The 57671-nt window shown below is 65.2% G+C and carries 47 protein-coding genes; 19 read left to right on the top strand and 28 right to left on the bottom strand.

Annotated elements, in window-relative coordinates; translation table 11 throughout:
• Nucleotides 1–836 precede the first annotated feature (836 nt).
• The 6 genes from ACP7BV_RS00235 to ACP7BV_RS00210 all read right to left on the bottom strand — a co-directional run bounded on the left by ACP7BV_RS00235 (nt 837) and on the right by ACP7BV_RS00210 (nt 10662).
• The gene (locus ACP7BV_RS00235; RefSeq protein WP_426100296.1) at nt 837–1163 is read right to left on the bottom strand and encodes a hypothetical protein; all 327 of its coding nucleotides are present in this window, start codon (nt 1161–1163) and stop codon (nt 837–839) included.
• Nucleotides 1164–1894: 731 nt separating this feature from the next.
• Entirely contained in the window at nt 1895–4516 is a 2622-nt protein-coding gene (locus tag ACP7BV_RS00230) for an NAD(P)-binding protein (protein WP_426100294.1), read from the bottom strand.
• 128 nt (nt 4517–4644) lie between these two features.
• Nucleotides 4645–6441 carry a glycoside hydrolase family 2 protein gene (locus ACP7BV_RS00225; RefSeq protein ID WP_426100292.1) on the bottom strand — a complete coding sequence of 599 codons (1797 nt, stop codon included), beginning with the start codon at nt 6439–6441 and terminating at the stop codon, nt 4645–4647.
• Complete coding sequence (gene galK, locus ACP7BV_RS00220) at nt 6434–7531, bottom strand: galactokinase (protein WP_426100290.1); 1098 nt, start codon at nt 7529–7531, stop codon at nt 6434–6436. The genes ACP7BV_RS00225 and galK overlap by 8 nt, the downstream gene beginning before the upstream one ends.
• Nucleotides 7528–8643, bottom strand: a complete 1116-nt coding sequence (galT, locus tag ACP7BV_RS00215; protein WP_426100288.1) for a galactose-1-phosphate uridylyltransferase — start codon at nt 8641–8643, stop codon at nt 7528–7530. Before galT ends, galK begins: the two co-directional genes overlap by 4 nt.
• A gap of 495 nt (nt 8644–9138) precedes the next feature.
• A complete protein-coding gene (locus tag ACP7BV_RS00210) occupies nt 9139–10662 on the bottom strand; it encodes a dipeptidase (protein WP_426100287.1) in 1524 nt (507 codons plus the stop codon).
• A 203-nt stretch (nt 10663–10865) separates the two neighbouring features.
• Here ACP7BV_RS00210 and ACP7BV_RS00205 point away from each other — a divergent pair, with 203 nt between their 5' ends.
• The 7 genes from ACP7BV_RS00205 (at nt 10866) to ACP7BV_RS00175 (ending at nt 18871) form a co-directional block, all read left to right on the top strand.
• A complete protein-coding gene (locus ACP7BV_RS00205; protein WP_426100285.1) occupies nt 10866–12194 on the top strand; it encodes a sigma-54 interaction domain-containing protein in 1329 nt (442 codons plus the stop codon).
• Between the two features lie 308 nt (nt 12195–12502).
• The gene (locus tag ACP7BV_RS00200; RefSeq protein ID WP_426100283.1) at nt 12503–14065 is read left to right on the top strand and encodes a hypothetical protein; all 1563 of its coding nucleotides are present in this window, start codon (nt 12503–12505) and stop codon (nt 14063–14065) included.
• A 66-nt stretch (nt 14066–14131) separates the two neighbouring features.
• Complete coding sequence (locus ACP7BV_RS00195; protein WP_426100281.1) at nt 14132–14602, top strand: hypothetical protein; 471 nt, start codon at nt 14132–14134, stop codon at nt 14600–14602.
• Between the two features lie 68 nt (nt 14603–14670).
• Nucleotides 14671–15345 (top strand): C39 family peptidase, encoded by a 675-nt coding sequence (locus ACP7BV_RS00190; RefSeq protein WP_426100279.1) that lies wholly within the window; start codon nt 14671–14673, stop codon nt 15343–15345.
• An 11-nt stretch (nt 15346–15356) separates the two neighbouring features.
• On the top strand, nt 15357–15857 hold the full coding sequence (locus ACP7BV_RS00185; protein ID WP_426100277.1) for a hypothetical protein: 501 nt from the start codon (nt 15357–15359) through the stop codon (nt 15855–15857).
• A gap of 491 nt (nt 15858–16348) precedes the next feature.
• Nucleotides 16349–17677 carry an acetate kinase gene (locus tag ACP7BV_RS00180; protein ID WP_426100275.1) on the top strand — a complete coding sequence of 443 codons (1329 nt, stop codon included), beginning with the start codon at nt 16349–16351 and terminating at the stop codon, nt 17675–17677.
• Nucleotides 17678–17809: 132 nt separating this feature from the next.
• Nucleotides 17810–18871, top strand: a complete 1062-nt coding sequence (locus ACP7BV_RS00175; RefSeq protein WP_426100273.1) for an asparaginase — start codon at nt 17810–17812, stop codon at nt 18869–18871.
• Nucleotides 18872–18951: 80 nt separating this feature from the next.
• On the opposite strand, the gene ACP7BV_RS00170 is transcribed toward ACP7BV_RS00175, so the two are convergent.
• On the bottom strand, nt 18952–19437 hold the full coding sequence (locus ACP7BV_RS00170) for an Lrp/AsnC ligand binding domain-containing protein (RefSeq protein WP_426100271.1): 486 nt from the start codon (nt 19435–19437) through the stop codon (nt 18952–18954).
• A gap of 105 nt (nt 19438–19542) precedes the next feature.
• Between ACP7BV_RS00170 and ACP7BV_RS00165 the strand changes: the two genes are divergently transcribed.
• The gene (locus tag ACP7BV_RS00165; RefSeq protein WP_426100269.1) at nt 19543–20832 is read left to right on the top strand and encodes a D-amino acid dehydrogenase; all 1290 of its coding nucleotides are present in this window, start codon (nt 19543–19545) and stop codon (nt 20830–20832) included.
• Between the two features lie 219 nt (nt 20833–21051).
• On the opposite strand, the gene ACP7BV_RS00160 is transcribed toward ACP7BV_RS00165, so the two are convergent.
• Nucleotides 21052–23199: an NHL repeat-containing protein gene (locus ACP7BV_RS00160; RefSeq protein WP_426100949.1), complete on the bottom strand. Its 2148-nt coding sequence runs from the start codon at nt 23197–23199 to the stop codon at nt 21052–21054.
• 101 nt (nt 23200–23300) lie between these two features.
• Here ACP7BV_RS00160 and ACP7BV_RS00155 point away from each other — a divergent pair, with 101 nt between their 5' ends.
• Nucleotides 23301–23705, top strand: a complete 405-nt coding sequence (locus ACP7BV_RS00155) for a YybH family protein (protein WP_426100267.1) — start codon at nt 23301–23303, stop codon at nt 23703–23705.
• A gap of 3 nt (nt 23706–23708) precedes the next feature.
• On the opposite strand, the gene ACP7BV_RS00150 is transcribed toward ACP7BV_RS00155, so the two are convergent.
• On the bottom strand, nt 23709–24434 hold the full coding sequence (locus ACP7BV_RS00150; protein WP_426100265.1) for a PAAR domain-containing protein: 726 nt from the start codon (nt 24432–24434) through the stop codon (nt 23709–23711).
• A gap of 436 nt (nt 24435–24870) precedes the next feature.
• Between ACP7BV_RS00150 and ACP7BV_RS00145 the strand changes: the two genes are divergently transcribed.
• From ACP7BV_RS00145 to ACP7BV_RS00135, 3 genes are all read left to right on the top strand, one after another.
• Nucleotides 24871–27579 (top strand): PAS domain S-box protein, encoded by a 2709-nt coding sequence (locus ACP7BV_RS00145; RefSeq protein WP_426100263.1) that lies wholly within the window; start codon nt 24871–24873, stop codon nt 27577–27579.
• A 203-nt stretch (nt 27580–27782) separates the two neighbouring features.
• Entirely contained in the window at nt 27783–27980 is a 198-nt protein-coding gene (locus ACP7BV_RS00140; protein ID WP_426100261.1) for a hypothetical protein, read from the top strand.
• Between the two features lie 124 nt (nt 27981–28104).
• Nucleotides 28105–29583: an iron-containing redox enzyme family protein gene (locus ACP7BV_RS00135; protein ID WP_426100259.1), complete on the top strand. Its 1479-nt coding sequence runs from the start codon at nt 28105–28107 to the stop codon at nt 29581–29583.
• Nucleotides 29584–29933: 350 nt separating this feature from the next.
• Here ACP7BV_RS00135 and ACP7BV_RS00130 read toward each other — a convergent pair whose 3' ends face one another.
• Nucleotides 29934–31697 (bottom strand): VanW family protein, encoded by a 1764-nt coding sequence (locus ACP7BV_RS00130; RefSeq protein ID WP_426100257.1) that lies wholly within the window; start codon nt 31695–31697, stop codon nt 29934–29936.
• A gap of 160 nt (nt 31698–31857) precedes the next feature.
• On the opposite strand from ACP7BV_RS00130, the gene ACP7BV_RS00125 reads away from it, so the two are divergent.
• Entirely contained in the window at nt 31858–33336 is a 1479-nt protein-coding gene (locus ACP7BV_RS00125) for a radical SAM protein (RefSeq protein WP_426100255.1), read from the top strand.
• 193 nt (nt 33337–33529) lie between these two features.
• Here ACP7BV_RS00125 and ACP7BV_RS00120 read toward each other — a convergent pair whose 3' ends face one another.
• From ACP7BV_RS00120 to ACP7BV_RS00050, 15 genes are read right to left on the bottom strand one after another with little or no spacing between them, the layout of a single operon-like run.
• The gene (locus ACP7BV_RS00120; RefSeq protein ID WP_426100253.1) at nt 33530–34057 is read right to left on the bottom strand and encodes a hypothetical protein; all 528 of its coding nucleotides are present in this window, start codon (nt 34055–34057) and stop codon (nt 33530–33532) included.
• A complete protein-coding gene (locus tag ACP7BV_RS00115; RefSeq protein ID WP_426100251.1) occupies nt 34054–34755 on the bottom strand; it encodes an SDR family NAD(P)-dependent oxidoreductase in 702 nt (233 codons plus the stop codon). Before ACP7BV_RS00115 ends, ACP7BV_RS00120 begins: the two co-directional genes overlap by 4 nt.
• Nucleotides 34752–36050, bottom strand: a complete 1299-nt coding sequence (locus ACP7BV_RS00110) for an aspartate aminotransferase family protein (RefSeq protein WP_426100249.1) — start codon at nt 36048–36050, stop codon at nt 34752–34754. The genes ACP7BV_RS00115 and ACP7BV_RS00110 overlap by 4 nt, the downstream gene beginning before the upstream one ends.
• On the bottom strand, nt 36050–36835 hold the full coding sequence (locus ACP7BV_RS00105; protein WP_426100247.1) for an SDR family oxidoreductase: 786 nt from the start codon (nt 36833–36835) through the stop codon (nt 36050–36052). Before ACP7BV_RS00105 ends, ACP7BV_RS00110 begins: the two co-directional genes overlap by 1 nt.
• Nucleotides 36836–36848: 13 nt before the next feature.
• Nucleotides 36849–37895 carry a radical SAM protein gene (locus tag ACP7BV_RS00100; RefSeq protein ID WP_426100245.1) on the bottom strand — a complete coding sequence of 349 codons (1047 nt, stop codon included), beginning with the start codon at nt 37893–37895 and terminating at the stop codon, nt 36849–36851.
• Nucleotides 37883–39250, bottom strand: coding sequence for an aspartate aminotransferase family protein (locus tag ACP7BV_RS00095; protein ID WP_426100243.1), 1368 nt, complete (start codon nt 39248–39250; stop codon nt 37883–37885). The genes ACP7BV_RS00100 and ACP7BV_RS00095 overlap by 13 nt, the downstream gene beginning before the upstream one ends.
• Nucleotides 39247–40308 (bottom strand): hypothetical protein, encoded by a 1062-nt coding sequence (locus tag ACP7BV_RS00090; RefSeq protein WP_426100241.1) that lies wholly within the window; start codon nt 40306–40308, stop codon nt 39247–39249. The genes ACP7BV_RS00095 and ACP7BV_RS00090 overlap by 4 nt, the downstream gene beginning before the upstream one ends.
• Nucleotides 40295–40711 (bottom strand): acyl carrier protein, encoded by a 417-nt coding sequence (locus ACP7BV_RS00085; protein ID WP_426100239.1) that lies wholly within the window; start codon nt 40709–40711, stop codon nt 40295–40297. Before ACP7BV_RS00085 ends, ACP7BV_RS00090 begins: the two co-directional genes overlap by 14 nt.
• Complete coding sequence (locus ACP7BV_RS00080; RefSeq protein ID WP_426100237.1) at nt 40708–41382, bottom strand: nitroreductase family protein; 675 nt, start codon at nt 41380–41382, stop codon at nt 40708–40710. The genes ACP7BV_RS00085 and ACP7BV_RS00080 overlap by 4 nt, the downstream gene beginning before the upstream one ends.
• Entirely contained in the window at nt 41379–42125 is a 747-nt protein-coding gene (locus tag ACP7BV_RS00075) for an SDR family NAD(P)-dependent oxidoreductase (protein ID WP_426100235.1), read from the bottom strand. Before ACP7BV_RS00075 ends, ACP7BV_RS00080 begins: the two co-directional genes overlap by 4 nt.
• Nucleotides 42122–43282 carry a beta-ketoacyl synthase N-terminal-like domain-containing protein gene (locus tag ACP7BV_RS00070; RefSeq protein ID WP_426100233.1) on the bottom strand — a complete coding sequence of 387 codons (1161 nt, stop codon included), beginning with the start codon at nt 43280–43282 and terminating at the stop codon, nt 42122–42124. Before ACP7BV_RS00070 ends, ACP7BV_RS00075 begins: the two co-directional genes overlap by 4 nt.
• A complete protein-coding gene (locus ACP7BV_RS00065; protein ID WP_426100231.1) occupies nt 43276–44553 on the bottom strand; it encodes a beta-ketoacyl-[acyl-carrier-protein] synthase family protein in 1278 nt (425 codons plus the stop codon). Before ACP7BV_RS00065 ends, ACP7BV_RS00070 begins: the two co-directional genes overlap by 7 nt.
• Nucleotides 44550–45635 (bottom strand): beta-ketoacyl synthase N-terminal-like domain-containing protein, encoded by a 1086-nt coding sequence (locus ACP7BV_RS00060; RefSeq protein WP_426100229.1) that lies wholly within the window; start codon nt 45633–45635, stop codon nt 44550–44552. Before ACP7BV_RS00060 ends, ACP7BV_RS00065 begins: the two co-directional genes overlap by 4 nt.
• On the bottom strand, nt 45632–46843 hold the full coding sequence (locus ACP7BV_RS00055) for a beta-ketoacyl-[acyl-carrier-protein] synthase family protein (RefSeq protein WP_426100227.1): 1212 nt from the start codon (nt 46841–46843) through the stop codon (nt 45632–45634). Before ACP7BV_RS00055 ends, ACP7BV_RS00060 begins: the two co-directional genes overlap by 4 nt.
• Nucleotides 46840–47307: a 3-hydroxyacyl-ACP dehydratase FabZ family protein gene (locus ACP7BV_RS00050; RefSeq protein WP_426100225.1), complete on the bottom strand. Its 468-nt coding sequence runs from the start codon at nt 47305–47307 to the stop codon at nt 46840–46842. Before ACP7BV_RS00050 ends, ACP7BV_RS00055 begins: the two co-directional genes overlap by 4 nt.
• A 175-nt stretch (nt 47308–47482) precedes the next feature.
• Here ACP7BV_RS00050 and ACP7BV_RS00045 point away from each other — a divergent pair, with 175 nt between their 5' ends.
• From ACP7BV_RS00045 to ACP7BV_RS00025, 5 genes are all read left to right on the top strand, one after another.
• Nucleotides 47483–49258, top strand: coding sequence for a radical SAM protein (locus ACP7BV_RS00045; protein ID WP_426100223.1), 1776 nt, complete (start codon nt 47483–47485; stop codon nt 49256–49258).
• The gene (locus tag ACP7BV_RS00040) at nt 49258–49998 is read left to right on the top strand and encodes an SDR family NAD(P)-dependent oxidoreductase (RefSeq protein WP_426100221.1); all 741 of its coding nucleotides are present in this window, start codon (nt 49258–49260) and stop codon (nt 49996–49998) included. Before ACP7BV_RS00045 ends, ACP7BV_RS00040 begins: the two co-directional genes overlap by 1 nt.
• Nucleotides 49999–50011: 13 nt before the next feature.
• A complete protein-coding gene (locus tag ACP7BV_RS00035; RefSeq protein ID WP_426100219.1) occupies nt 50012–50545 on the top strand; it encodes a hypothetical protein in 534 nt (177 codons plus the stop codon).
• Nucleotides 50546–50616: 71 nt separating this feature from the next.
• Nucleotides 50617–51306 (top strand): type 1 glutamine amidotransferase domain-containing protein, encoded by a 690-nt coding sequence (locus tag ACP7BV_RS00030; protein ID WP_426100217.1) that lies wholly within the window; start codon nt 50617–50619, stop codon nt 51304–51306.
• A gap of 60 nt (nt 51307–51366) precedes the next feature.
• Nucleotides 51367–52707 (top strand): MBL fold metallo-hydrolase, encoded by a 1341-nt coding sequence (locus ACP7BV_RS00025; protein WP_426100215.1) that lies wholly within the window; start codon nt 51367–51369, stop codon nt 52705–52707.
• On the opposite strand, the gene ACP7BV_RS00020 is transcribed toward ACP7BV_RS00025, so the two are convergent.
• Nucleotides 52696–54525, bottom strand: coding sequence for a PAS domain-containing protein (locus tag ACP7BV_RS00020; protein ID WP_426100213.1), 1830 nt, complete (start codon nt 54523–54525; stop codon nt 52696–52698). The two genes, ACP7BV_RS00025 and ACP7BV_RS00020, sit on opposite strands and share 12 nt — an antisense overlap.
• Nucleotides 54526–54640: 115 nt before the next feature.
• Here ACP7BV_RS00020 and ACP7BV_RS00015 point away from each other — a divergent pair, with 115 nt between their 5' ends.
• The gene (locus ACP7BV_RS00015; RefSeq protein ID WP_426100211.1) at nt 54641–57004 is read left to right on the top strand and encodes a DNA polymerase II; all 2364 of its coding nucleotides are present in this window, start codon (nt 54641–54643) and stop codon (nt 57002–57004) included.
• Between the two features lie 18 nt (nt 57005–57022).
• Here ACP7BV_RS00015 and ACP7BV_RS00010 read toward each other — a convergent pair whose 3' ends face one another.
• Entirely contained in the window at nt 57023–57205 is a 183-nt protein-coding gene (locus tag ACP7BV_RS00010) for a hypothetical protein (RefSeq protein WP_426100209.1), read from the bottom strand.
• A 40-nt stretch (nt 57206–57245) separates the two neighbouring features.
• Nucleotides 57246–57557: a hypothetical protein gene (locus tag ACP7BV_RS00005; RefSeq protein WP_426100207.1), complete on the bottom strand. Its 312-nt coding sequence runs from the start codon at nt 57555–57557 to the stop codon at nt 57246–57248.
• Between the last annotated feature and the right edge of the window lie 114 nt (nt 57558–57671).

Genomic DNA, 57671 nt, shown 5'->3' with positions numbered 1-57671 from the left:
CGCCCAGACACGCGCCGAGGCTGCGGATAGTAAACTAAGCACAACAGCGCTGCACAAGCAGCGCCGTACCAATTTCGGCAACATTAAACTTTCCTAGGGGACAGAACACGACAAGGTAACGATAGTATGTCAGGCTGTGTCCGCACGGATCATGTTTCCAGGAAAAATTTCCGGATGGCGATCTTGAGAGTAATTAACGTACAAAAAAACGACGCTGGCGAGGTGCGGATCTGGCATGCACGGCCAGTGTGTCTGTTCCGAAACTTCCCGATGGATGGGTTTGTCCGAGGGTGTGCTGATTCAAGCGGCGAGCACGCCGCAGCCCTTACGCGCAGCACTTACTCGCAGCGACGAGACAAGCGAGCGACGAGACATGCAAGCGATGGGATCAAGCGCCGAACCCGTGTCAACTGACCTCAAAAAATTCCTGGCGGCGGCGCAACGCTGCCATTGCCTGACGCCATCTCTTGCGCGCCGGTTCAGCCTGAAGTGCCGCAGTGCGCAGTGCGGTTACTTGGGTGCAAAACGCACCAAATCGTAAATCGTCTCGAGGTCGGCATGCTGCGCAGGCCAGGCAGTGCGATAGCGAATATTTGTCCAAGTCAGCATGCCGCGTCGGACAGTGCAGGCGCTAGTGTCATAAATTGAAATCTCGTTACATATAAATGCTCCGAAGTCGCCGATAGACAAGGAACAAAAGCGGGACAAAGCCGAAGCTGTGCGAGCATTATCGCGAGATTTTCAGGATATTTACCTAATGGACTTGCAGACACTAGCTCGTATTTTTCGAGGCTGGCATACGGCGCACGCAAGCGCAGCGCACTCGCTCTTATTTATCAAGGTCGACGTGCTGTACACGTCAGTGCGACGCGCTGGCCATATTTATCAAGGTCGGCATGCTGCGCAAGCCAGTGCAGCCGATACCAATTATTGAGGTCGGTATGCTGCGCGCCAGCGCAGCGCTCAAGCTCATATGTGTCGAGGTCCGCATGTGGCGCATGCCAGGCAGCGCCCCGCTCAGATTTTTCGAGGTCGTGCTGCTCACATTCGTCCAGGTCTGCATGTTGCGTACGCCAATGCAGCGCGCTAAGGTCGAAGTTGTCGAGGTCGCATGCTGCGTACGCCAGTGCGGCGCACTGACTCACCTTTGTTGAGGTCGGCATGCTGCGCACGCCAGTGCAGCGCGCTTAGCTCGAAATTTTCGAGGTCACATGCTGCGCACGCCAGTGCAGCGCAATGACTCACCTTTGTCGAGGTAGTCGTGCTTCGCACGCCAGTGCAGCGCACTGACTTACCTTTGTCGCGGCCGGCATGCTGCGCACGCTCGTGCAGCGCGCTAAGCTCGAAATTGTCGAGGTCGCATGTTGCGCACGCGACCCCCGGCTCACCTTTGTCGAGGTGGACATGCTGGGCACGCCTGTGCAGGGCGCTTTCGCTGATAATTGTCGGCATTGGCATGTTGCGCAAGCCAACGCAACGCGCCAGTTGTCGATTGTCGAGTCCGCGTATTGCCCAGGCCAACGCAGCGCTCGATTGATCATTGTGATCCTGCCTGCTGCGCACGCCAGAGCCAGGACTATCGTGAATGCTGGATCGGCCTGCGGACCAACGGCCTACAGGCCCACGAACGGGCAGCAGGGTCCTCTACCGCAGCGCAAAAGGCGCGCTCGCCCCGATTCGATAACGTCACGCATCGACTAGCCGGTTTCACTGTCCGGCTTGAACTACCAGCTTGCGCCAGGCACGAGCAGCGCAGCCCCGCGCCAGCAGGTAGCGGTGACGCCGGCCAACGCGACAATGACGTTACGCGAAGCGCCGCAATCGGGACAGGGCAGCGCCGGACCGTGCAACGGATGGCCCTGCAGAGCGCTCCGCCCCACATGCCGGTACCGGCTCAGTCTGAACTGACGATCTGGGCCGCGTCGGCTCGCAGCCGCAACACTGCCTCGGCCGCTTTTTTCCCCGCTAAGAATGCATGATCGGAATTGTAATACTCCCACTCGCTATAGCGTCCAGCCAACACGATATCGTAGCGCGCGAGCCAGTCCTTTACCGTGGCCACATTGGCTGCGCGCGCCTGGTCGTAAATGACGTAGGCATAAGGCATATCTACCAGGTTGGCCGTCAGCATGCGGTCGTCCGGTTGCAGCATCCCGACCTTGACGCAGTCAGCAATGCAGCGCTCAATCAGCGCCTGTCCGTCCAGCGGCAAGGGTTTCCACGGCGAATAGGAAATCTCGCAGGTCAGCCCAAAGCCGCCCGGAGGATTACAGTGCGGGCTGGCGTTCCCTTGCACGAAGATGCGGTGAAAAATGGTGTCTTCGGGATAGTAGATCCAATGCTTGTCCGTGAGATTTTCGCGCCCTACCCCCAGGTTCACGCAGCGAACGGATATGTGCCGCAGCCCGTTGGCCGCCGCACGCACCTCTTCCGGCGCCTCGGCCCCAATCAGCTTGATCAGTTCAGGCAAGGGCATCGTACTGACCAGGTGATCGTAGCGGTAGCGGCTTCCGTCTGCCATCACCAGCACGTGTTCGCGCGGCAGCAACTGGGCCGCCGACGCGTTCATTTCGATGCGACCCTTGATATGGGGTAAGAAGCCCGACATCAGCGCCTGGAAGCCACCGGTAAGCGGATAGCCGAAGCGCGCATTCGGCCCCAGGGGTTTACCCACTGATTCGAGCGCGCCTTCGATGATGTCTTCCAGGTCGGGGAGCGGCACACGCCCGCCCAGCCAAGATGTTTCCATTTCGGACAGGGGCACCGTCCACAATTTCTTGTTGTAAGGAATGGCGAAATGCTTCGCAATGCCGCTGCCCCACACCTTGTAGATGAATTCCTCGAAGTTCTGCATCTCGCGCTTGCGGGGAGCAAAGCTGGCCGTATTGGCGACCTCTGCCGTACCATCGGCACAGCAATCGTCCAGCGGTTTGACGGCACACTGCGCAGTGTTGTCGGCGCCGGCCATGCTGCCGAAGCGGGCCTCGATCGCACCCACGATACATTCGGTGATGACCTTCGGCGGTAGCCCGTACAGTGCGCCCTGGAACGGGTAACGCGTATAGACCTGCTTGCTGTAGACCCAGGCTTCGCGGTTTTGCCAGTGCAGGTTCGGCCCCAGCAGCAATTCGTACATCTGCAGCACGTAGGGGTCATTCGAGAACATGATGTGCCCGGCGTAGTCGAACGTGAAGCCATGGTCGTCGATCGAGCGGCACCAGCCCCCCACGCTGGCATTTTTCTCCAGCAGTAACGCGCCCTTGCCCAGGTGGTAGGCGGCCGACAGCCCCGTGGGGCCCGCGCCAATGATGACGCTGTGCACCTTTTGCGCCCCGCTTTGTGAACGCAGCGGGTTGACCTTGCCGCCGCTGTCGGCGCCGACACCTGCGCTTTTGGGCGGCGCGAATCGCGGTGCGCCGCAGCGTACCGGCGCGGCGGCTATGAGCAAGCGCATCGCGTCGGCAGTAATGTCCCACGACGTCGCCGCCACGGTCGCGCGCATCTGCGCGAGCATCGCCACATGCGCGTCGGCGCCCATGTCCAGCGCTGCTTCACACGCAGCGATAAAGCCGGGCTCATCGCTGGCGATGGCAACGATGTGTCCGTACGGCTGTGCGACATCGGTGATCGCTGTGCTGACGATGGGCAATTCGGCAGCCATATATTCCAGCACCTTGGTCGGGCTGATAAAACGCGTCGCATCGTTCAAAGCGAACGGCAGCAGGCAGACGTCCCACCCGGCCAGGAAGGCAGGCAATTCCTCATAGGTGCGTTGGCCGAAGTAATGAATGTTGGGGCGCTGCGGCAAGCTTGCCGGATTGATCTTGAGCACCGGCCCGACCAGCACCACCTGCCAGTCGGGGTGGGCGTCGGCCAGCTCGGCGATCAAGGCGCAGTCGAAACGTTCGTCGATGACGCCGTAAAACCCCAACCGCGGCCGGGCCAGCGCGTGCTGCTCAGGATGGCTGCCGCCCCGCTCAAGCGCCCGTTCGAAGTGGCGCACATCAACGCTGCTGGGAAAGCAATGGACATTGGCATGCCGTTCGCGCTTGGCCTGGTACAGGCTCGGCCCGCCCGCAAAGACCAGGTCGGCCAGGTTCAGCAACGCTGACTCGCGCTGCAACAATTGCTTGGGCGAGTTCTTGAAGGCCGCCAGTTCGTCCATGCAGTCGTAAACCACCAGGCTCGGGTCGAGTTCCTGCAGCAGCGGCAGCGCCATGGGCGTGTAGAACCAGGCAATGGGGCGCTCGCCGGGCGGCAACAGTGTGCCGAGCAAGGGACGCAGCAGCGGAATCTGGTCGTCGTGAAAGCCGCTTGCGTGCAAAGGGGTGTGGGGACGGCAGACGGTCACGTTGGGAGCTGGATGGGACTGTTCTATGAAACTGTCGCCGCCATCGTGGACCGGCTCCTCGATGAAGAGGATGCGGTAGTGCAGTGCCAGCCGCGAGAGTAGCTGTTGCGGGCGCTGGTAGACGAAATCCCAGCGCAAGTGGCAGAAAACGATGATGGTTGGCATGTTGGCTCCTTGTCGCCCGTGCCGGGCGTGTCGTTGACAAAATAGTTGGTCGTGCTACAGCCTGCCGGCACATTGTCCCGGGCGCGCTGCCCCGGGACAGTTCGTCGCAGGCGTGGTGGTGGTGGCGGCTAGATCATCCCCGGGTGGCCTTCTTCTTCCTCCTTGGCGTCGTTGCGTGTTGCAGCGCAGATCATCTCGAGCGGCACCTTGGGCGTGCGGTCAGCGCGCAACAGGCCGTTCGCCTCCTGGAACGTGTCGCTGAACTGGGTGTAGCAAAAGCCGCTGAACATGGTCGTCGTGTTGACCACGGCCAGCAGGCGCCGGTACAGGTCGATAAAGCTGTCGGCATCGTGCGCGCGCGAATAGCCCCAGGTTTTCTTGCCCCCCACGGGCGCGCCCTGGTCGAAGGCGATACCGCCGAATTCGGTCAGCACGATCGGCTGTCCGCGGTGCGGAAAGCCGTCCAGGGTCAGAATGCGCCCCCCGGGACGGCGCTGGTCGAACAGCGTGCGGGTGGGCTCGGTCGTGGTGTAGCGCGCCGCGATTTTTTCAGGATTGCAATCGTAGTCGTGGATGCCGAGGATGTCAGTGGCCGACGCCTCCCAGCCATCATTGCCGATCACGGGCCGGGTGGCGTCGAGCATGCGCGTCAGGTGATACAGCGCTTCGACCGCGTTGCGGTGCGCCTGGGTCAGCGTCAGATTGGGCACGCCCCACGATTCGTTGAAGGCAACCCAGACGATGATGCATGGATGACTGTAGTCGCGTTCGATCGCCTCGGTCCACTCGCGCACCATGCGCGTGATGGCCTTGGGACTGAAGCGGTAGGCCGACGGCATTTCCTCCCACACCAGCAGGCCGAGCCGGTCGGCCCAGTACAGGTAACGCGGGTCTTCAATTTTCTGGTGCTTGCGCACCCCGTTAAAGCCCATCGCCTTGGCCAGTTCGACGTCGCGCTTGAGGGCGGCGTCGGACGGTGCGGTCATCAAGGTGTCGGGCCAGTAACCTTGGTCAAGCACCAGACGCAAGGCGTAGGCGCGTCCGTTGAGCATGAACCGGTCGCGGTTGATCGCCACCGAGCGCAGCGCGGTGTACGAATGGACCGTGTCGAGCACCACACCCTCGTGATGCAGCGTGATTTCGGCGTCAAGCAGCGTGGGCCGCTCGGGGCTCCACAGCAGTTCGTTGCGCGAGTCGTCGATGCCGGGGTCGGACAGGGCAATCTTGCGGTTCGCTTCGTGTCCCAGCAGTTTGTAATGGTCGTCGGCCAGCAGGTTGTCGCCATGCCAGATTTTTACTTCGACAAACAGGTCCTCGATAATGTCGCCGGTAGCGACAATCTCGCAGCCGATTTCGTACGTTTCAAAGATAGGGGTCCAGCGCAAGCTCTGGATGTAGGTCGATGCTACCTGCTCGAGCCACACGCTTTGCCAGATCCCCGTGGTGCGCGGATACCAGATCGAGTGCGGCTCGAGCAACCAGTCTTGCTTGCCGCGCGGCTTGGCAAGGTCGTGCGGGTCGTCCTCGGCGCAGACCGTCACCACTTGCTTGCCGTCTGCCTTGAGCGCACAGCTGATGTTGGCCGCAAACGGTGTATGTCCGCCCTCGTGCTCGGCCACCAGGCATTGGTTGACCCAGACCCGCGCGCGATAGTCGACGGCGCCGAAATGCAGGATCGTGTGGCCGGCAGTGGGCAGGCACTCGAACTCCCGTTCGTACCAGCAAACCGTATGAAAGCCCGTGTCGCCGATGCCGCTGGCGCTCGCTTCGGGCGGGAAAGGCACCTCGATCGTGTCGGTCCATTCGGTCGCGCCATTCGGAAACCTGAAGCGCCGCTCGTCGTCGAACACGAATTTCCAGGGACCGTTCAGGCTCACCCAATGGTCACGCACGAGCTGCGGGCGCGGATACTCAAAATCACTCATTGTTGTCCTCGCTGCGGGAAAGCACCGGAATCAGCAGGCTGCCCTGCATGCCGCCAGCATTGAAGCGCGCCAGCGCGGCGGCGCCAGCGCGCGCGGCTGCCCCTTTGCGGCACAGCGCCACGCAGGCGCCGCCAAAACCGGCGCCGGTCAGGCGCGCGCCGTAGACATCGGGCTGTACGCGCAAATAATCGGTCAGATAGTCGAGCGCGGGAATCGACACTTCATAGTCGTCGCGCAGGCTGGCGTGCGATTCGTTCATCAGCTCACCGAAACGGCGCGCGCCGACTCCGCCGACCGCTTCGAGCACCCGCGCGTTTTCGCGCACCACGTGACGCGCGCGCTGGCGCAGCGGCGCCGGCAGCGCCTCGACGCTGTCCGGGTCGGCCACGTCGCGCAGCGTCGGCACGCCCAGCCGGCGCGCCGCCTCGTCGCATTCCGCGCGCCGCTCGTTGTACTTGCTTGCCGCCAAGCTGCGCGGGACACCGGAGTCGACAACGATCATTTCGCTGTCGGTGGGAATCTCGCACAGCTGGTAGCTTAGCGTGCGCGCGTCGATGAACAGCATGTGGCCGGTGTCGGCCAGGCTGGCGGCCATTTGGTCCATGATGCCGCAATTGACCTTGGCATACGCAATCTCCGCCCGTTGCGCCATGCGCGCCAGCGCCACATCGTCGAATGGCAGCGCGAGCAGCGTGCGCAGCGCGCGCAGCATGGCCACTTCCAGCGCCGCGCTCGAGGACAGCCCGGCACCGACCGGCAGCGCGGTGCTGACATACACGCGCAGCGGCGGCACGCTGAAACCTTCGGCCTCGACCATGCGGATGCAACCTTCGATATAGCTGGCAAAGCCGGGCGGCGCCGCCTCGGCCGGGGCGAAGCGCACGCTTGCATCAAGCGTGGCCGAATACAGATTGAAATGGCCGTCGCGGCTGGCCGCCAGCGCCACTTCGGTGCGCTGGGGCGTGGCCACCGGCAGCATGTAGCCGTCGTTGTAGTCGGTATGCTCGCCGAGCAGGTTGACGCGCCCGGGCGCGGACTCATGGACCTGTGGCGCACCGCCGAAAAACCGTTCCATCGACAGCGCGCTCATGATGCTTGCACCTGCACAGCACCTGTCACGTCGAACAGCACCTTTACCTGCTGCAATGCCAAGGCAGTCGTTTCGGGCAGCACATCCATGGCGAACATGCCCGCTCCCAGTTCGGTACCGGCCAGGAACTTAAGGCGCTCGCGCGTGCGAAAGGGCGGATAAAACTGCGCATGCAGCTGGGTTTCCGGGTGCGCGGCGCCGTCGGTGGGCGCCTGGTACCAGGCCATCAGGTAGGGAAAGGGGCGGTCCCACAGATGTTCGTATTTGAGCAGCACGGTCTTGAGGGCGCGCGCCAGGTCGCTACGCTGCGCCATTGTCAGGGCGGCGAAGTCGCGCGTGGGTGCGCGCGGCATCACCCAGACCTCGAACGGGTAGCGCGCGCAAGCGGGCACGAAGGCGATCGCATGCTCGCCCACGTACAGCACGCGCTCGCCGCTGGCCGCCTCATCGCGCGCCATGTCGCACAGCAGGCTGCTGGCGTGTTTGTCGTAATAGTCGCGCTCTTGTGCCAGCATGCGCGCCGGCACCGGCGGCACCACGGGATAGGCGTAAATCTGGCCGTGCGGATGGTGCAAGGTAACGCCAACCTCGGCGCCGCGGTTTTCAAACGGCAGCACGTATGCGATGCCGGGCAAGGCGCCCAGCCGCACGCTGCGCTCACCCCACACCTGCAGCAGCAGGTCGATGCGCGAGAGCGGCAGCGCGCCCAGCGACGAGAGCGCATCCTGGGTGAAAACGACTACTTCGCAATGCCCGTGCCCCGGCGCGGTTGGCACCGTCAGCGCCGGCGCCGCGCTCGCGTTCAGCGCAAGCGAAGGGAAACGGTTGTCGAAGACGGCAATCTCGTAGTCGCCGGCCGGCATTTCCGTGGGATGGTCCGCGTCGCGCATGGGCGCGAGCGGGTTGTACTCCGGTGGCGGCTGGTACGTGCGGTTCTGGCGGTATGCCGCGTACGTGACCCATTCGCCGCGCAGCGGATGCCAGCGCAGGTGCGGATCGGCATGTTGCGGCTCCGGGAAGGGACTAGGCGCACTCAGGCCGGGCGAAATGGGCCGGTTGCTGTACAAGGTCATGTTGCGCCCGTCGGGCTTGATCAGGTCGAGGCTGTGCATAAATCATCTATCCAGCATTAACGTTGCCAGCGCGAACAACAGGTGCAGTCGCGTCAAAGGGAGGGATGCTATCACGCGGTTTTCAGCCCGATTTCGGGCCTTTTGGGCAGTCAATTTCTTGCCGAAAAGAGCTTGTGACCGCCGGTAAATGCGCGACGACATCGTCCTTTTTCTCCCATAGCGGGGAGGTAAGGGAGGCAGCGGTTTCACTGTAATCAAGGTTACATAATGTAGGCGCCCACCTACAGAAAAAAGAGGCGTTCTTACTGGAGGATCGCGGCAGACGGGTCGCCGCAGCGCGCGCCTGACGGCTGTGCGAGCCGGTTATTGATGGCAGGCCGTAGCATAGCTCGGCCGGGCACATCGCTTGACGCGTGATGGCCCGACACTGGCGGATGGAAATTTTTGATGGGCGCCGTTGACGACAACGCCCCGTGTCAAGCTGAGCCCCGATTTCCGGGAGCGCAGCAGGGCGCCGAGCCCCGCAGGGTGGTCCTACTTGGCCAGTTCGGCCATGGCCGCCGTGTACATCTGCAAATTTAGCAGCAACTGTTCGGTGCTGATGAATTCGTGCTCGGAGTGCCCTGAATACACCTTGCCCGGCATGCCGGGACCGAAGCTGACGGCATGCGGAAACAGGCGGGCATTGGTAGATCCCCCTACCGCCACGGCTTGCACATGCTTGACTCCGGTATAGTAGGAAAACACCGACAGCAGGGTGGGCACCTGCGGCGCATCGTCCTGGATCCACGGATCGCTCAGCTGTATTTTGATCTCGTCCAGCGCTACATGCCGCTTCTGCCACGCGTCGAGCGCCGCCCGCACTTCCGACTCGAGTTGCGCGCCGCTCTTGCCGCGCGGCCGCCGCAGGTTGATGCTCAACTGCAAACCGTCGCCTGCCTGCTTGATCACCGTGGGCGCAAACGTCATCGGCCCCATGAAGGCGTCGCGATAAGCGATCGTGCCAAAACGTTCGCCGTAGATCCCGATGCCGATCATGTCGTTGAGGAAATTGACCAGCGCGCCCGCCTGGTTGTCGGGCCAATTCTGGACCTTGAGCGCGTCAGCGAGCATGCTGATTGCATTCACGCCATCTTCGGGCTTGGAGGAATGGGCCGAGACGCCGCGCGCCTTGATGCCCAGCTGCGTGCCGTGCCAGGCATAGCTGTAGCGCATCCCCTGCTGGCGCGCCGCGCGCGATCTGACCTGCGCTTCGAGCGCCGGCGTGGCATGCTCGATGGTCGCGCTCGCGTCCTCGGGAATCTGGCTGCCGAAAAAGCCGCCCGTAAACCCGCTGATAAAGGGAGCATCGGGAGCATTGGTCGGCCCCGGCCTGGCTGGCAGCGTCACGCTGACGGCGCCCCAGCCTTTCTCGGCGATGACGACCGGATACTCTGCATCGATGGTGATGTTCATTTGCGGCGGCACATGCGTCTTGAGAAACGCTTCAAGCGGCGCCCAGTCCGATTCCTCGGCCATGTAGACATACAGTTCGAGCCGTTTCGACAGGGCCAGTTTCTGGTCCTTGATCGCCTTCATCGCATACATGGCGGTGGCGATTGGTCCTTTGTCATCCTCGGTGCCGCGCCCGACCAGGCGTCCGGGTTCGCTGGTTCGGTCCAGCAGGAATGGCGACTGTTTCCATTTGGACGGATCGACCGGCTGCACGTCGCCGTGCGTGATAATGCCGACCCGCTCGCTCGACTGGCCCAGCCCGATGACCACCACGTAGCCGTAATCAACATAGTCCAGGCCCAGACGCGCCGCATGCTCCTTCAGATAGTGCTTGAAGCCCAGGTGCTGCGCATTGCGCTCGAATGGCACGTCCTTGTCGGCCACGGTGTTGAAACTGACCATCGCCGCCAGGCTGTCAATGACGGCGCCGCCATAAGCGCGCACGGCATGCCGGGCCGCCCCGATCGCGGCCGGGCCCGGCTTGTGGGGGGCCGCATTCGCGCCCTGGGCAAAACCGAGCAGCAAGCTGGCAACGGTGGCGCAAACGGTGATGTATTCACGCATGAATGGTCGCTTTGTCGAGTGTGTAATTTCTGACGGACAAGTCTAGCACCATTTGGCCTGGCTGCCGCGCGGTGCCGCGCCACCCCAGGCGCCCCCGGATAGCTGAACCTGCGTCAAGTGCCCGCGTCGAACCAAGCTCGGCGTGATTGATCGAACCACTTGACGCTGGCGGGCGCGCCGCTTCCGCGCGTCCGGGGGATTTCATGGCAAACAGAAAATTACTTTGCGTTGGCGATGAGCACGGCTGCTGCGCGCTGCTGCCCGACTGGGAGTTGCACGCCGCCGCCACCTTGGCCGAAGCTGCCCGGTTACTGCGCACCAACGTCGTTCTCACCGGCTTGCTGTTCCTGCCGCGCCAGGGTGGTGCGCCTGGCCTGGCCGCCATCGACCGTTTCCTGCGCCACCACTGGCAAGTGCAGTGGGTGGGCGTGGCTGACGCCGCCACGGTACGCCAAAGTGGCTTTTGCGAACTGGCCGCCGAGCACTTGTACGACTATCACACGCTGCCGCTCGATCCGCCGCGCCTGCGCCACATCCTTGGCCATGCGCATGGGTTGGCGCTGCTGCATTCTGCCGCGCCCGCGCCGCACGTCGGGCCCATGGCCCTGACCGGGGCCAGCGCCGCCATCACCCGCTTGCGTGTCCAGATCCGCAAGATCGCCGGGGCCGACGCCCCGGTGCTGATCTGGGGCGAAAGCGGCAGCGGCAAGGAACTGGCGGCCCAGGCCATCCACAGCGCATCGGCGCGCGCCGGTGCGCCGTTCGTGCCGATCAACTGCGGCGCCATTCCCGCCGCCCTGATCCAGTCCGAACTGTTCGGCCATGCGCGCGGCGCCTTTACCGGCGCCGCGCGCGACAAGGTCGGCCTGATCGAGTCGGCCGGCGGCGGCACTGTCTTCCTTGACGAAATCGCCGACCTGCCCAAAGACTTGCAATCGAACTTGCTGCGCTTTTTACAGGAAAAAACCATTTATCGTATCGGCTCGACCCGCTCGATCGCCATCGACGTGCGCGTGGTTGCCGCCTCGCACGTCAATCTGCAGCAGGCAGTGCTGGCCGGACAATTCCGCGAAGACCTGTATTACCGGCTCAACGTGCTGCCGCTGACGGTGCCCCCGCTGCGCGAGCGGCGCGACGACCTGGTCGCGCTGGCTGAACAGTTCTTCCATGCCTACGCGATCGACAAGCCGCCGCGCCTGAAGGGCTTCAGCGCGGCCGCCCGGCGCGCCCTGTGCGAGCACGATTGGCCCGGCAACGTGCGCGAACTGATCAATCGGGTACGGCGTGCGCTGGTGCTGGCCGAAGGACGCCTGATCGGTCCGCACGACCTCGGGCTGCCGGGGCCGCAGGCGGGCGTACCCGACGCGGTCCAGCTCGGCGACTCGCGCAGCCTGGCCGAACGCGCCGCCATTCTTGCCAGCCTCGAGCGTAGCGGTGGCAACGTGACACATGCTGCCCGCGAGCTGGCCATATCGCGCATGACGCTGTATCGCCAGATGGCCAAGCACGGCATCGCGCCCGACGCTCCATGACTGTCACAACCGTGCGACAAACGCCGGGACTGGCTGCCGCGTCCCCCGTCGCCCCGTACAGCAGGGTGCGCCACGCCGGCGGCCAAGTGCCCCTGTCGCACCAGCGTGACACTGTCCGACCGGTTTCAGGCGTAAGCGCGGGCACGGGCCCTGCACGCGCCGGAGAACAGCTTAAAAGCTCGTTTGCTTTCAACGACTTGGCGCCGGCGGCGCGGCCATGGCACCAACTTTGCACTAGGTACTGGGCCGGGCTGCGCAAGTCCGGTGCATTTCACCATACACATTTCACCAACAAAAAGGGGTTCTTCATGAAACAAACTATCCTGGCCGCAGCGATCGCCATGGCGTTCAGCATGAACGCGTTCGCCAATCCCGCCAATACCGCTACCAACCCGTCCGGCAGCAGCGGCGGCGAAATGAACCAGACCGCGACCACCAGCACCACGCAAGGAGGCGACGCGCCGCAGGCGAACGAACAATCGCTGGCGATGCAGGTGACCGACTCCGGCAACGACAAAAGCACGGGCAAGAACAACAGCGTTGGCGACGCCCTGGGCGCGGGCACGGGCGCGGCGGCAGCCAACAATGGCGCCACCGCAACGTCCAACTTTTCAAACGCTTTCAACACCACCACCGCCATCGCCAGCAGCTCGCTGGTGGGCACCGTGACGGGCAACGCGATCACCAATATCGGCAATACCGCCAACTTCGCCGGTAACAGCAATGGCGGGACCGGCACCGGCGGCGCCGGCGCCGCCGGCAGCGGCGGCAGCGCTTCAAGCGTGGGCGGCGCTGGCGCGGCGGCCAGCGGCGGCAATGGCGGCAACGGTGCGGCCGGCGCGGGCGGCTACGGCGGCGCCGGTGGCTTCGGCGGGGCCGGTGCGGGCGCATCTGGCGGCAGCGGCGGCAGCGGCGCGGCGGGCGGCACTGGCGCCAACGGCAGCGCGGCCAATGGCGCCGTGTTAGCTGGCAGCGCGCTCGGCGCTGACGGCGGCAACGGCGGCGTCGGCGGCAGCGGCGGGCTGGCGGCGGGCGGCAATGGCGGCGCCAGCGGCGCTGCGACCGGCGGCAACGGCGGCGGTGGCGGCGCGGCAGCGGGCGGTTATGGCGGTGCCGGCGGCGGAGGCGGCGCAGGCGGCCTGGCGCTGGGCTCGACCGCCGACTCGGCCAACAGCGGCACTGGCGGCGCGGGCGGCACGCCCGGCTCCGATCCGGCCGGCAGCAGCAGCGGCGGCGCGGCAACCACGGGTGACGCCAGCGCAACAGCTGGCGACACCACGGTCGGTGACGCCGGCGCAGGTGGCGCCGGGGCCATGGGCGGCACGGCCACGGCCGGCACCGGCGGCGCCGGCGCGGCGCCTGCCAGCACGGCAGGCAACGGCGCCAGCGCCACGGTGGGTGACGGCGGCGCAGGTGGCGCAGGTGCGGCTGGTGGCAGCGCCACCGGCGGCGCCGCTACCAACGGTTCGCCTACGGTCGGTGACGCCAGCGGCGGCACGGGCGGCATGGGCGGCGCAGGCGGCGGCGGCAACAGCGGCGGCGCTGGCGGCGCCGGCGGCCTGGGCGGCGGCGGCAATAGCGGCGGCGCCGGTGGCGCCGGCGGCCTGGGTGGCGGCGGCAATACCGGCGGCGCGGGCGGCGACGGCGGCACCAACACGGCTGGCGCGGGCACGGGCGGCAATGGCGCAGCCGGCACCGGCGGCAATGGCGGCAGTGCCACTGTCAATGCCGGCACCTTCGACATGTCGAACACCATGAGCAATGTTGGCCAGTCGGCCGCCGGCATCATGTCGGTGGTGCAGAACAATGGCTTCTCGTCGCTGATCCAGCAAAGCGTGAACGTGCAGTCCAACCTGACGCTGGGCCGCTAAGTCTTGGGCCGGTGTGCCTGCTGGCCCGGCGCACCGGCTTTTTCTACGCCAGCAAGGAGGAGCTTGATGCTATCGACCACCCATTTATGCGCAAGCAGCGCGCTGGCAACGCTGCTTGCGCTGACGCCACACGTGCAGGCAGCCCAAGCCAACGCGGCCGACGCGGCCAACGCGCAAGCGTCCCGTAGCGGCGCGCCGGCGGCTGCGGCGCCTCGTGCAGCGCCGGACTATGTACCCGGCTTCGGCCTTGCCGCCGCCCCCGCCCGGCTGGACAGTTCGCGCGGCGGCAGCGACGGCATGGCCACTAGCGCCAACCTGCGCGGCGCGGTCACGGGCAACCGCGCCAGCAACGTCGTCACCGGCGCCAACACAATCCAGGCCAGCTCGTTCGCGGGAGCGACCGGCATTCCCATCGTGATTCAAAACTCCGGTGCGAATGTGCTGATCCAGAACGCAACGATCATCAACCTGCAGTTCCGGCAATTAGGCAAAGCACGATGCGCGACATTGTGCGCGAATTGGTGGGCAAATCAATGAGATTCGTGATGCCAGCGATGCCGCCAGAGCTGCGGCGAAAACCCACGCGAACACCGCTGCGCCCCCTGATGCGACTGATCCTGCCGGGCGCGGCGTTATTGCTGAGCACGCCTGACAGCGCTTCGGCGCTGGAACTCGCCGTGTCCGGCGCGCGCTTCAACGTACCGGCCAGCAGCCTGAAGGAGATTCGTTTCCGCAGCACGCTGCGCCAGCAATACGATTTCAGTTGCGGGTCGGCCGCACTGGCCACGCTGCTGACCCACCATTACGGGCAAGCCGTCAGCGAAGCGCAAGTGTTCGAGGCCATGTATTTGCGGGGGGACCAGGACAAAATTCGCAAAGAAGGTTTTTCCATGCTCGACATGCAGCGCTTCCTTGCCTCGCGCGGACTGCGCGCGGACGGCTTCCAGCTGCCGCTGCAAAAACTTGTGGACGCCGGATTGCCCGCCATCGTGCTCGTCTCTGACAAGGGCTACAGCCATTTCGTGGTCGTCAAGGGCGTGGCCGACGGGCGCGTATTGCTGGGCGACCCCGCAAGCGGCGCCCGTGCGCTGACGCGCACCGCGTTCGAAGCCATCTGGACCAGCAAGCTGCTGTTTGTCGTGCACGGCTACCGGGACGCGCCGAGCTTCAATATTCCGGCCGACTGGCGCGCCGCGCCGGCTGCCCCGCTGGCCGCCGTGGTCGGGCGCGAATCACCGGCGATACTGCCCTTGCCCAAGCTCGGGCCGGGCGACTTTTGACAGGAGCGGCCATGCATATTATGTTCACCTTCATCTCGCGCGCTTGCGCGGCCTGCCTGCTGGCGGTTACGGCCGCGGCCCAGGCCGCGCCCGCCGGCTGGATCGCGGTCGACAGCGCCACGCTTGAGCGCTCGCGCGGCGGTTTTATCACGGCCGGCGGACTGACCGTCTCGCTTGGTATCGAACGCCTAGTATCGATCAACGGCAGCGTGGTTTCGCGCACTAGTTTCCACATTGCCGACATCGGCAGGCTCGACGCCGAACAGGCGCGTCAAACCGGCGCTACCCTGTCCGCAATCAAACTGATCCAGAACGGCGGTGACAACATGATGCTGGCCGGGCTTTCCAACGACACGCTGTCCGGCATGGTCATCCAGAACACCCTGAACGACCAGCGGATCGACAGCAAGACCATCATCAACGCGTCCGTCAACAGCATCGGTTTATTAAAGACAATCAATTTCAACGGCAACGTCAGTGAGGCGATCGCGCAAGCAGTCGTTCCCCGCTGACCGGAGGAAGCATGCGATCCATTTTCGTTCACGGCGTGCGCGGCGCTGGCCTCGCCGCCATCCTGTGCAGCCCCATGGCACATGGCCAGGGGCCAGCCGTCGCAGCCGGCGTACAGGCTCAGCTTGCGGACCTGCAGCGCCAGCTGGCCGAGCAGCGACTGCTCATCGACGCCCTTGCGCGCGAACTCGCCGAGGCCCGTCGCGTGTCTGCGCCTGAAGCCCCTCCTCTTGCCGCACGCTCACAAGTTGCGCCTTCACCAGTTGCGCCTTCACCTGTTCTACCTTCACCAGTTCTACCTTCACCAGTTCTACCTTCACCAGTTGGGCCTTCACGAGTCCCACGCCCGCTTGCCGTCAGCCCGCTTGCCGCGAGCCCACTTTCCGCGAGTCCACTTTCCGCCAGCCCGCTTTCCGCCAGCCCGCTTGTCGCCAGCCCGATCCTCGCCAGCCCGCTTGCCCCCGCATCCCTCAACGCGCCAGTCCTGACAGCAGTGCAACTCGACGCCAAACGCGGCACCGGCAACGCCGCCCTTTCCGAGCCCTCTGGCAGCCTCGCCGACGTTCCCGCCACTGCGCCCGCAGGCGTCTCCACGACCACGCCTGCAACGGCCGCCGACGGGCGCGCGGTACGGCCAGCGGCTGCGACTGGCACGACGCCCAACGCCGGTGCCCAGGACAGCGCGCGCGCGTCCCCTGACGCCGCCACTGCGCCAAGGCGGCCTGCGCCCCGCACCGGCTATGCGGCGGTGGACGCGGCAGCCGCGCCCACCGCGCCCGCTCCCACCGCGCCCGCTCCCACCACGCCTGCACCCACCACGCCTGCATCCAGCCCGGTCGGCAAGCCGCCGGCCAGCCGCGGCCGCCCGCCGGAAGTCGCGCCGCTATTTGAGCAACCCGGCGTACTGCCCCCCACCGGCAAGTTCATCTTCGAGCCGGCAGTGCAGTTTGGCTATTCCTCGAGCAACCGGGTGGCGCTGGTTGGCTACACCATCATTCCCGCCTTGCTGATCGGCCTGGTCGACGTGCGCGAAGTCAAGCGCAATACCACCACCGCCATTCTCAGTGGACGACTAGGCCTGACCAACCGCCTGGAAATCGATGCCAAGATTCCCTATGTCTACCGCTCCGACGCCACCGTGAGCCGCGAAATTTTTACCGGCACCGCCGTTGAAAACGTGTTCGGCACCAGTGGCAAAGGGATCGGCGACGCGGAAGTAGGCATGCGTTATCAACTCAACAGCGGCGGCCCGGACAGCGCCTATTATGTGGGTTCGCTGCGCTTCAAATCGCGTACCGGGCGCGACCCGTTCAGCGTCATCACCGATTGCGTCCAGCGCTGCATCGGCCCAAATGCCAGCGGCACCGGTCTGCCGCTCGACTTGCCGACAGGCTCGGGCTTTTTTTCCATCCAGCCTGGCCTGACATGGCTGTTCCCATCCGATCCGGCCGTGTTTTTCGGCAGCGTCAGCTACTTGCACAACTTCAAGCGCAGCGACGTCAGCCGCACCGTACTGGGAGGCGAACGCGAGTTCCTGGGCGAAATCAAACCGGGCGATATTGTCGGCTTCAATTTTGGCATGGGACTGGGCCTGAATGAAAAGGCGTCCTTCAGCCTCGGCTACGATCACAGTTCGATCGGGCGCACCCGGCAAAACGGCATCGTTTCTCCCGGCGCCGTGCGCACCCAGCTCGGCACCCTGCTGCTGGGCTTTTCCTACCGCATCAACGACACGCGCAGCCTGAACGTGGCGGTCGGCGCCGGCCTCACGCGCGACACGCCCGACGTCACGCTGACGGTGCGCATGCCCACCACGTTTTGACGCCGTCCACCAATCTCGCTAACATGGACGGCATTGACATGATCCGGGTTTGCCATGCATCCAGTCCCCCTCGTCCACACCACGCGCGGCTATCCCGCATCGGGCTTATCGGGCCTATCGGGCTTATCGGACTTGTCAGACATCTCAGGCTTATCCGGTTTATCGGACATATCGGCGTTATCGGGCGCGCCGGACGCGCGGGACACCTTTAGCGCACACGGTTACCTGGTCGAAAACATCCACATGGGTTCGGTTGCCGTGGTCGACACCGACGGCAAGTTGCTCTGGTACGCTGGCGATCCAAGCGCCCTGACCTTCACCCGCTCCGCGCTCAAGCCTTTTCAGGCGCTTCCCTTCGTGCTGGCCGACGGTCCCGCGCGCTTCGGCATGAACAGCGCCGAACTGGCGCTGCTGTGCGCCAGCCATTCCGGCGAGCCATCGCACCTGGCCGGCGTCCAGGCGATTCTCGCCAAAATCGGCCTCGATGAAAACCACCTCGAGTGCGGTTGCGGCACGCCGCTCTACTACGACACGGTGGGCGAGGCCCCGCCCCCGTATGCGTGGCGCCCCCTGCACCACAATTGTTCCGGCAAGCACAGCGGCTTTTTGGCTTGGTGCCGTCTGCATGACGTGCCTGGCCGCGACTATGTCGATCCAGCCCACGCACTGCAACAAGAAATCCGTCGGACGCTGGCGGTCACGGTCAACATGCCGGCCTCGAGCATGCCGACCGGCCTTGACGGCTGTTCGGCGCCCAATTACGCGTTGCCGCTGGACCGCCTGGCTCACCTGTTCGCGCGTCTTGGCAGCGGCGCCGCCGACCGGCAGCATGGCGCGGCGATGGGGGATTTGTTCGACGCCATGACCGCCCATCCGCACATGGTGTCGGGCGCGCAGCGCTGCGACTACGCTTATATGCAGGCGGGCGCCGGCGATTGGGTCAGCAAGGTTGGGGCCGATGGCGTGCAGACGATCGGCATCCGTTCCGCCGGCTTGGGCATCGCCGTCAAGATCGCCGACGGCGCCGCGCGCGCACTGCACACCGCGACCTTCAGTGTCCTGGACCAGCTCGGCTTACTGGACAATGCGCGGCGCGCCATGCTCGAACAGTATCGCCAGCCCCCGTTGAAAAATGCGCGGGGACTCACCGTAGGCGACATCCGCTCCGTGCTGACGCTGCGCCGTCCCGGCTGAAGCGCCGCCGGCAACCCGGCTCAAGCGCTAGGCTCAAGCGCTCGGCTCGGGCGCTCGTCTCAAGCGCTTGTCTCAATTTTTTACTCGGTCGACAACACCAACGTTTCCTTGATTTCCTCCATCACCACATAGCTTTTCGACTGCGCCGCTCCCGGCAGTTCGAGCAGCATGTCGCCCAGCAACTTGCGATACTCGGCCATCTCGTGAATGCGCGCCTTGATCAGGTAATCGAAATCGCCCGACACCAGGTGGCATTCCTGCACCTCAGGTATGCGCAGCACTTCGCGCCGGAACTGTTCAAAAGCCGAGGCCGATTTTTGGTTCAGTGTAATTTCAACGAACACCAGCAGCTTGGCGCCCAGCGCCGCCGGATCGACCCGCGCGTAATACCCGCTGATGACCCCGTCGCGTTCCATCCGCTTGACGCGCTCGATGCAGGGCGTCACCGACAAACCGACCCGCTCGCCCAGATCCTTCATGGAGATCCGCCCCTCTTGTTGCAGGATGCGCAAAATATGCCGGTCCAGCTTGTCCAGCATCCGGCTTGATTCTTTTTGAATTCGCATGAAAATCCACTAAATATAAGCGGTTATACGTGAACAAACACTAGGTGAATGGCCATAATATAGCGGAAGTTCTGGAAACACCACTATAAATCAATGGGAGCAGGCATGCGGGTCGTGATTCTGGGCAGCGGCGTTATCGGTGTGACCACGGCGTACTACCTGGCCAAGGCTGGCCATGAGGTGACGGTGATCGACCGCCAGAGCGCCCCCGCCATGGAAACCAGCTTTGCCAATGCGGGCCAGATTTCCCCCGGCTACGCTTCGCCGTGGGCAGCGCCCGGCATCCCGCTCAAAGCCATGAAATGGATGCTGCAGCGCCACGCGCCGCTGTCCATCACCCCGGACGGCACCACCTTCCAGCTCAAGTGGATGTGGGAAATGTTACGTAATTGCACCGCCGAGCGCTACGGCGTCAACAAGGAACGCATGGTGCGCCTGGCCGAGTACAGCCGCGACTGCTTCAAGGAATTGCGCGACCAGTCCGGCATTACGTACGAAAGCCGCCAGCGCGGCACCATGCAGCTGTTTCGTACCGAAGCGCAGTTTGCCAGCGCCGCCAAGGATATCAAGGTACTGCAGGATTCCGGCGTGCCCTATGAACTGCTCACGCGCGCGCAACTGGGCAGCGCCGAACCGGCGCTGGCCCATGCCGGCGCCAAGCTGGTCGGCGCGCTGCGCCTGCCGAACGACGAAACCGGCGACTGCCAGCTGTTCACCACGCGCCTGGCGGCCTTGGCCGAAGCGCTGGGCGTCACGTTCCGTTACAACGTCGCCATCGACCGCTTGCACGTGGCGGGCAACAGCATCGCCGGCGTGCAGTGCGGCGACGAGCGGATGGTGGCCGACGCCTACGTGGTCGCGCTCGGCGCTTATTCGACCGTGCTGCTCAAGTCCATCGTCGACATCCCGGTCTATCCGATGAAAGGCTACTCGATCACCGTGCCAATTACCGACGCCTCCAAGGCACCGGTGTCGACCATTCTTGACGAAACCTACAAGATCGCCGTCACCCGCTTCGAAGACCGCATTCGCGTCGGCGGCATGGCCGAAATTGCCGGCTTCGACCTGCGCCTGAACCCGCGCCGCCGCGCCACGCTGGAAATGGTCGTGGGCGACCTGTTCCCCGGCGCCGGCGACGTCGCGCAAGCATCGTTCTGGACCGGCTTGCGTCCCATGACCCCGGACGGCACGCCAATTGTCGGGCGCACGGCGCTGGGCAACTTGTTCCTCAACACCGGCCACGGCACGCTCGGCTGGACCATGTCCTGCGGTTCGGCGCAAATGCTGGCCGACCTGATGTCGGCCAAGCGCCCCGCGATCCCGTTCGACGACTTGGCGGTGGGCCGCTACGCCGGCCGTGGCGTGCGCACCGCGCTCGACCTCGCCAACGCCTGAGCAGCCGGGACGTCCAACCCGGACGACCAACCCGAACCACCAACGACGGCGGCTTGCGAGAGGTGAAATATCCTCTCATCGCCGCCGTTTTTCTTATCATTTATTTCAATGACAGCGACAGCGCGCGCAACTGCCGCGTGACCATCCCTGCCCACAAACGCCCAGGCCAACGTGGAGTCGGACATTTTTATCCACCGCCTGCCGCCCACTCGCAGACCGCTATTCGACCGTGATCGGCAAGTCGCGCCCGGCCAGCGCCACATTGCCCGCAAAGTCCGCCGCGTATACGCGCACCAGGTAGTCGCCCGGCGCCAGCGAGGCCGGATTCCAGCTCCCGGTCCTGGCGGCGCCATCGCGCACCACGTTTGTCAGCACGTACAAAAACCGCGTGGTGGCGCTGCCGTAGACCGTGATGCCGCTCTCTTTCGCGTACGCCACCTGCACGCTTTCCCGGTCCGGCGGCAGCCGGTTGAATTCGATATTCACCAGCGGCTGCTCGTAGCCCGGCAGCGGCGTGCCGTCCGCGTGCAGGATCTGGTAGCCGGCCTTGTACAGACCGAGTTTGCGCCGCGCCGCGTTGCCGTCGCTCTGGTCATACGCTTCAGCGACGATCGCCAGCGGCCCGCCGGCGCGCGCCACCAGCACCGGCTTGCCCGCCTTGCGCGAAAGCGCCACGCCGTTCGCGTCGCGCAGCGTGATGGCGTCGATGTGCGGCACCACCCGGTCCGACAAGCCCGCAAACGGCAGCGCGAGGGGATTGGCTTCGCCGCCCGCCATGTGGCGCACCAGGTGCACATGGAACATGCTGTTTACCGTGCCGAGCGTATCGCCCACGGCAAAGCGCGTGCCGCGCTTGACGCGCACGCGCTCCGGCTTGCCCTTGTCGTCATTGGTCACGGCAAAGCGCGCCGGGTCCACCGAAACGTTCTTGAGCGTGCGCCCCACCCGCAGGTGGATGTACGAAAAGCCGTCAAAGCCGATCCCTTCGCTGACGCTGCCAAAGCCGCCGTTGGGCAAAGGGTTGCTCACCTTTTCGTTCGACACCGACAGCACCGGCGCGCCCATCGCCCCCTGCACATCGAGCCCGTTATGGAAGTGATGCAGGTTCTCGCCGTCATAGCTGCCGCGTGCTTCACCGACGATGCCGACCACTTCATGCTTGCCGTTCTGCGGCGCCAAGGGCCACGGAAAAACCGCCGGCGTCGTCGCCGCGCCAGCAGCGGGGGTAGCAGAGGCAGTAACCACCGACGCCGGCACCGGCCGCGCCGCAGACTGCACGCCGCGCGGCGCCACCTTGCGCAGCACGCCGTTGAGCGCGTCGCTCACATACAGCGCGCCCTCGCGGTCGATCGCCATGCCCGCCGGGCGCGCAAAGCGCACCGACTTCGCGTCACCGATGGCGATGTCGATGCCGATCCCGGTCAACCCGACCAGTTGTCCGCCTGGCGCCACCTGCAAGATGCGCCCGCGGCTCATGTCGCCCACATACACAAAGCCGTCACCGGTGACCGCCAGCGCCAGCGGGCGCCGCAACAGCGGGTCGTCCACGTCCGGCACCGAACGCACCAGCGTTTCCACCATGCCGTCCGCACTGATTCGGCGGATGGCGCCGAAGCGGGTGTCGGCCACGTACAGCGCGCCGGCAGCGTCAATCGCGATCCCGGTCGGCGTGTCGAACATGGCGCTTGCCGCCGGGCCGTCGAGCGCGCCGGGCACGCCGCTGCCGGCGACCGTGCTCACCAAGCCGTCCACGCCGATGCGCCGGATCCGGTCGTTGTAGGTGTCGGTCACATACACATTGCCGGCCTTGTCGAGCGCCACGCCGATTGGGGCGTTGAACTGCGCCTGGCGCGCCGCGCCGTCGCGAAAGCCTGCCGTGCCGTCACCGGCGAGCGTCGTCACCACGCCCTGCATCGTAACTTTGCGGATGGCGTTGTTGCCGGTGTCGGCCACGATCAGGTTGCCAGCCGGGTCGAACGCGACGCCCGACGGCGTGTGAAAGGCCGCTGCGGCCCCGCTGCCGTCGCTGCGCCCTTCGCGCCCGCCGGCCAGGATGGTGACCTGGCCATCAAGGCCGACGCGCGCAATCCGGTTATGTTCGCCCGCATCGGCCACGTACACATTGCCCTGCCGGTCCAGCGCCACGCCGAACGGATCGGCAAAGCCACCGGCCACGTCGGACACCGTCGCCGGCCACCCCATGGTCGTGGCCGCCGGCTTGCCCGCCAGGCGCGCACCGGGCGCCTGGCCTGCGGTGCCGATCAGCCATCTCGGCGCGCCGAACACCGCCACGACCGCTGCTGCCACCAGGATCGCCGCCGTTATCGCCAGCACCACGCCCGCTGCGGCCAACCGGGTTTTCTTCATTTTCAAACCATTCACCTGCCTCTGCCGTTTGCGAGACGCAAGCTTAACCGAAGCCCTGCTACACTGCTAGCGAGCAGCTCCCCCACACCTTGAAGGCGGCAATGCAAACACACCCAATCAACGCCCTGGTCAGCGCGGCCCACGATGCGATCAACCGCGAAGACTTCGATTCGCTGATGGAGTTTTACACCGACGACGCGACCGTCGTCGTGGTCCCGGGCCGGGCCGCCAACGGCAAGGAGGAAATCCGCAGCGCCTTCGTCGCGCTCGCAGAACACTTCCAGCACACGCTGTACGTCACGCAAGGGGACATGATTGTTATCGAAGGGGGCGACAGTGCGCTCGTCATCGCGCAGGTCAATGTGCGCGCCAACATGAAGTCGAGTGCGCCTACCATGGAAACGCGCAACGCCAACTACGTCTTCAAGCGCGGCGAAGACGACCAGTGGCGCTGCATCGTCGACAATTCGTACGGAGCGGCGCTGCTCAACCAGCTGCCGGTGTAGTTGTTAACTGCCCGTCTCGGGCAAAAACACAACCAGCTCGGCGTCGCGCACCGCCGCCTGCGCGGCCGCTTCCTGGGCCAGGTGCAAAAAATGCAGGCGCACTTCCTTGGCGCCGGTTTCGGCCGCCGGCGTGGTGCAGCGGCGCGCCCGGTGGTGCAGCACCGCGCCCGACGGCGAAATGAGGGCCGCCGTCATCATCGGCCCCTGCGCATAGATTTCAACCGCCTCGGCCTGCGCCGTGGTCGAGAGCAAATGGGTGTGCCCGCACTCGTCGGACGTGCCGAATTCAAGCTTGCCGCTGGCGCGCACCACCGCGTATTCGCGGTTGACCAGCGCCCGGCCGTCATGGTCGTCGACCAGCTTGAAGCGCTCCGTAAACACCTGGCCGCGCGGCCCGCGCACCGACGCGTCCGACGCCGGCGTCGACAAGGCGCGACCGGTATCCTTGATGACCTGGCTGCGCAGCATCTGGTTGGGCATCAGCTTGGGCGCCACCGCGCAGCGGCAAACACACAAGTCGTTTTCCAGCGCCACGTTCTTGCCGTTCCAAGATTCGGGAATGCGCGGGCCCACGCACTGGATCTTGCCCGCCGTCTGGCAGGCCGGGCAGCTCACCAGGTCCCCCTCGAGCGCGATCGGCACGCCGTCGATCCGGCCCTCGCTGCTGGCCGAAATGACCTTGCCCCCGCTGCTGGTGGGGGCGCCGAGGGTAATCGTATACCGCCGCATCAGAGCGGACCTGCGGACTTGCGCATCGCGATTGTGATGATTGAACGCATATTTTCCCTTTACGACAACAAATGTCAGTGCCGTCAAACTTTGTGGCCGAGTTGTAAGGTTACGGTCTGTCACGAATCAGGCTTTGATCTCGGTCAAGAGTTTTCTGGGGAAACCTTGCGTCAACTTTGTATACCCCTTTGTCAACACTGTACTATCGCATCAAAAACCGTCAACCTTTGGGAAATTAGTTGCATTTCATGCAGCTAACAGGATGCGGGCAAGCAACTGTGTTACCCTGAAGCAGGGGCCGTTCAGCCGGGCTTTCTCACACGCATATACCGTTGCGGCTACACCGATCGTTCCATTGCGCCTGGCCCGGCGCCGGCGCTCAGCCCCACCTGCTCATTTGCTCATTGCTAACCTGCCCATCTGCCCACGTCCCCACATGTTCATTCTAAAAAAAGGCCGGTCAGATCAGCTAATGCTGGTCGGCTACGGCGCCACACTTGCCGTCCTGTTCCTCTTTGGGGGTATTGCTGCCGCATCCGGCGTCGGCGCCCTGTATGCGGTACCCATGCTGGTGGCCGGTGCGGTGCTGCTGGCCGGCTTCGTTGTGCTCGCAGGCGCGCGCAAGGAAAGCGCGGACGGCGAATCGGTGCATCCGGTGTCGCAATCGCTGATCAAGGCCGGCGCCTTGCAAAACGCCATTTTCAACAGTGCCAACTTTTCCAGCATTGCCACCGACGCCCAGGGCGTGATCCAGATTTTCAATGTGGGCGCCGAACGCATGCTCGGCTACCTGGCACAAGACGTCGTCGACCGCATCACACCGGCCGACATTTCCGACGCCCAGGAAGTCATCGCGCGCGCCAAGAGCCTGTCCGACGAGCTCGAAGAACCGATCGCGCCCGGTTTCGAGGCGCTGGTGTTCAAGGCTTCGCGCGGGATTGAAGACATTTACGAACTCACGTATATCCGCAAGGATGGCAGCCGCTTCCCGGCGGTGGTATCGGTCACGGCGCTGCGCGACGCGCAAGACGCCATCATCGGCTACCTGCTGATCGGCACCGACAACACGGCCCGCAAGGAAGCCGAAGAAGCGCTGCTGCGCGCCGGCGCCTTGCAAAGCGCCATTTTTAACAGCGCCAACTTTTCCAGCATCGCCACCGACGCCCAGGGCGTGATCCAGATTTTCAATGTCGGCGCCGAGCGCATGCTGGGCTACACGGCCGCCGACGTGGTCGACAAGATCACCCCCGCGAATATCTCGGACCCGCAAGAAGTGATCGAGCGCGCCGAGTCGCTCAGCCTGGAACTGGACGCGGCCATCGCCCCCGGCTTCGAAGCGCTGGTGTTCAAGGCCTCGCGCGGCATCGAAGACATTTACGAATTGACCTACATCCGCAAGGATGGCAGCCGTTTTCCCGCCATTGTTTCGGTCACCGCCCTGCGCGACGCCCAGGACGCGATCATCGGCTACCTGCTGATCGGCACCGACAACACTGCCCGCAAGCAAGTCGAAGCCGAACAGGAATTGCTCGACCAGAGCCTGCGCGACCAGCAGTTCTACACCCGTTCGCTGATCGAATCGAATATCGACGCGCTGATGACGACCGACCCGCGCGGCATCATTTCCGACGTCAACCAGCAAATGGTCGCGCTCACCGGCTGCACCCGGGACGAGATGATCGGCGCCCCGTTCAAGAATTATTTCACCGACCAGAAGCGCGCCGAAACCGGCATCAAGCGCGTGCTGCGCGAAGGCAAGGTCACCAACTACGAACTGACCGCGATAGCGCGCGACGGCACCCAGACCGACGTGTCCTACAACGCCACGCTGTTCTACGACCGCGACCGCAACCTGAAAGGCGTGTTCGCCGCCGCCCGCGACGTTACCGAACGCAAGCAGATCGAACGCACTCTGAACGAAAACAATGTCGAACTGGAAAGCGCGAAAGCGGCTGCCGAAAAGGCCAACCTGGCCAAGTCGGATTTCCTGTCGAGCATGAGCCACGAACTGCGCACCCCGCTCAACGGCGTGCTCGGCTTTGCCCAACTGATGGAGTCGGCCACGCCGCCCCCAAGTCCTGCCCAGCAGCGCTCGATCAGCCAGATTCTCAAGGGCGGCTGGTATTTGCTGCGCCTGATTAACGAAATCCTCGACCTGGCCATGATCGAATCGGGCAAGGTGACCATTTCCTCCGAACCGATGTCGCTCGCCGAAGTCCTGCTCGACTGCAACGTACTGATCGGCCCGCAAGCGCAAAACCGCGGCATCGGCCTGGTCTTCCCTTCGTTTGACGAGGCGCTGTACATCCATGCCGACCTCACGCGCGTCAAGCAGGTCATGATCAACCTGCTCTCGAACGCCATCAAGTACAACCGTCCGGGCGGCGTCGTCACCGTGCGCTACGAGCGCAGCGGCGCCGACAGCGTGCGCATCCTCGTGGCCGACAGCGGCAACGGCCTGACCGCGTCCCAGATCGGGCAACTGTTCCAGCCTTTTAACCGCCTGGGCCAGGAAGACAGTACCGAAGAAGGCACCGGCATCGGTCTGGTGGTCACCAAGCAGCTCGTGGAACTGATGAACGGCGTCATCGGCGTGACCAGCGAGCCGGGCATCGGCACCGAATTCTGGGTTGAATTCCCCATCGCCAGCGCGCCATCCTTGATTGAAGCGATGCCGTCGGCCAACGCCAGCGAAATCATCGCGGCGCCCGACACCGCCACCGGCAAACTGCGCACGCTACTGTATGTGGAAGACAATCCGGCCAATATGGAACTGGTCGAGATGCTGATCGCCCGGCGCAGCGACCTCAAGCTGCTGACCGCCATCAACGGCCACCTGGGCATCGTCATGGCGCGCTCCTACCAGCCCGACGTGATCCTGATGGACATCAATCTGCCCGGCCTGTCCGGCTTTGGCGCACTGAAAATCTTGCTGAACGATCCCGCCACCGCGCACATACCGGTCATCGCCCTGTCGGCCAACGCCGTGCCGCGCGACATAGAACGCGGCATGGATGCGGGCTTTTTCCGCTACCTGACCAAGCCGATCAAGGTCGTCGAATTCATGGACGCGCTCGATGTTGCACTGCATTTTGCGCAGCAGAACGGCTTGGCGCCCGAAGTGGACGCTATCGGCGAAAAGTAAGTGCGGGAAACAGATGCACCCGTGCAAATAACATTTTTTATTTGGGCCGTGGAAGGCGTCACGGCACCAAAAAGTGCTATCGTAAGCGTGCCAGATTTTTAATCAGCAACAAGACCCAAGCGCCCCGCCCCCGCGCCGCAGTCCCTGCCACACTCCATTGTTCAGCCAACACCACCGCTGACCTACTGAAAGAGGGATGCCGCGTGCACCAGCAAGCCAGAAACAATACCGCGATGATGATCATTGTCGAGCAGGGCATCGTCCATGACAGCCTGCACGGAGCGGTCAAGGCGTGGCGCTTTCTCGCCGCCAACGACGTGCCCGAAGACGTCATCTTGCGGGTGCTGTCGGAGCCGGCCAGGCGCCGCACTGTTGACGTTTGCCAGCAAGCGAGCGGCTAACGCTGGCACCCCGGCCTACATCGCCGGTAATCGTTTTCTTACACGGACGCAGCTTAGCTGCCGACATCGGGCACAAGTTGTTGCGCGCATAATGAATTTTTAGATTATGCAAGCGCGTCCATCCATGCTGATCCACTGCCTCCCCGACCTCACAACGCTCGACCCGGCTGCACGCACCAGCGCCGCCGTGGCATCCTCGCGCGCACTGTATGCGCAACTCGAAAACGGCCCGCGCGACGACGCGGCAGCCGCCAGTGCCGCTTACCTCAACGGTCAGCTCGCGCTGGCCGAAGCCCTGCCCTGCGACTTGCCCGCCGACCCGGCCGCGCTGGCCGGCTGGGCCGCGCCGCGCAGCGCCGCCGTCGCCCGCCAGTACCGCCACTACCTGGCCGAACGCAAGCAAGGGGCGCCGCGCAGCTACTTCAGCAACCGCGCGCACGCGCTGTACTTTCTACGCTGCGCCGCGCCCACAAAACTGGTGGACGGCGCCTGGCTGTTCGGCGCCCTGCGCCGCTGGCACGAAAATGAATTTCGCCCCTTAATCAAAACCTACATCGAAGAACTGGGCGACGGCCTGCCCGCCAAAAACCACGTGGTACTCTATCAGCGCCTGCTCGACAACCATGCCTGTAATGACTGGCGCGGTCTGGACGACACGTACTTTAACCAGGGCGCCATCCAGCTCGCCCTCGCCTATGCGGGCGCCGAGTACTTGCCCGACTATCTACCGGAAATGGTGGGCTACAACCTGGGCTACGAACAACTGCCGCTGCATCTGCTCATTACCTCCTACGAGTTGAATGAACTGGGCATCGATCCTTACTACTTCACGCTGCACGTCACGGTCGACAATGCCGCCACCGGGCACGCCCACGACGCCGTGGACGCGCTCACGCGCCTGCTCGCCAACGCGCGCGACCCGGCGGCCTTTTACCAGCGCGTGCGCGCCGGCTACCGGCTCAATGAGCTGGGCGCCGGCACCAACGCCATCATCGCCGCCTTTGACCTTGAAGCTGAATTGGTGCGCATATTGGGCGACAAGGCCACTGTCGGCCAGGACATGCATGGCGACTACTGCCGCGTGGCCGGCAAGACCATCAACACTTGGCTGGCCGACTCCGCGCAAATCCCCACTCTGCTGCGCGCCTTTGAAAGCACCGGCTGGATCAAGCGCGGCGCGCCGGCCGCCGAGAGCCGTTTCTGGCGTCTGATTCAGGGCGAACGCGCTGAAATGTTCGGCGTTTTCTCGCCCTACGAGCAGCAAGTTCTTTCGGACTGGATCGAAACTGCGGAACAAGCTTCTGCTACGGCGCGCGTCGCCTCGTTTCGCGCGCGCAAGCGCGCGCTCGAGCCGCTGGCCGCGCCAGGCGCCAGATCGCATGCGTCGCACCCGCCGCGCACGCTAATCCGCTATCCGTACGCAGGCCTGTCCGGCGAACACGCCGCCGAAAGCGACCAGCTGCGCAGCCTCGAACGGGCCGTGGCCATGGCGAGCACCAAGGCCGACGCCATGGCCCTGCTGATCGAACAGATGTCGCCGGCGCGACACCACAGCGCGGCCGGGCTGATGGCAACCCGCATGTTCGCCAGGCTGCTGGCGTGAGGAAACGAGCTGCATGAGGATGCAGACGATCGAACGGCGCGTCCTGCGCGGCCCTAACCTTTTTTCGCGCAGGCAGTGCGTGCAACCTGGACGGCATTGACACGCAGGGCGAGCTGGCAAGAGCCTTTGCCGTACTCGCGCGCGCCGCCTCCGACGCCGTCGTGCTCAACGCCGACGACCACCGCTGCGTGGCAATAGACCATCGTATATCGGGGCCGATGTCGAGCGCATTTACTTTTCGATGAACCCTGAAAACCCGATTTTGCTGCGCCACCTCGAACAACGCGGCCGCGCCGCCTATTTCCAGGACAAGGCGCTGGTGCTGGCCGACGGCGCGCGCCGGATCGCCCTTACGCTTTTACATTACGCGGGCCAAAGGGTCGCAACGCATCGGTGAGCGCGGCCACGTCGCCCACCGGAACAAGCGTCAGATTCGCTTGCGGCGGCAAGCCACAGGCGCTCGTCGCAATCACGGCAATCCCGCTGGCCAACGCCTGCAGCAGCAATCCCGGACGGCTTGCAATCCAGGCCGGCAAGACCATCACCGCAACGTCGTCAAGGCCGCGCGCGTCGTCCGACCGCTCGACTGCCACGCCATCCCAGAAGCCGGGCGCTTCGAGCACGGGCCCCATGAGCGTAAGCGTGAGCCCCAGTTCGCGCGCGGCGGCGCGCAGTTCATAGGCGCCCTTGCGCCCCAATGTCGCTGCGGGATACGCGATTTTTGTTCCCTTGCGCGGCGCGCACGCTGCCGCCGGCGCCCACTCGAGCAAACGCGCATTGGCAAACAGCGCTGCCACCTGCGCATGCGGCGTAACGACGGTCCTGGCGCGCGCCAACGCCAGCCGCTCTAGCTCCGCCAGTCCTGCCGGCGCCCGGAAGTCCGCCAGCGTTTTGCTGTGCGGATGGCGCCCGTACGCCTCGTCGAGCACCGCTTGCAACTGCACCATGGGCAGGCCGGTCATCAGCACGTCGAAGCTGCGGCCCTGCAGCGCGCCAAGCTGCCACACGTAGGGCAGCAGTTCCTGGGTCACCACGACATGCTCGTCCATGTAACCGAGCGTCTTGACGTAAGCCTTCGCCAGCCGGCGCCTGAAGCGGTGCGCGCTGGCCTGGCGTGCCGCACCCTGGGTGGCGAGCCGGCGCGAAGCAAACGCGCGCCACAAGACCAGCAGCGGGAACGTTGCTACCCTGGCGAAGCCCTCGGTAGACCAGCCATACTGCGCCTTGCCGCGCGCGCGTCCATCGACCGGCAGCATCAGGCAGTCGCCAGGCAGACGCGTGGCCGCGATCCAGGCGTCGAACTCGGGCCACAGTGCATCGACCATAAAGACCGAGCGCAAAGCTAGAGTGGCTGGTGCATTCACCCGCCGAAAGCACGCGCTCTCGCCGCAACTGTGGCAGCTGCGCGCGGATGCGGCCGCGCCCTTGGCGAAAACAATGGTTGACGTTGCCGCTGCCCGCACTGGCGCGCGTGCATGCGCCTTGAAAATGCGCACCTTGAGCTGCCCCGCATCGAGTTCGGCTTCCATCCTGAACGGCTCATCGGCGCTGAAACGCAAGTCGATGTAGTTCCAGAAGACGGTGGCGTCGCGGTTTGCCTGCGCGGCCGAACCGGGGATGACCTGCGAATGCGCATGTCGCTCGACAATCGTCAAGCCCGCATCGAGCGCGGCCTGGTACAGGGCATTGGAGAGCTGGCACAAGCCGCCGCCAATGGCCGCAATGATGCAGCCTTCACGCAGCTCGCGGCCCGGCACGTAGCCGCGCCACCGCCGCGCCCTGCCCACCTGCGCCCAGAAACTGAACAGGCCGCCCGCCGGCACCTGCACGCCATCGATCGAACGCAGGGCCACGCGCAGATTTTCGATCTTGCCCAATACGAGAGCGCGCCGCTCGCTGCCGCCACTGGCGTCCAGCGTTGAAACCGACTCGCTCCACAGGTGTACCAGCGCGCCATGGCTCTCGCGGCCCCGGCCCGCGCGCCAGCGCTTTACATCGCGGTACAGCGCATCGGTCAATGTGCGTTTCAAGCGCAGCAAGCTGGCCTTGACGCCAAATACCGCTGCCTCCACGCGCGTGGGCAGCTGCTCCCGGGTGCTGCTTTGATTGTCCATCCGGCGCACGCAATGTTAGTAAATAAGCTACGCATGCTGACACGCCTGCCCGTCAAACACAATCAAAAGCGACAGAAAATACGCTATTGATAGGTTCGCATGATTGCCATTACAATCACCCGACTGCCGCGCCCTGCCGGCAACGCTCAACTGGATGCCAATGAACGATGAACTGGTTCGTGAAACGACAAGCCTGTGCTCGCGCTGCAAACGCAGCCTAGACGCATCGATCTGGCGCAGCGAAGGCCGCATCGTCATGCGCAAGCGCTGCCCGCAGCACGGCGCCGAAGAAGTCATCGTCTCGCCCCACGCCCAGTGGTACGACGCGATGATGCTCGAGCAGCCCGTCCTCACCCCGCCCGAGAATGCGCGCCCGGTCAGCCAGGGCTGCCCGTTCGACTGCGGCCCGTGCACGGCCCACGAGCAGCAGGTCCTGCTGCCGATCGTGCCGATCACGTCGGCCTGCAACCTGGACTGCCCGATCTGCTACACCCACAACAAGAACGACGGCGCCTTCCACATGTCGCAAGCGGAGCTGCGCGCCATCCTTGGCCACATCCGCCGCGCCGATCCCGACAACCGCATGATCAACCTGACCGGCGGCGAGCCCACCCAGCACCCGGACTTTGAACGGCTGGTCGAACTGTGCCGCGAAGAGGGCGTCAACCGCATCACCGTTTCCACCCATGGCCTGCGCTTCCTGAAGGATGAATGGCTGCTCGAAAAGCTCGCCGCCCTTGAGGCGCGCATCGTGCTCTCCTTCGACTCCTTCACGCCCGGCACCAACGTCGAAATGTTGGGTGGTAATTTTTACCAGGCCAAGATGCGCGTCCTGGCGCTGCTTGAAAAACACGCAGTCGACACCACGCTGCTGCCGGTCCTCTCGCGCGGCAGCAACGACCACGAAGTGGGCGCCTTCGTCAAACTCGGGCTCGAAAAAGACTTCATCCGCAGCGTCGAACTGCACACCATGACCTTCACCGGCCAGGGCGGATCGCAGTTCAACCGGCGCGGCCGCTACACCACCTACGACGTGCTGGCCGACCTGGAACAGCAGACCGACGGCGCCCTCAGAATCACCGACTTCGTGCCCTCGCCTGCCGCGCACCCGATGTGCTACCTCGTCACCTACATGCTGCGCCTGGATGACGGGCGCTGGCTGCCCTTCACCCGCTTCATGGAGCGCTCCGACCTGCGCGAGCTGCTGACCGGCAGCCTGTACCTGGCGCCGACGCCGGCCGTTGAGCTGCGCCTGCAAGACGTGATCACGCGCCTGTGGACGGGCGAAATCGCCTGCGACGACAGCCAGATCGTGCTGGCCACGCTCAAGGGCCTGCTGGCGCGCATGTTCGCGCCCGGCTTGAGTACGGAGCAGCGCACGCGCATCGGCGAACAAAGCTCAAAGGCGATCTACGTTCACTCGCACATGGATGAAGAGACCTTCGACACCGACCGGATCCGCCAGTGCTGCGTGGGCATCCGCGAGCCGGACGGCAGCAACATTCCTTCCTGCGCCTACAATATTCTGTACCGCGACCGCGACACGCGCTTCAACGTCGCTCCCGGCGCCGCGCTCGACACGCTGGGCGGCGGCCGTCTGGTCGCCACGCTCGGCAGCGGGCGCCTGGTCCGCACTTAAGGTTGTCGCCAACGCGCGCTGGACAAAGGCCGATGGAGAAAAAAACCGTTGTTGAAGCGCGTGACGGCGGCAACTTGACCGGCCCCGGGCAGTAGGTCGGAAAAGCGCGCAGCGCGCATTCCGACAAGCGCCGTCGACGGCTCCTGCAGGGCAGCCATTTCCGGCGCACCCGTCGCGCTGCCCGCAGCGCCTTTCAGGCCGCCTTGCGCGACAGGCGGTTCCAGACCAGGAAGGCGGCGCCAGTTTGCAGCAGCATCTGCACCGCATTCGCCGCGAGCAGCGGCAAGGTGCCCGGCACATTGAGCGAAGCCCAGTGCTTGAATGCAGAATTCACATTCATGGCGGCCGGCGTAAAGGCGAGCGTGGAGCCGATCACCACCGCATAAATGGCATACGTCAGCATCAGGGCACGTCTGGGTAGCGGCGCCGCCCGGCACGCCATGGCCCCAAACAGCGGCGAGAGCGCATGCAGCAAAAACGACATCAGCGACGTCTCGCCGCCCGTCCCCAGGTAAAACAGATACGCCGGCAAGGCCACGGCAAGATGAAACAGAAATCCCGCCGCGATCATCAGGGGCACGTCGACAAGCAGCCCGATGGCCAGCACCGCGCTGGTCACATGACTAAGCCATAGCAGTTCGGCTGCCAGCCCGGCTTGCGTCTTCTGAAACACCAGCAGCAGGTAAAGCGCCAGCAAAATAACGCCGCTTATCCGCTTCATCCCAGCCCCCCGGTCAGCGGAAACTGGGCCCCATTCAAATACGTGTTCTCAAGCGCCAGCCAGCGCAACGCGCGCGCCGCTTCCACGCAGGTGCCGGTGCGGCCCAGCGCCGAATAGCGCCGGTACGAGTCGCGCAGCGCCGGGTCCAGCGCCACCGAAATGCCGCCATCGAGCACGCCCACCACGGCCAGGTTGACCAGGATGCCTTTCGGCCCCAGCTCCTTGGCCAGCGCCAGCGTCAGCCCCCACATGGCCGCCTGGCTGGCCGCATAGTGGGCGGGCGCGGGGACCGGATGCAGGCCGTCGATGGCCGCCACCAGCACCAGCGCGCCGCGCAGGCCGCGGCGCTCCATCTGCTGCGCGCATAACAAGGCGGCGCGGCCGTGCACGGCGTTGACCGCATCCCAGCTGGCGGCGGTAATGGCCCCCAGCAGCGCCACCGGGGCCACGCCGGCGCAGTGGACAACCACGTCGGGCAAGCGGCCGTCGCGCGCCAGGGCGTCGAACAGCAGGGCGACCGCGTCGGCGTTTTCGAAATCGGCCGCATACGCCGGGTAGTCCAGTTCGCAGCCCAGCGCCGCTGCGGCCTCCTGCTGGCGGTGATAGGTGAACGCCGCCTGCGCGCCGACTGCGCGCAATTCGCGCAGCAGCGCCGCGCCAAGTGCGCCGCTGCCGCCCAAAACAAGTACGCGTGTCATTGAAGGTCCCATAGATAGTCGAGCGCCTCGCCAATGGCGCGCGCGCACGCGGCCAGTTCGGCGTCCGGCGTGGTATACGGTGGCTGCAGACGCAGCACCTGCCACGCGTGGCCGCAAATCTGTGCAATGAAGCCGGCCTTGTAGAGCCGGTGCACAAGCATCATCCCGATGGCCGGTTGCGCGGCCAGTTCCGGCGCGCCCAGGTAATCGAACTGGTAGCACGGATGGTCGGGCGCCTGCAGCGCGATCCCGAGCAGCAAGCCCTTGCCGCGGATCGCGCCGACCAGCGGCGAAGGCGCGACATGCTCGTCGAGCGCGGCGCGCAGCAGATGGCCCTTGCGCGCCACTTCATCGATCATGGCGTCGTCGAGCAGCTCCAGCGCCGCCAACCCCGCCACGCACGCGAGCGAGTTGCCGCCGAAAGTGGACGCATGCACCTCGGCCAGCGCCAACTGCCCGTACACGCGGTCGAAAATCGGGCGCCGCGTGAGCATCGCCGACAAGGGCATCGCGCCGCCGCCCAGCGCCTTGCCCAGCGTGACCACGTCCGGCTGGCGCGGCCACGCGCCGCTGTCGAGAAAATGGCCGGTGCGTCCCATGCCGGTCTGGATTTCATCGGCAATGAGCAGGATGCCATCCGGCCCGGTGCCGCCGCACAGCCGTTCCAGGTAAGCCGGATCGGGCACGCGCACGCCCGCCTCGACCTGGATCGGTTCGATGACGATGGCCGCCAGTTGCGGGTCGGCCAGCGCGCGTTCGAGCGCATCCATGTCGCCGGCGGGCAGCGCATCGACTTGCGGCAGATGCGGCCCAAAAATGTCGCGGTACGGGCCGGCCTGCATCATGGCTACGCTGCCGAAGGTGCAGCCGTGGTAGGCGCCCTTGATGCAGGCAATACGTGGCTTGCCGGTGACCCCGCGCGCCAGCTTGAGCGCGGCCTCCACCGCCTCGCTGCCGCCGCTGGCGAAAAACGCCGCGTCGTAGCCGCAACGCTGCTCCAGCCTGGCCGCCAGCAGGCCGGCGAACGGGCTGATGCCGGACGGGTAGATCGAGGGCGAGGCGCCCTGCAGGTAAGCAATCAGCGCCGCCTCCACCGCTGGCGAACGGTGCCCGAAAGCCTGCGTCCCCCAGCCGGAGAGCAGGTCGGTATAGGCCATGCCCTCGGCGTCTACCAAACGACCGTCTACAACCTGGTCGAGCAGATAAGGCTCGCCCACCAGTTGCGCGCGCAGCGCCACCAGCGGATTGACGAACGCGCGAAATTCCAGGAAACCCTGGCGCAGCTGCGCGTCCATTACAGGCCTCCGTCAAAGGTCAGGCGCGCGCCGCTCATGAAGCTGTTTTCGTCCGACACCAGCCAGGTCGCAAAGGCGGCGGTTTCCTCCATCGACCCGGGGCGCCCAAGCGGGCAATGCTTGTTGTAGTCTTCACGCCGGTGCAAGGGCGCCTGCTGGCCCAGGCCTGCGGACAGCAAGCCGGCCGACAGGTCGTTGACGGCGATCCCGTAACGCCCCACTTCCTTGGCCAGCGCCCGCGTGAGTCCTTGCAGCCCCGCCTTGGCGGCGGCGTAGTGCACCGGCGCCTCCACGATGCGCTCGCCCGCCACCGAGCCGATGTTCAATATGTGGCCTTTTTTAGCCCGCAGCATGGGCCGCAGCGCGGCGCGCGAAAAAATGTACGGGCCCTTCAGGCAAGTGTCGAGTACCGCGTCCCAGTCGTCTTCCTCCAGCAGCGCAATGGGCAGCACCTGCATGATGCCTGCGTTGTTGACCAGCACATCCAGCCCGCCCCAGGCCGCGACGATGGCGTCGACCGCCGCTTTGGCGTGCGCGCTGTCGGTCACCGAGCCCTTGAACACCAGCACCTGCGCGCCCAGTTCAACCAGCATCGCGCGCGTGATGTCGGCCTGCTCGTCGTCAGTTACGTAGGTAAACGCCACGCGCGCGCCGGCGGCGGCAAACGCCAGGCACATTGCGCGCCCCAGATTGCGCGAGCCGCCCGTCACCAGGCAGCGCTTTCCCGCCAGCCGCAGCGCGGGGGAAGTCGGTTCAGTTGATGTTGATGTTGATGTTGATGTCAATCTCGGTCCTTGATTATTCAGAGCGCATGCGCGTGCTCAGGTCGATCAGCGAGCGCGTCGTGGCGCCGTTACCCAGCGCCTGCGAAAAGCCGCGGCACAAGGTCCAGCAGTCCTGGCAGGTGGCCACTGACGCCAGTCCGCTCATTTTGGCGATGATCGCTGTCAAAGGCTCGTCGCGCACATTGCCGACCACGGAATCGATGCGTTCAATGCACGGCGAGACGTTGCCCAAGTGGTCGATATTGAATGACTGCTCGCCCGCATGGCAGGTTGGCATCGGCCCGCGCTCCACAAACGCGTCCATGCGTTCGAGGTAGTCGCGAAACGTGCGCATATGCGCGTAGCGCTGCCACAAATCCAGCATTTTGGCGCTCAGCGATTCGTCGGGCAATTGGTCGCCATCACTCTTCCCGCGCCGAAAACCGTCGGTCGAGAGCAGCGTCACGCAGTGGCCCACGCCGCGCGCCGCGCTCAACTTCAACAGCGGCTCGACGTCCTCCTGGTTTTCCTTCATCAGGATCGTCATCACGTGCACCTGCGCCCCGCCGTGCGGCGCCTGTGCCTTGAGAATATCGACCGCGCGCCAGGCCTGCTCGAACGCACCTTCCAGGCGGCGCTTGGCGTCGTGCCGGGCCGCGTCGGCAAAGTCGATCGACACGCCGACCTGGGTCACGCCGGCCGCATACAGGGCGCGCGCTTTTTCTTCGGTGACGTAGGTGCCGTTGGTGTACAGCACCGGCGCGTGGTGCTGGCCGAAAGCGCGCACGATCTCGACGATGTCGGGCCGCAGCAATGGTTCGCCGCCCTCAACCGACACCAGGAAGGTGCCGATTTCCGCCAGCTGCGCGGCCACCTTTTGGTAGTCGGCGACCGTCAGTTCAAGCCTGGGCGCCACGCCGTTGGGCCAGAAGCCGCAGAACGAACAGCGCATATTGCAGCGGTTGGTGACCTGGACCAGCACCTGGAACGGCTGCTTGCGCAAAATACCGCCCACAAAGCGCAGGTCGCGACCGGCGCGCGCCATGAAACCCGGTCCCTGGGCACCCTTCAAAATCGCCATTTGTCTCTCCATTGGCTGCCGGCCCTGCGCGTGACGTCGGCCACGATGGGCGCAATGCCGCGGTACTCGTCCAGGATGGCGCCGAGCGTCTCGATCACCATGTCGATTTCTTTAGCGCCGATCGTCAGCGCAGGCTCCAGGCGCAGCACGTTCCAGCGCGACGACGACGGCTGGCACAAGATGCCCGCCTCCAGCATCTTGACCGCGACCCATTGGCCGAACATCCCTTCCGACACCTTGTCGACCAGCGACGGCGCCAGCTTGTCCAGCCACGAGCTGCCGGTCGGCCCGAACTCGATGCCCACCAGCAGACCTCGCCCGCGCACGTCCTTGACCAGCGGATGGCCATGCAGGCGTGCCTTCAACCCGGCCAGCAGTTGCGCGCCGCGTTCGGCGCTGCACGCGACCAGGTTCTCTTCGTCGATCACCTCCAGCGTCTTGAGGGCTGCGGCGCACGCAAAGGCATTGCCCTGGTAGGTAGAGCCATGCAGGTCGAAGCGGTCCGACTTGCCGTACGCCTTGTCGAACCAGGCGCGCGACGTGACCGCCACCGATACCGCCGCAATGCCGCCGGAGAGCGCCTTGGCCAGGCACAGCACATCGGGCACCATGTCTTCGGCCTGGTGCGCGAACAGCGTGCCGGTGCGGCCGAGGCCAGTCTGGATTTCGTCAAGGATCAGCAGTGTGCCGCGCGCCGTACACAGCTCTTGCGCAGCGCGCAGGTAGCCGGACGGCGCCAGCACCACGCCGCCTTCCGCCTGCAGCGGCTCGAGCACGAATGCCGCCGGTTTGTGCGCCTTGAGCGCCCGGTCGAGCGCAGCCAGGTCGCCAAAAGGCACCCGGTGGCAGCTTGACAGCAGTGGCTCGAACGGCTCGCGCAAGCGCGCCGCGCCCATCACCGACAAGGTGCCCAGGGTGGTGCCATGAAAGCCGCCGTCGCAATAGACAAAATCCGTGCGGCCGGTGGCGGCGCGCGCCAGCTTCAAGCCCGCTTCGACCGCTTCGGCCCCACTGCTGGCAAACAAGCTTATTTCCAAAGGGGGCGCCAGGCGCCTGGCCAGCGCTTCGGCCAGCGCCGCGGCGCCGGCGGCCGGGCCAGTCAGGCAAAAATGCATGACTTGTTCGTCCAGCAGCTGGTGCAATCGCGCGACCAGCTTGGGATGGTTGTGACCCAGGTTGACGGCCCCAAAGGCTGCCAGGCAGTCAAGATAGCGCCGTCCTTCGCTGTCCCACACCCACACGTCGCTGGCGCGCGTCATCACGCGCCCGTATCCAAGCACGCCGAGCAGCTGGATGAACGAAGGATTGACGTGTTTGGCGTACGCCATGGACACCGGGTGTTCGCTTTGCCTCATGCCGCTCCCAGGCCAAGTTCGGTGCGCAGGCGCGCATCGGTCGACGGCCGCCATATTTTTTGATCGAGCCAGAAGTGATGGCAAAACAGGCCCCAGTAAATGGCCAGGAATACCTGCGCCGACATGCTGCCTGGCGCCGCGCCCAGCGGGGCGCCCCCGCGCGCGACGCTGATGGCCACATACAGCAGCGAGACGCCGAGCATGACTGCATAAACTGTCAGCGGCGTCCTGCCCAAGCCACCTGTACGCCGGCGCTCGGTCGCGATCACGATGCCGATGTACTGCAAGCCGTGCACCGTGCCGCTGACCAGCGTGGCGGCCATGAAGACATGCTCGGGCGTGAGCGGATTGGCCAGCAGCGGCTCGCGCAAGCCGACCACGAACAATGCAAACAGCGTGCTGCCGGCGGCAACCAGCAGGCCGAACATGCCGGGCGCGAGCGCACCGTGGCGGCGCCAGCGCGCAATCAGCCGCGCCGCCCACGCCACCATGGCCAGCGCCAGCAGCGCGCCGGGAATCAGCAGCATTTCCGACGGCAGCGCGTCGATGCCCAGCAATTGGCGGTTGGTCGGGTGCGCAACCAGGAACAGCCCAAAAGCACCCCACAGGACGCCATGCAGCAGCAGCGTGTCGAACCTGCGCTCGGCAGCGTTCACTTGCCCAAGGCGCTGGTAGACAGACATGATGCCATGATGCTGACGCACAGCGTGATGGAACGACCACAGCGCCACGGCGCCCAAAAAAAGCTGAAACGGCTCCGGCCTGCCCGACAGCCACGACACCAGCAGCAAGGTCGGCCCCGGCACGAACCACAGCAGGCTGGTGACCAGCAGGCGCGCGCGCTCACGCCGGAATGGAGCGTCGATATAGGTGCGCCGCCATGTCGCGCACAGGTGCGGGCCTTCTACCAGCCAGATCCAGGCAAACCACAGCGGCAGCACCGTCGCGGGAGCGGCCAGCATCAGCAGGCCGGCGGCCAGCGCCACGACGGCGCTGCCGAAAAAGAAGCAGGCATCGAACAGCGGAGCGCCGATCCAGCGCGCTTCAGGACGGGACACGGTTCCGTTGTTCCTGTTTGCCGACGACCAGGTGAACAAACGTCTGCACCGTGAACAGGCTCAGTATCTGCGCCGGATGCAGGCCGGGCTTGATCCGCGCCGCCGCTTCCGGCATCAGTTCGCGCAGGCGCGCCAGGCCCGCTTCCGAAATCACGCCGCCCGGCGCAAATTCGTCGTCCGACATGTCGCCGCGCGCGGCCCGTTCCAGCTCGCCGCGCGTAATCTGGATATCGTAGGCGCGTTCAAGTTTGAAGACGATGTCGAGAAAGTCGAGCGACTCCGCGCCCAGCCCTTCAATCAGGCTGACCGTCGGCGAGACCGTGGCCACGTCAATCGCCAGCGATTCGGCCACGATGGCGCAAATGGCGTTTTCAATATCCTGCTGCTGTACATCCTTTGTCATTGCGTCGCTTCCTCGGTAAGTTCGTCCTCGTACCAGCGCACTACGCGCCCCAGTGGTTTGCGCGGCTTTTGTGCAGGCGGCTCTCCCGCCGGGTAGCCCAGCGCGATGGCGCCGACCATCTGCCACGGTTCGGCAATGCCGAGCAGCGCGCAGATGCGGTCGCGCGCGATCATCGGCCCGGCCATCCAGCAGCCTCCCAGGCCGCTGGCGTGCGCCTGCAGCAGCAGGTTCATGACGGCGGCGCTGGTCGAGCAAAGTTCGGCCTGCATCGCCCCTGCCGTGTGAAAGGCGGCGGGATCGGCTCCGCCCGAAGCCAGCAGGTTGGCGATCAGGTCCGGGTATTGGCGGTACTGGGGAATGATGATGACGGCGGCGCTCAGTAGCGGTTCGTGGAAAAAGTCGCCGTAGTTGCCAAAGTCTTCTGCATGGTGGCCGCGCTGGATCACCGCCTTCATTTCCTCGGCGCGCACGCGGACCGCCTCCACGATGGCCGCGCGCAGCCGGCTGGAACGCACCACCGCGAACTGCCACGGCTGGCGGTTGGTCGCCGACGGGGCGCTGGTTGCCGCCAGCAGCAATTTTTCCAGCGTTTCGCGCGTGACCGGACGGTCCGAAAACTCGCGCGTGCTGCGCCTGGAGAGCAGCCAGTCCAATGTCGTCTGTTCATTCATTCTGCCTTGAAGCCTCCGTCGACATTCCACACCTGGGCAGTGACGTAGCTCGCTTCGTCGCTGCATAAAAAGCCCACTACCGCCGCCACCTCGCGCGCGCTTCCGACCCGCTTGAGCAGAATGCGCCTGTTTAGTTCATCAGGCGCAAGCATGCAAATATCGCGCGTCATGTCGGTCTCGATGACGCCTGGCGCCACGGCATTCACGCGCACCCCGCGCGGCGCCAGCTCCACCGCCAGCGCCCGCGTAAATGCTTCGACCGCACCCTTGGAGGCGGCGTAATTGCTCTGGCCGCGGCCGGGCCGCGTGGCAGCGACCGACGACAGGTTGACGATCACGCCGCGCCGGCGCGACACCATGCGCCGGGACGCCTCGCGGCAGCAGTTGACGACGCCGCCGATGTTGACCGCGAAAACAGCGTCGAAGTCGGTCGCTTCGCTCGCGCCCAGCAGCGTGTCGCGCAGCACGCCGGCATTGCAGACCAGGACGTCGAGCTGGCCGAACCTGGCGTCGATCGCGGCGAACATGGCGCCAACCTCGCCGGCGTTGGCCACGTCGGCGCGCAGCAGCAGGCATTCGGCGCCAAGCTCGCGCACTTGCCGCGCAACGTCTTGCGCCGCCGTTTCGTCGCTACGGTAATTGATGACGATGGCAAAGCCCTTGGCCGCCAGGTTGAGCGCAATCGCCGCGCCAATGCCGCGCGAAGCGCCGGTCACGAGCGCGGTTTTTTGCGGGACGCTCATGCCAGCTCCACGCGGATGATGCCGGCCAGGCCGGGCGCGCCGGCGCACAGGCCGATGGCGGAGCGGGCAGTGGTGGCTTCGGCCTGCATCAATGGCCGCAAAGGGCCGCCAGCTGCGCGCTGCAAGCCTGCAATTGGCGGCAGCATCCGGCGCCGCAACAGCTCGGCCAGCGCGATGGTTTGAACAACTGAGGAAGCCGCGCCAATTTGTCCCATGGCGCTCATGATACAGCACAGCGCAGCGTCGTCGCCGGTCACTTGGGCCGCCGCCAGGCGCTCTTGCGCATCGTACTCGGGGCGCGCCAGTCCGGCGCCATCGACCACGTCGCCGGGCTGCGCAACGGCACGCACCAGGCGCGCCAGCGTGCCGGCCAGTGCTTCGCCCTTCTCGCCGTCGGCGGCATCTTGCGCTTGCACGCAGGCGATGCATTCGCCTTCGCCGGGGCGTTGCAGCACCAGCGCGGCTGCCGCTTCGCCAGGTACAAAGCCGGCCGCGTTAATATCATACGGCGTAGCAGGGCTGGCCGCGCCGGCCACGCACGCGCCGCGCGCGGCCAGTTCCACCAGCGTTTCCGGTTCGATCAGCGAATCGTAGCCAACCACCAGCGCGACATCGACCGCGCCGGCGGCAAGCGCGCGGATGGCCGCGCCCAGCGCTTGCGCGCCGGCGTTCGCGCCGCCATAGGTTGCCCCTTCACCGCGCGCGCCCAGCTCCTGCGCGGCAATCGCATGAGCGTTGTTGGACAGGTGCTGGAGCATCCAGAACGGATGCAGCAGGTCCAGGCCGCAGTTCCAGGCGTTGGCGCCGCCTGCCTCCTGCCGTTCAAAGGCCGGCATCAGGTCGTCCCAGTGGGCGCGCAGCCCGCCGTAGCCGAAAAACAGGCCGACCCGGTCGCTGCCCTTGATGCCTGCGCTGTCAAGCGCCTCGGCCGCCACTGCCACCGCGTGCAGGCCCATGCGGCGCAAGAAGCGCGCGTTGCGCGACGGGGCTACAGACTGCGTCATCGCCGCCGCCAGCTGGCAGGTGTAGGCGCTGGCGTCGAAGCGCGCGTTGACGGCTGCCGCGCGCTCGCCCGCCAACAGACGGTCGACGACCTCGCCAACGTTGGAGCCGAGCGGCGTGCGCCACGCCGAGCCAATGATCGCCGCTTTCAGCATGGCCGCCCCAGTATCAAGGACACGTTCTGCCCGCCAAAGCCGAAGGAGTTGCTCAGCACCGCGTCGACGCGTGCCTCGCGCGGCGCTTCACCGATCACCAGCACGTCGCAGGCGGCGTCTTTCTGAAGATGGTTGGCGGTGCCCGGCAACAAACCGCGCTCGAACGCCAGCAGGCAGGACGCCGCTTCGATTGCCCCCGACGCCGCCATCAGATGTCCTATCGCACCCTTGATGGAACTGACGGGGAGGATGTCGGCGTGCGCACCGAACACGGCGCGAATGGCGCGCGCCTCTGCCGCGTCGTTGAGCGGCGTGCCGGTGCCATGGGCGTTGATGTAGCCAAGCGCCGACGGGTCAAGCTGGGCGCGCGCCAGCGCCAGCTGCATGGCGCGCTGCGCGGCGGCGCCGTCGGGCCGCGGCGCCGTGACCCGGTACGCGTCCTGCGTGCTGCCGTAGCCGAGCACGCGCGCCAGCACGCGGGCGCCGCGGCGCGCGGCACGTTCCTCGGACTCCATGACGAACATCGCCGCGCCTTCGCCGATGACCAGACCGTCGCGGCGGCGATCGAAGGGCCGGCATGCATCGGCCGCAGCGCGCGGCGACGGCGCGCCAAGGCGCGACATGCCGCCCAGCCCGAAAGGGTTGACCATCGAATCGGCACCACCGCACAGAACGACGCTGGCGGCGCCGCGTTCGATCAGCGAAGCCGCGTGCGCCAGCGCCAGCGTGCCTGCAGCGCAGGCCGAGGCGTTGACGATGACGGGGCCGTCAAGCGCCAGAAAGTCGGCGACGATGCGCGAACCGAGGTCAACGTCGGAACGAAAGCGAAGCGCCGCGCGACGGTCCCCCGCTTCTTCCCGCCAGTCGATGCACCCGTCGTGAAAATAGGGCGCAAAGTCGTCCATGAAGCCTTGCTCCAATCCCAGCGCCATCACCAGCGACGCTTCGCGCTCACCCGCGCCGCAACCGGCCATGCGCCACGCTTCGACTGCAGCCAGCAGGCCAAAGGCGCACTTGCGGTCGCGCCAGGCGCCGGCCTGGTGATACTGGTCCAGCAGCGATCTTTGCGCACCGGTGTGCGCATGCAGCCAGTCCGGGCCGACGGCGTTCACGTCCACCTCGCACGCGACTTTGGTTTCAAACGCGCTCGCATCGAATGAGCGGATCGGTGCGATGCGGCTGCCCCCTTGCGCCAGGCCGCCGAACAACTTGTCCAGTCCCACGCCAAATGCGCAGACCGCACCGGCGCCGGTGATGACCGCACGCGTCATGCCATGCGCCCCATCACGGCCAGGCCGATGCCCCCGTCGATGCCCGCATTGAGCACGAACGCGCGCCGCCAGTGCCCTTGCCGCAGTAGGTCGAGCGCCGCGCACCATGCGAGCGAAGGCGCGGCGGCCAGCGCGTCGCCCAGAAAAATGCTGGCGTCAACAACCGTGGCGCGCGTGCCGTGCAGCGCGCCATACAGTCGATCGCGCGCGCCGTTCCCCCACGGCGCCAGCACGATTAAATCGTCGCTGCCGGCATCGGCCAGCTCTTCGCCGGTCAGCTTGAGCGGCGCCTTGGCGTAGGCGCGGACGCTATGGAAAGCGGTCTTTTCCAGGCGCGCCAGCGCACCGTCGGCGCTGGCGGACAAAGCCAGCACGCCGGCCCCTTCGCCGGGAATGAAGCCCTTGGCCGGATAGCCGTCGCGCACCAGTTGCGCCCACGTGACGGGGTGCATGGCCGAGTCGGCGCCACCGGCCAGCGCGCGAGCGCATTCGCCGGCGGCGATATGCCAGCGCGCTTCGGCCAGCGCCGCCACGGTGCCGGTTCCGCGCGAATAAAAGGCGCCGTTGGCGCCGCCCGTGCCGTTCAGGATCGCGCCATGGCATAGCGTGAAGTTGTTCATCAGCTGAAAGGCGAACAAGGGGTTACAGGCAGCCAAGCCGGCGCTGCCGAAGCGCGCTTGCGAAAATTTGCGCTCGGCGATGCTTTCGGCCAGCATGCGGTTCAGTTCATCCATCGCGCAGCCCGACGCGCCGACGCCCAGGTACAGCGCCGTCTCTTCGCATCCGTGCTGCGGCCATGCGGCGTCCAGCAGTGCCAGGCGCAGCGCCACGGCCGCCAGCCGCGCAGGGTGCGACATCAGCTTGCGCGAGCGCGCATCGACATCGATCTGTGCGGGAATTGCCGGTACCTCCGCGCCGATGACGGGGCCATGGGTCTCACCCAGTTGCCGTGACGGTGCAAAGGCGGCGGCACAGGCAGGAGCGCAGTCCATGATGGCCTGGCCCAGTTGGCGCCAGTCGAAACCGAGCACGCTGACCGCCGCGGCCCCGCTGATATAGACATCCCTCATGCCATCGTTCATGCGCAGCGCCTCGCCACAATACTGCAGTTGGCGCCGCCAAAGGCAAACGCATTGACCAGCGCTGCGTCCACCGTCTTGCGCAGCGCGCGCCCGAACACGTGGGGCAGCGCGCAGGCCGGATCGGGCTCGCGCAGGTGCGCCGTTGGCAGCACCAGACCGTGGGCAACGGCTGCATGGGCGCACAGGAAGCCGAGCGCACCGGCGCCGGCGATCCAGTGGCCGAGCGCGCCCTTGACCGAACTGACATGGGCGCGCTCGAGGTGCGGCCCCAGCACGCGCTGCAGCGCGAGCGCTTCGACCGCGTCGTTGAGCGGCGTCGAGGTACCGTGCGCCTGTACGTAATCGACCGCATCGATTCCCGCCGATTTGAGTGCGGCGCGCATCGAACGGGCCGCGCCCTCGCCTTCCGGATCAGGCGCGGTCAGGTGATGGGCGTCCAGGCTGCGGCCCTCGCCGGCCACTTCGACGCTGGCCGCGCCCTGCTCGCGCGACAGGATCACAATGGCCGCGCCTTCGCCCACGGCAAAGCCGTCGCGCCGCACGTCGAACGGGCAGGACAAGCCGCGCGCGGTGAGCGCGCCGATGCGGCCGAACCCGGCCAGCATCATCGGATCGACGTCGGCGCCGACGCCGCCGCAAATAGCCACGTCGCACACGCCCAGCCGGATCGCGCGCGCCGCCTCGGCAATGGCGCTCGCGCCCGACGCGCAGGCCAGCGAGATCGTCACCGCCGGGCCTTGCGCATCGAATTCGCGCGCCAGCGCCGAAGTGACGGCGGCCGGTGAAATGATGGAGGCGTCGAACTGTGCCGCCAGGGGTGCGGCGTTGGCGCCAAATTGCCGATGGTCGAAGCGCGCGCCGCCGCCTGCGGCGCGGGTCAGGCCGAGCAAGGTGGCAAATGGCGCGCGCCCGGATTCGGCGCCCAGGAAAATGCCCGTGCGCTGCGGCGGCGGCGCGTTTTCATGGAACCCGGCGTCAGTCCAGGCTTCGCGCGCGGCAACCCGCGCCAGCGCCAGGCGCCGGTCGCCCGTATGGACAAAGCCGTCGATGGCCGCCGCCACGGTCGAGGGGAAATTGGTGACGTCGAACGCGCGCACTGGCCCCACCGCAGCGCGTCCATCGGCCAGGGCGCCGAGCGAGGCCGGCCAGCTTGCGCCAAGCGCCGTGATGGCGCCCACGCCGCGCACAAACACGCGCGCTGCGCTCATGGCTCTTCGGCCGAGCCGGTGAGCCACACATTGAGCACTTCGCGCCGCCGCGCAAGCAGCTTGGGGTTGGTGACCTTGGCAAAGGCAAACGCCAGCTCGGCCTCGGCCACCAGCTTGCCGTCTACCCGCGCCAGCGCGCGCACCTGGCCACCGTCTTCATGCACCACGATGCCCAGGCATTCGAGCTCCATCTTGTCGCCGGCGCGCACCTGGTGGCGGAACTTGGCCCGGTCCACGGTCACCAAGAGGGCATGCAGGTCGTGCCGCCCGCGCTCGCGCATGCTGGCCTCGACCAGCACGCCGCCAAGCTGCGCCATCGATTCGATGATCATCGCGCCGGGCATGACCGGGTGGCCGGGAAAGTGGTCGGCAAATATATCATCCGACAGCGACACGCACTTGACTCCCGATGCCATGTGGGGCGGCTCGAGCGCCGTGATTTTATCGAGAAGTATGTACCGCATCGGCGCCGCCCTTGTGCCCAGGTTGAATTGCTAATCTCACTAAAATGATGCAATTCAGGTTAGGATATCCTAAAGTCAACACTTTATACCAGCAGATCATTGTCGAAAGGTTCAGATGGAATGCACAAGCTGTGACACGAGCCCCGTCCGCAAGGACCGTACCCACACTTTTTTCATGCACGAGATGGCCATCTGCGCCGGCTGCGCCACCCCGATCGAGGCGCGCGTGGTGCTGCGCGACGAGCAGGTGGTCAAGCTGATTCACTGCGCCCAGTGCGGCCGGTCCGAGCAGCTTGTGTCCACCGATGCCAAGGCCTACGTGGCGAGTTTTCTGGCGCGTGGCGAGGTCCCGCCCGGCCACGAGGGCGACCACGTCTTCAAGCACACCACCTCGACCTGCCCCGGATGCCTGGCGCTGCTGCCGGCCGACGTGGTGATCCGCGACGGCAAGGTCTACTTCCTGAAGAACTGCGCCACCTGCGGGCCGTCCGAAGCGCTGGTGTCCGAAGACGCAAAATACTACGTGGACGCCTATTCGTTCGCGCGCGCCGGCACCGAGCCGCTGGTGTTTTCAACCGAAGCTGACCAGGGCTGCCCGACCGACTGCGGCACCTGCGGCGACCATGAACAGCACACCTGCCTGCCGATCATCGAAATTACCGACTACTGCAACCTGGAGTGCCCGGTCTGCATCGTCAACAATACCAACGCCAACCACCTGTCGAACGAATCGTTCGCGCGCATGATCGACACGCTCGTAAAAAATGAAGGCCAGGTCGAGTCGATCGCCTTGTCCGGCGGCGAGCCAACCAGCCACCCGCGCCTGATGGAGCTGGTCGCGATTGCCACGCGCGAGGAAATCGGGCGCATCGTCATCATCACCAACGGCTTGCGGCTGGGGCGCGACCGCGCCTTTGCCGAAAAAATCAAGGCCAGCGGCGCCTACGTCGCGCTGCAGTTCGACGGCTTTACCGCCGACACGCACGAAAAGATCCGCGGGCGCGACCTGTGCGACGAAAAGAGCGCCGCGCTCAAGATGCTCAAGGAACTCGACATTCCGACCCAGATCATTTTCGTGGCCGCGCGCGGCGTCAACGAACACCAGATCGGCCAGGTGGTGGAAATGTTCCTGAAAGAAGACCACATGCTGTCGCTGAACTTCCAGCCGGTGGCCTTTACGGGCGCCGGCGGTGGCCAGTTCGCGCACGACCCGATGGACCGCCTGACCATTCCCGGCGTGATCAAGCGCATCGAAGAGCAGACCGGCGGCGCCCTGCTGGCGAGCGACTTTGCGCCCCTGCCCTGCTCGCACCCGCAGTGCGTCTCGCTCACCTACCTGCTGCGCATGAACGACGGCAGCCATATTCCCTTCGGCCGCTTTGTGGACTTTCGCACCCATGGCACCTTGCTGCGCTCGTCGGCCACGCTGGGCGCCTCGCCCGAAATCCACGACGCCATGAGCGACGTGGTGCATGACGTCTTTGCCCGCCAGAACGAGATAGAACGCTCGGACGAGATCCTCGGTGCGCTGCGGCGCGCAATCGACGTCATGTTCCCCAACCGGCCGGTGAGCGCCAAGGAAGCGATCCATTTGGGCGAAAAACAGGCCAAGTCGATCTTTTTGCATCATTACATGGACCGCCACGATTTCGACCTCGAACGCCTGCGCAAGTGCTGCCACCATTATCCCCAGGTCGACGGCAGGATCATGCCGGCCTGCGGCTTCAATATGTTCCACCGGGGCGCGGCCAAGGGGCCGGAGACGGAACTGGCGGCCTGGGGCAAAAAGCCATGGACTACGGACGCGCCGGCGCAGATCATCCAGTTTCACCGTACCGACACGCGCCAGGCCTTGACCGGCATCGGCGTGAACGAGACGCCCGCGCGCGCGCCGCATTCGATCGGCCTTGGCGGCGCCAAGCCGGTGGTGCTCACGGACAAGCTGAAATAATGGGCATCCTCGACAACCGTACCGCACTGGTCACCGGCGGCTCGCGCGGGCTTGGGCGCGCGCTCTGCTTTGCCCTGGCGCGCGAAGGCGCCAACGTGGCGTTCAACTATTCGCGCTCAAGCGCCGAAGCGGCCCTGGTGCTGGAACAGCTCAAGGAAATCGGCGTCAAGGCATGGGCGTTCCAGGTCTCGGTGCTGGACAAGGCGGGCCTGCACGCGATGGTGCGCACGATTGAAAAGGAAGCGGGCGCGATCGATATCCTGATCAACAACGCCGGCATCGGCCAGGTGGTGCCGCTGGCGCTGATGGAGGAGGAAGACTGGGACCGCATGATGAACACCAACGTCAAGGGCGCCTTTCTGACGACCCAGGCAGTGCTGCGCGGGATGATCCACCAGAAGCGCGGACGCATCCTCAATATCAGTTCGCTCGCCGGGGTTAAAATGATGCAGGCGCCGGTGCATTACAGCGCGGCTAAGGCGGCGCTGAAAGGCATGACGGAAGCGCTGGCCAAGGAAGTGGGCCGTTACGGCATCACCGTCAATTGCCTGGCGCCGGGCGTGCTGGACGAAGGCGTGAGCAGCAATGTGCCGGTCGTCAAGCAGCAGGAATACCTGCGCCATTGCGCGCTGGGCCGGCTGGGTACGGTCGAGGAAGTGGCCGAAGCGGCTGCATTTTTTGTATCGGATAAAAACAGTTACATGAGCGGCGCCACCGTGGTGATCGACGGCGCCGTCTGACAAGGAGCATTCCATGACCAAGATTTTCTTATGCATGCGCGCGGCGCTGGTGGCCGCGGCCCTGCTGGCCGGCGCGCAGGCCGGCGCCCAAGCGCCCAAGGCGGGCGACGCCTGCTACAAGCGGGTCTTCGACAAGACCGCCAGCACTGGCCGCTGGCGCGTGATGGAGTGCGTCAAGAATACCGACTTGTATTTTCAGGTTGAATTTCGCGACAGCGAGCTGCACGAATTTTCATCCATGGTCAAGTTTGCCGGCGACGGCATGGGCGACGACAACAATAACTACACCGTGGTCGGGGGCGACAGCCTGGCGATCGACATCATGTCCGAGCGCGGCGGCCACGTGATTTTCCTGCATCCGGTAAGCGCGGCCAAGGAGCTCTCCAGCGTGGACGTGGCCTACATGAATCCGGATGAAGGCGGCAAATTCAACCTCAAAAAGAGCGGCAATACGCTCCGCTTGACCACCAATGAGAACGACATCGCGATCGCCATCGGCCCCGATGGACGCCTTAAAAACGTGACCAGGCCCGCTCCGCAGAAATAGCGCCAGGGACAGGAAATCGACAAAAGTGCTACCCTGTTTGTGATCCATTTTCCACCTACCCGAGGAATGACATGAACGTATTGATGGTACTGACTTCCCACGACCAGCTGGGCGACACCGGGCACAAGACCGGCTTCTGGCTGGAAGAATTCGCCGCGCCGTATTACGTGTTCAAGGACGCGGGCGCCAGCGTCACGCTGGCCTCGCCCGCCGGCGGGCAGCCCCCGCTGGACCCGAAAAGCGATGCGCCCGAGTCGCAGACCGCCGCCACCGCGCGCTTCAAGTCCGACCCTGCCGCGCAGGGCGCGCTGGCGTCCACCGAGCGGCTCGACAAGATGGCCGTTGGCGCCTTCGACGCCGTGTTTTATCCGGGCGGCCACGGGCCGCTGTGGGACCTGGCCAACGACGCCGCGTCCATTGGCCTGATCGAAGCGACTTTCGCGTCCGGCAAACCGCTGGCCCTGGTGTGCCACGCGCCGGGCGTGCTGCGCTATGCCAAGGGCGTGGCGGGCAAGTACCTGGTGAGCGATAAAAAAGTGACCGGTTTCACCAACACCGAAGAAGAAGCGGTCGGGCTCACCAAGGTCGTGCCGTTCCTGGTCGAGGATATGCTCAAGGAAAACGGCGGCTTGTATTCCAAGGGACCGGACTGGCAATCGTACGTGCTCACCGACGGCAACCTGGTCACCGGCCAGAATCCCGCATCGTCCGAAGAAGCGGCCAAGGCGGTGCTGACGCTGCTGGCCAAGGCCACGCTGTAAAAGTCGCCATGGGGCCGGTGCGCGTACAATGCGCGCACCGGTCGCTACCTGGAGACACCAATGAGTTTGAAAATATCCCGGATCCTGCACGCCGGTTACGTCTTCGAATGCGACGGCGCGCAGATCGCCTTCGACACCATCTTTGAAAACCCCTTCAGCCGCAATTGCCACGCCTTTCCCGACGTGCGCTTCGACCAGGCGCTGATCGAACAGCTCAAGTTCGACGCCGTCTTCATCTCGCATTTTCATGACGACCACTGCTCGCTCGAAAGCCTCGCCTTGCTGGACCGGGCAACGCCCCTGTACATCTACTGCCTGTACGAGGAACTGTTCGCCATGGTGCGCCAGCTGGGCTTTTCCAGCGTCCATGCGCTGGCGATCGATACGCCCGTCACCGTCGGCCCGTTCGAGGTCATCGCGCGCGTGGCGCTCGACGCCGAAGTCGACTCCATGTTTCAGGTCAAGGCTGGCGGCCTGAATGTGCTCAACGTCGTCGATTCCTGGATCGACCCCGAGGCACTGCCCGAACTGGCGCGCCAGGGGCCGTGGGACATGGTGCTGTGGCCATTCCAGACCATGCGCGAGCTGGAAGTGCTCTCGCCCTCCAGGGCGGCGCCCGCCGCGCCGCAACTGCCGCCCGACTGGATCGACCAGTTGAAGGTACTGGCGCCGCGCTACGTGGTGCCAAGTTCCTGCCAGTTCCTGCAGGAGCCGTGGTCCTGGTACAACCATGCCTTTTTCCCGATTACCTACCTGCAGTTCCAGCACGAGATTGAAGCCGCGCTGCCGAGAACAAAGGTGGTGCGCCTCAATCCGTCGGTGTCGGTACTGCTCGACGCGACGTCGCTGCGCCCAAGCAAACCGCTGCCCTGGGTGCTGCCGGTCGGCGAGCAGGACGTCGACTATCGCTACCAGGCCGGCACCGCGCCCCCGCCCACGGCCCTCATCGCCACCCGCTTTGCGCCCCTCACGCCCGAACAAAACGCGCGCGTGATCGACTTTTGCCAGGCAGGCCTGCTAGACACATACCGCGCCATGGAACTGCCCGAAGAGAGCTACTTTGAAGCGCCGCGGGTGTGGCGCCTGTCCATCTACGACCATGCGGGCCAGGGTACCGAGTTTCATTACCGGGTCGAAGGCGACACCATCAGCGCACTAAGCGCTATCGCAGAACCGCTGGCGTGGACCACCGAGATCCCGGCTGCAAAACTGTACGCGGCGCTGGAACTGGGCGAATCGCTGACCTCGATGTACATGCGCATCAACGACGTGGTGTTCGAGGCCGCCGTGGAAGCGGACATCGCCAGCGCCGAAATCATCGACGACCCGCTGATCCGCTGCCTGTTCAACGATGTCTTTGGCGCCTACCAGGCCGCCCAGCTGCGCCGCCTACAGCCGTAAGTGCGACGCTGTGCCGGCCCCTGGCGCCGGCCCGGCCACGTACGGCAGGCGCACCGTGAAGGTACTGCCCTCGCCCTGGCCCTGGCTATGGGCCGCAACGCTCCCCTCATGCAGTTGCACCAGGCTGCGCACCAGCGCCAGCCCGATGCCAAGGCCGCCCTGGGCGCGGTCGGCGGTGCGCTCGGCTTGCGCAAACAGCTCGAAGGCATTGGCCGAGAGCGCCGGCGACATGCCGATTCCGTTGTCGGTGACGATGATCTGGACCATCGCCGCGTCCACCTCCATGCGCAGCGTAATGCGCCCGCCGTCCGGCGTGTACTTGGCGGCGTTGTTAAGCAGATTGGTCAGCACCTGCACCAGGCGCTTGTGGTCGCCGAGCACGCACGCCGCCTCAAACGGCAACTGCACGGCCAGCCGATGGCGCCGCGCGTCGATCACCGGTTGCACCTGCTCGAGTGCATCCTCGACGATGCGGCGCGCATCGAGCACCTGCCTGTCGATCAAGACCAGGCCGCGCGTGACGCGCGAGACGTCGAGCAGGTCGTCGACCAGGCTGGTGAGATGCCTGACCTGGCGCGCAATGACGTCGCTGCTCTGCCTGACCCGCTTCGGATCGTTCGCCGTCAGGCGCAGCAGGTCGGCCGCCGCACTGATGGGCGCGAGGGGATTGCGCAATTCGTGCGCCAGCATCGCCAGGAATTCATCCTTGCGGCGGTCCGCTTCGCGCCGCTCCGAGATGTCGCGGTAATGCACCGCCAGGCCGCCGTCGAGCACCGGCAGCAGCCGGATTTCAAGCCACAAGGTGACGCCGTTTGAAAACGCCATCAACTGCTCGGAGGAGTCGGGAACGCGCGTGGCCATCGCTTTGCGGTAGCGCAGCTCGACTTCGGTGCCGATGATCTCCGGCCAGATTTCCCACACCGTGCGGCCCATCACGTCGCTTTCCGTACGCTGGCCCACGCGCAGGCCGACGGCATTCATCTGCCGGAATTTCCAGTCGCTGTCCATGATGGCGAAGCCTTCCGTCATGCTCTGGAAAATATGCTGGCTCTGGTCGCGCTCGGCCTTGAGGCGGGCTTGGGCGCGCGCGTAGCGCATGCCGGTCCAGGTGCGCTCGGCCATTGACCGCGCAAGCGCAATGTCGTCGTCCGTCCATGCGCGCTGCCCTGCCTGGTACAACTCGACCACGGCGAGCACCTGCCCGGCCTGCACAAAGGGCACGCTAAAAGCCTCGGGCGCGGCAATGGCCCCGACTCCGGCCGCGGCGCCAATCTGGCCCGCTTCGCGGAACATGACGCGGTCGGCGTGCAAGGCCTCGCACAGCATCGCGCTGGCCGCTTGCGCTATCTCGTCAGGATCGCCAATCGCCCACACCAGCTCGCCCAGTGCGATCTGGAACGCCTGCCTGCGCTCGACTTCTTCAAGCCTGGCCACTTTTTCGTCTAGCGCCTGCCGGGTGGCAATCTGCTCGCTGACGTTGCGAAAATAGACGGAGAGCCCGATGTCGGCCGGATAGACATGCACTTCATACCAGCGGCGGTGATCGGGATAGAAGGCAGTGAAGGTGCTCGCCTTTTTCTCGCGCGCGGCCGTGTGGTATTGGGTTTCAAATTCGCTGCCGGCCAAGCCCGGGTAGACACTCCAGATTGCACGCCCAAGCAATTGCTCGCGTGAAAACCCCAACACATGCTCGGCTTGAACATTGATGTACGTAAACAGCCATTCCGTATCAAGCGCAAAAAACGCGTCCGTGATGCTTTCCAACACGGCGTACGCGGCGCCATCGCGCTCTTGCAAGTTGGAAAAATTGGAATGCACTGTCCAGGTCCTTCAAAACGTCTACCAAGATTCCTAGTGTGAACAGGATTTCCAAAGGGCTACGCACGACAGATAAGGGCGCGCTACAATGCCGCTTTGGCATTCAAGGGTGCACGTGCCTCCACTACCGCAGGGCTTTCTTCTGACCCGCCACTGGCGCGACACGAGCGCCGGCACCGAAGTCGATTTCTGGCTCGCGACCGATGACGGCGCGCGCCTGGTGCGCTTGCCCGTGCAAGCGTCGGTCGCCTTTATCCCCGCCGAACAGCGCGAGCAGGCCGACGCCGTGCTGGGCGACGAACGCGGGTATGAATTGCGCGCGCTGGCGCTGTGCGACTTTCAGCACCGGCCCGTGCTCGGGCTGTACTGCAGCCAGTACCGGGTGCTGCTCAAGCTGGCAAAGCGCCTGCGCGAGCACGGCGTGGATGTGTATGAAGCCGACATCCGCCCGCCCGAGCGCTACCTGATGGAGCGCTTCATCACCGCGCCCGTCTCGTTTGGCGAGGGCGCGCTGAAACCGGCGCCGCTGTACCGCCCGCAGCTCAAACTGGCCTCGCTCGACATCGAAACCACCGCCCACGGCGAGCTGTATTCGATCGCGCTGGAAGGCTGCGGCCAGCGCCAGGTCTACATGCTTGGCCCGCCAAACGGCGGCGGCGGGGCGCTCGACTTCGACCTTGAATACTGCGCCAGCCGCGCCCTGATGCTCGAACGCCTGAACCAGTGGATGGCGCGGCATGACCCGGACGCCATCATCGGCTGGAACGTGGTCCAGTTCGACCTGCGCGTGCTCAACAAGCACGCCGAACAATATGGCGTGCCGCTGCGCCTAGGCCGCGACGGCAGTGCGATGGAGTGGCGCGAGCACGGCGGCAAGCAGCATTTTTTCGCCGCCGCTGCCGGGCGCCTGATCATCGACGGGATTGAAGCGCTCAAGTCGGCCACGTGGAGCTTTGCGTCCTTTAGCCTGGAGCATGTATCGCAAACGCTGCTGGGCGAAGGCAAGGCGATCGACAACCCCTACCAGCGCATGGCCGAAATCGAGCGCCGCTTTGCCGAAGACAAACCGGCGCTGGCGCGCTACAACCTGAAAGACTGCGAGCTGGTCACGCGCATTTTCGCCAAGACCGAGCTGCTGACCTTTTTGCTGGAACGCGCCAGCGTGACCGGCCTGGCGGCGGACCGCAGCGGCGGCTCGGTGGCCGCCTTCGAGCACCTGTACATGCCCATGATGCACCGCCAGGGCTACGTGGCGCCGAATCTGGGCGACGTGACCGGCGAAGACAGCCCGGGCGGCTTTGTCATGGATTCGCGCGCCGGCCTGTACGACTCGGTGCTGGTGCTCGACTACAAAAGCCTGTACCCGTCGATCATCCGCACCTTCCTGATCGACCCGGTGGGGCTGGTGGCAGGCACGCGCGACGAGGACGAGGACGAGGACGAGGACAATGACGAGGACAACGCGGCCACGGTGCCAGGGTTTCGGGGAGGGCGTTTTTCGCGCCACAAGCACTGCCTGCCGGCGATCGTCACCCAGATCTGGCAAGGGCGCGACGCGGCCAAGCGCGAACAGAACAAGCCGCTGTCGCAGGCGCTCAAGATCATCATGAATGCGTTTTACGGCGTACTCGGTTCCAGCGGCTGCCGCTTTTTCGATCCGCGCCTGGCCTCGTCGATCACGCTGCGCGGCCAGGAGATCATGCACTTGACGCGCAAGCTGATCGAGGACCTGGGCTACCCAGTCATTTACGGCGACACCGATTCCACTTTTGTCTGGCTGCGCCATGCGCACAGCGATGCGCAGGCGGGCGAAATCGGGAGCGCGCTGGTGGGCCACGTGAACCGCTGGTTCGACCAGTACCTGCGCGAGCAATTCAAGCTCGACAACGCGCTCGAACTGCAGTTCGAGACACACTACCGGCGCTTTTTAATGCCGACCATCCGCGGCTCCGAACAAGGCAGCAAGAAGCGCTACGCGGGCCTGGTCACCCGCGCCGACGGCAGCGAGGAAATGGTCTACAAGGGCCTGGAAACGGTGCGCAGCGACTGGACGCCGCTGGCGCAGCAATTCCAGCAGGCGCTGTACCTGCGCATCTTCAAGGGCGAGGCATACCAGGACTACGTGCGCGAGTACGTCCGGCGCACCGCCGCCGGCGAATTCGACGCGCTGCTGGTGTACCGCAAGCGCCTGCGCCGCCCGCTCGGCGACTACGTGCGCAACGTGCCGCCGCATGTGCGCGCCGCGCGCGCGGCCGACGAATTCAACCGCCTGCACGGGCGCGCGCTGCAATACCAGAACGGCGGATGGATCCAGTATGTGATGACGACCGCCGGGCCCGAACCGCTGGAAGCGCGGCGCGCCCCGATCGACTACGAGCACTACCTGACGCGCCAGCTGCAGCCGGTGGCGGACGCGATTTTGCCGTTTGTGCAGGATGACTTCAACGCGCTCACGAGCGCTCAGCAAACCTTGTTCTGAGCGGCTTGGTCGGCGCCGTCAAGCCTTGCGCTCGCCGCGCACGAGCAGCAGGGCCCACGCCGCCAGCATCACCGCGCAGGCGGTAATGGCAAGGTACACCGGATCGGTGGCCAGCGATGGATTTTCAAACACCATGCGCGCGACGTGCGCCCCTGCGAGCAAGGCGAACAGGATACCGGTGGCGATGACGTAGGTGAGCATGGAAAAGCTCCCGTGAGTGCGTTGCCCGTCAGGGAACGGACTAGCGCGTTTCCTTGACGTTGATCGCCACCAGCATCTTGCCGTCGGCACTGACGGTGCAGTTGGCAAGCATGGCCGAGGCCATGCCGATCTCATTTTTCGCCGAAAAATCGATCGCCACGTTCAACTGCCCTTTATCAGCGGGCGTCACGTTGATGGTGCGGTAATCGAGCGTCTTGCGATTGACGGCGCGCGCCTCGATCGTGGCCTTGCAGGTGTCCGTTGCCGCCGCGCGCAGCGGATCGGCCGGCGTCTGCCCCTTGCCGCAAGCCGACAAAACCAAAACAGATAACATCAGCATCATTATTTTCATCGTTTGTCCAATATTTTTTTGCCTAGCGAGAAGTTACCTAGCCTGGATTTTGCATAAAAAAGGGCAAGAATGCCGTAAGTGCTTGATATGATGTGAGTATCTCGAAACACACTA

Origin of the sequence: Massilia sp. TSP1-1-2 (assembly GCF_049896185.1) — a bacterium.
Classification (GTDB): Bacteria; Pseudomonadota; Gammaproteobacteria; order Burkholderiales; family Burkholderiaceae_D; genus Telluria_A.
Note: the sequence above shows the minus strand (reverse complement) of the source record. Positions and strands in the feature narration are given on the sequence as shown.

Coding starts and splice junctions, on each gene's coding strand:
- ACP7BV_RS00115 (WP_426100251.1), bottom strand. CDS start 34,755: ATGACACGCGTACTTGTTTTGGGCGGCAGCGGCGCACTTGGCGCGGCG.
- galT (WP_426100288.1), bottom strand. CDS start 8,643: ATGCACAGCCTCGACCTGATCAAGCCCGACGGGCGCAACATGACCTTG.
- ACP7BV_RS00205 (WP_426100285.1), top strand. CDS start 10,866: ATGGCAAACAGAAAATTACTTTGCGTTGGCGATGAGCACGGCTGCTGC.
- ACP7BV_RS00110 (WP_426100249.1), bottom strand. CDS start 36,050: ATGGACGCGCAGCTGCGCCAGGGTTTCCTGGAATTTCGCGCGTTCGTC.
- ACP7BV_RS00165 (WP_426100269.1), top strand. CDS start 19,543: ATGCGGGTCGTGATTCTGGGCAGCGGCGTTATCGGTGTGACCACGGCG.
- ACP7BV_RS00010 (WP_426100209.1), bottom strand. CDS start 57,205: ATGCTCACCTACGTCATCGCCACCGGTATCCTGTTCGCCTTGCTCGCA.
- ACP7BV_RS00170 (WP_426100271.1), bottom strand. CDS start 19,437: ATGCGAATTCAAAAAGAATCAAGCCGGATGCTGGACAAGCTGGACCGG.
- ACP7BV_RS00190 (WP_426100279.1), top strand. CDS start 14,671: ATGCGACTGATCCTGCCGGGCGCGGCGTTATTGCTGAGCACGCCTGAC.
- ACP7BV_RS00095 (WP_426100243.1), bottom strand. CDS start 39,250: ATGAGGCAAAGCGAACACCCGGTGTCCATGGCGTACGCCAAACACGTC.
- ACP7BV_RS00025 (WP_426100215.1), top strand. CDS start 51,367: ATGAGTTTGAAAATATCCCGGATCCTGCACGCCGGTTACGTCTTCGAA.
- ACP7BV_RS00145 (WP_426100263.1), top strand. CDS start 24,871: ATGTTCATTCTAAAAAAAGGCCGGTCAGATCAGCTAATGCTGGTCGGC.
- ACP7BV_RS00035 (WP_426100219.1), top strand. CDS start 50,012: ATGACCAAGATTTTCTTATGCATGCGCGCGGCGCTGGTGGCCGCGGCC.
- ACP7BV_RS00230 (WP_426100294.1), bottom strand. CDS start 4,516: ATGCCAACCATCATCGTTTTCTGCCACTTGCGCTGGGATTTCGTCTAC.
- ACP7BV_RS00080 (WP_426100237.1), bottom strand. CDS start 41,382: ATGAATGAACAGACGACATTGGACTGGCTGCTCTCCAGGCGCAGCACG.
- ACP7BV_RS00225 (WP_426100292.1), bottom strand. CDS start 6,441: ATGAGTGATTTTGAGTATCCGCGCCCGCAGCTCGTGCGTGACCATTGG.
- galK (WP_426100290.1), bottom strand. CDS start 7,531: ATGAGCGCGCTGTCGATGGAACGGTTTTTCGGCGGTGCGCCACAGGTC.
- ACP7BV_RS00040 (WP_426100221.1), top strand. CDS start 49,258: ATGGGCATCCTCGACAACCGTACCGCACTGGTCACCGGCGGCTCGCGC.
- ACP7BV_RS00125 (WP_426100255.1), top strand. CDS start 31,858: ATGAACGATGAACTGGTTCGTGAAACGACAAGCCTGTGCTCGCGCTGC.
- ACP7BV_RS00160 (WP_426100949.1), bottom strand. CDS start 23,199: ATGAAGAAAACCCGGTTGGCCGCAGCGGGCGTGGTGCTGGCGATAACG.
- ACP7BV_RS00070 (WP_426100233.1), bottom strand. CDS start 43,282: ATGCTGAAAGCGGCGATCATTGGCTCGGCGTGGCGCACGCCGCTCGGC.
- ACP7BV_RS00155 (WP_426100267.1), top strand. CDS start 23,301: ATGCAAACACACCCAATCAACGCCCTGGTCAGCGCGGCCCACGATGCG.
- ACP7BV_RS00185 (WP_426100277.1), top strand. CDS start 15,357: ATGCATATTATGTTCACCTTCATCTCGCGCGCTTGCGCGGCCTGCCTG.
- ACP7BV_RS00210 (WP_426100287.1), bottom strand. CDS start 10,662: ATGCGTGAATACATCACCGTTTGCGCCACCGTTGCCAGCTTGCTGCTC.
- ACP7BV_RS00050 (WP_426100225.1), bottom strand. CDS start 47,307: ATGCGGTACATACTTCTCGATAAAATCACGGCGCTCGAGCCGCCCCAC.
- ACP7BV_RS00195 (WP_426100281.1), top strand. CDS start 14,132: ATGCTATCGACCACCCATTTATGCGCAAGCAGCGCGCTGGCAACGCTG.
- ACP7BV_RS00120 (WP_426100253.1), bottom strand. CDS start 34,057: ATGAAGCGGATAAGCGGCGTTATTTTGCTGGCGCTTTACCTGCTGCTG.
- ACP7BV_RS00100 (WP_426100245.1), bottom strand. CDS start 37,895: ATGGCGATTTTGAAGGGTGCCCAGGGACCGGGTTTCATGGCGCGCGCC.
- ACP7BV_RS00085 (WP_426100239.1), bottom strand. CDS start 40,711: ATGACAAAGGATGTACAGCAGCAGGATATTGAAAACGCCATTTGCGCC.
- ACP7BV_RS00130 (WP_426100257.1), bottom strand. CDS start 31,697: ATGGACAATCAAAGCAGCACCCGGGAGCAGCTGCCCACGCGCGTGGAG.
- ACP7BV_RS00055 (WP_426100227.1), bottom strand. CDS start 46,843: ATGAGCGCAGCGCGCGTGTTTGTGCGCGGCGTGGGCGCCATCACGGCG.
- ACP7BV_RS00005 (WP_426100207.1), bottom strand. CDS start 57,557: ATGAAAATAATGATGCTGATGTTATCTGTTTTGGTTTTGTCGGCTTGC.
- ACP7BV_RS00075 (WP_426100235.1), bottom strand. CDS start 42,125: ATGAGCGTCCCGCAAAAAACCGCGCTCGTGACCGGCGCTTCGCGCGGC.
- ACP7BV_RS00135 (WP_426100259.1), top strand. CDS start 28,105: ATGCTGATCCACTGCCTCCCCGACCTCACAACGCTCGACCCGGCTGCA.
- ACP7BV_RS00200 (WP_426100283.1), top strand. CDS start 12,503: ATGAAACAAACTATCCTGGCCGCAGCGATCGCCATGGCGTTCAGCATG.
- ACP7BV_RS00045 (WP_426100223.1), top strand. CDS start 47,483: ATGCACGAGATGGCCATCTGCGCCGGCTGCGCCACCCCGATCGAGGCG.
- ACP7BV_RS00065 (WP_426100231.1), bottom strand. CDS start 44,553: ATGACGCGTGCGGTCATCACCGGCGCCGGTGCGGTCTGCGCATTTGGC.
- ACP7BV_RS00060 (WP_426100229.1), bottom strand. CDS start 45,635: ATGAACGATGGCATGAGGGATGTCTATATCAGCGGGGCCGCGGCGGTC.
- ACP7BV_RS00150 (WP_426100265.1), bottom strand. CDS start 24,434: ATGCGGCGGTATACGATTACCCTCGGCGCCCCCACCAGCAGCGGGGGC.
- ACP7BV_RS00235 (WP_426100296.1), bottom strand. CDS start 1,163: ATGCCGACCTCAACAAAGGTGAGTCAGTGCGCCGCACTGGCGTACGCA.
- ACP7BV_RS00030 (WP_426100217.1), top strand. CDS start 50,617: ATGAACGTATTGATGGTACTGACTTCCCACGACCAGCTGGGCGACACC.